This is a genomic window from Streptomyces sp. NPDC047081, assembly GCF_040643775.1.
Taxonomy (GTDB): Bacteria; Actinomycetota; Actinomycetes; order Streptomycetales; family Streptomycetaceae; genus Streptomyces.
This window is the reverse complement of sequence record NZ_JBEYUY010000041.1, coordinates 1-56570: the sequence shown is the minus strand read 5'-3', so window position 1 is coordinate 56570 and position 56570 is coordinate 1. Positions and strand designations below refer to the sequence as shown.

Genomic DNA, 56570 nt, shown 5'->3' with positions numbered 1-56570 from the left:
TGTGGGCCCACCACATGTTCGTCACGGGTGCCGTGTTGCTGCCGTACTTCTCCTTCATGAGCTTCCTGATCGCGGTCCCGACGGGCGTGAAGTTCTTCAACTGGACCGGGACCATGCTCAAGGGCTCGCTGTCCTTCGAGACGCCGATGCTGTGGGCGACGGGCTTCCTGGTGACGTTCCTGTTCGGCGGTCTGACCGGGGTGATCCTGGCCTCGCCGCCGCTGGACTTCCACGTCTCGGACACGTACTTCGTGGTCGCGCACTTCCATTACGTCGTCTTCGGCACGGTCGTCTTCGCGATCTTCGGCGGCTTCTACTTCTGGTGGCCCAAGTTCACCGGGAAGATGCTCGACGAGCGGCTCGGGAAGATCCAGTTCTGGACGCTGTTCGTCGGCTTCCACACCACGTTCCTGGTGCAGCACTGGCTGGGCGCCGAGGGCATGCCGCGCCGGTACGCCGACTACCTCGCCGCGGACGGCTTCACGGCCCTGAACACCGTCTCGACCATCGGCGCGTTCCTGCTCGGCATGTCGACGCTGCCGTTCCTCTACAACGTCTGGAAGACCGCCAAGTACGGCGAGAAGGTCGAGGCCGACGACCCCTGGGGCTACGGCCGCTCCCTGGAGTGGGCGACCTCCTGCCCGCCCCCGCGGCACAACTTCACGTCGCTGCCGAGGATCCGCTCCGAGTCCCCGGCGTTCGACCTGCACCATCCCGAGTACGGGGCGCTTCAGGAGACCCCCGCTCCAGAGCGCGAGACAGCCGGTCCCGGACCGTCCTGATCGCCCCGGTCAGCCCGTCCGGCTCCAGCACCTCGAACTCGAAGCCCGCCAGCACCACATGGATGACCATCACGTCGAGGCTCGCCGCCCCGGTGCGCAGCAGACAGGCGTCGGGCCCATCCGGCTCCAGCTGCCCGGCGCTCGGCGAGATCCGCTCGGCGGCCTCCTCGACCGGCACGAGCAGCCGGACGACGGCGTGGGTGGCGTACGCGCGCGTGGAGACGCCGTTCGAGACGTACGCGGCGAGGTCCTCGGCGGGCGGGGTGCGCGGGGCGAAGCGCGGGCCGTGCGGCGGCTTCGGGGTGATGCGGTCCACGCGGAACGTGCGCCAGTCGTCGCGGTCCAGGTCCCAGGCGACCAGGTACCAGCGGCGCTCGGTGCAGACCAGACGGTGCGGTTCGACGGTACGACGGCTCGGCGCGCCGCCGTGATCGCTGTACTCGAAGCGCAGGCGTTCGGAGTCCCGGCAGAGGTTGGCGAGTTCGGTGAGGACGGCCGGGTCGACGGCATCCGGTCGCGGGCCGCGCAGCATCGGCACGGTGAAGGCGTTGAGGGCGCCGACGCGGCGGCGCAGCCGGCTCGGCAGCACCTGCTCCAGCTTGGCGAGGGCCCGTACGGAGGTCTCGCCGATGCCCTCGATGCCCTGTCCGGCGGCGGTGCGCAGGCCGACGGCGACGGCGACCGCCTCGTCGTCGTCGAGGAGCAGCGGCGGAAGCTCGGCACCGGCGCCCAGCTGATAGCCCCCGCCCGTGCCGGGGCTGGCGTTGACGGGATAGCCCAGCTCGCGCAGCCGGTCCACGTCCCGGCGGACCGTGCGCGGCGTGACGCCGAGGCGTTCGGCGAGGTCGGCGCCGGACCATTCGCGATGGGCCTGGAGGAGCGAGAGCAGGCGCAGGAGTCGTGCCGAGGTCTCCAACATGATTCCGAGTCTGCCAGCCATTGCGGACAGCGGCTGTCCGCAAGCCTTCCTACCTTGGCTTCATGGCAGACAACAGCGTGCACGGCTTCCGGATCGACATCCCGCAGGCCCAGCTCGACGACCTGCACACCCGCCTCGACCTCACCCGCTGGCCCGACGAACTCCCGGACGCCGGCTGGGACTACGGCGCCTCCCTCCCGTATCTCCGCGACTTGGCGGCGTACTGGCGCAGCGGCTACGACTGGCGCAAGCACGAGGCCGCCCTGAACGAGATCCCGCAGTACACGACCGAGATCGACGGCGCCCGGGTGCACTTCCTGCACGTCCGCTCCCCTCGCCCGGACGCCCTCCCGCTGATCCTGACGCACGGCTGGCCGGGCTCGGTGGTGGAGTTCCTGTCCGTGCTGGGCCCGCTGAGCGAGGACTTCCACCTGGTGGTCCCGTCCCTCCCCGGCTTCGGCTTCTCCGGGCCGACGCACGAGAAGGGCTGGAACGTCTCGCGGGTCGCCCGCGCGTGGGCGGAGCTGATGCGCAGGCTCGGATACGAGCGTTACGGCGCCCAGGGCGGCGACGTGGGCGCGCTGGTCTCGCCCGCGCTGGCCCGGGTCGCCCCCGAGGCGGTCGTCGGCGTCCATGTGAACGCGGCGTCGGTCGGCTTCATCCCGCTCGGCCCGGTCGACGAGGAGGCGAAGGCGGGGCTCGACGAGCGGGAGCTGCGGAGTCTGGGGAAGATCGCCGAGTTCACGACCGACGGCTTCGGCTACAACGTCCTGCAGTCGACCCGCCCGCAGACCCTCGCCTACGCCCTGACCGACTCCCTCGTCGGCCAACTCGCCTGGATCATGGAGAAGTTCCAGGCGTGGACGCACTCCTCGGCCGCGCTGCCCGAGGACGCCGTCGACCGGGACACGCTCCTGACCAACGTGATGCTGTACTGGCTGACCGGCACAGCGGGTTCGGCGGCCCGCATGTACTACGAGAACGCCCATGTGCCCGACTGGTTCCCCACCACCGACTCCGGGGTGCCCACGGCCGTCGCGAACTTCGGCGAGGACGTGGCGATCCGCCGCTGGGCCGAGCAGGCCAACACCATCGCCCGCTGGACGGAGTTCGAGCGCGGCGGCCACTTCGCGGCGCTGGAGGTCCCGGAGCTGCTGGTCGCCGACGTGAGGGAGTTCTTCGGGTCGCTCTAGGGCTCGTAACCCAGCTGCGGCACGTCGAAGCAGGTGGCGTTCATGTCCCCCTGGGACACCCAGCCCTTCCCGTCCTGCCAACGGGCCACCGACAGACACGTCCTGCGTGTCTTCGGTGGCTCGGGCAGCCGCTGGAAGACGACGGGAACCAGGAGGCCGTCGGCGGTGTAGTTCTCGCTGCGGTTCATGAAGCCGTCGACGCACGCGCGCGTGACGCCGCTCTTCGCACAGGACCTGGCGGCGTCCGTGAACCACATCGCCGCCGCCCAGCCCTCCAACTGCCACTGGGAATGCGCCTTCAGGCCCTTCGTGGCGTCCCGGAACTCCCGTACGGCCGCGTCGCCCGTGTCGTCGAAGTTCCGGCTGGAGCCGGTCGCCCAGAGGGCGTTGCGGCAGCGCGGCGCGTCCTTGTAGTCCTCGGGGACGGTGGAGGTCCAGTTCTGTACGTTCGTCACCTTGGCGATGACCTTCGCGCCGACCTCGTCCATCGCCTTGCACAGCTGGGCGTTGCCGTGTGTGTCGATGGCGTCGAAGACCAGGTCGGCGCCCTGCTCCTTCAGGTCGGCCGCGGCGGCACGGAAGTTGGGCAGCGCGAAGTCGACCTGCTCGGTGACGACCTTGTAGCCCTCGGCCTTCAGCCCCTGCTCGACGAGGCGCGCGTAGGCGGCCGAGGAGGCCTGGTTGTACGAGACGACGGCGGCCGTACGGGCGCCCTGCTCGCGCTTGAAGTAGCGGTAGACCTCCGTGCCGCCGTACAGCTTGCCGTCCCAGCCGGGCTTGCCGTTCCTGGGCGCGAGGCTGCCGTAGATGCCGTACAGGTGCGGCCAGGTGTCGTAGGCGGCGCCGATGGGCTGGCCGCCGATGTCGGGCACGCGCGCGTCGGAGACGCGGGAGGCGCCGGCGTAGTCGAGGGCGGTGGTCGCGACCAGGGCGACCACCTTGTCCTCGTCGATCAGCTTGCGCACGCAGGTGTTGTCGCCGACGCCGCTGCCGCCGTCGTCGCACTCGTGCACCTCGACGGGCCGGCCGTCGATGCCGCCGCGCGCGTTGAGCCGGTCGAAGTAGGCCTTGGCGCCGTCGCGCGGGCCGGTGAAGGTGTTGCCGCCGACCGGGCTGGTGGCGCTGGTGACGATGCCGACGGGGATGGGCGTGCCGCTGCTCTGCGCCGGCTCGCCCGTCCGGTCGCCGTGCTCGAAGTCGCTCTCCGGCAGGCGGCTGCCGCAGGCCGTGCCCAGCGCGAGCAGCAGCACCGCGGCGGCGGCCTCAGCAGCCCGGTGCGGGCGAGCCGGACGCATCGCCGCTCAGCTGGACCAGCGCGCACAGCGTGTTGACGGACACCTTCCAGGTGCCGTCCTGCTCGACGGAGGTCCCGGAGGCGTTCGGCAGGGCGGTGGCGCCGTTCAGGGTCAGCGCGTACGTGACGGTCGCCTGGGTCGGCGAGGTGAACTCGATCTTCTGCACCTTGGCCTGCACCTGGCCGCCCCGCTTGTCCCCGCTGAAGGCCTTCAGCACGGGCGCCATCTTGTCGCCGTTCTCCAGCACCTTCTGCTTCTCGGCGAGGGACGTCTTCGGATCGAAGAACTTCTGCCAGTTCTCCGTGACCTCCTGCTCGGCCGCGGCCGGATCGGCGGGCGCGGTGGCCGGCGCGCTGGTCGTGGGCTTCTCCACGGTCGGCGTGGGCGGCGCACTGGAACTCCCTCCACCGCTGTCGTCGCTGCACGCCACAAGGGCGACGACAAGGGCGGCGACGACCACCGCACCCCGTCCAGCCGTCCCCCGCCTGAGGTCGCTCCCGAGAACCAATTGGCTCACCACCGGGTGTCGGTCCGGGCAACGTGCGCCCGGTGCTTTCAGGGTCAGCTTCCAGAAGGCATAGTGCAAGCCATTGGCTGACATGGACAGACACACGACGTGTGTGAACGGACGGAGCCAAAGATGCGGACAGGCCGACTGCGGACCGTGCACCCCGTCCTGTGGGCCGGATGGGCCGCGCTCGCCGCGGGCGCGGTGCTCTGCGTCATCGGCTGGTACGGCGTCTCCGGCGAGCGCTACGCCGAGCGGCAGCTCCCCTACCTGGCCTCCTGCACCATCCCGGGCGCGGCCCTGATCGTCGCCGGCGCGGTCCTGCTGGGCCACGGCCGGGGCGCCCTCGCCGCCGCCCGCGTGGAGGAGTTGTACGGCCTCCTGGTCGCCGAGGAGCCCGCCGACGCCGACGAGTCCGGGCAGGCGGCCGCGATCCCCCTCGCGGTCAGCCGGGACCTGCTGATGGTGCCGGGCGGCACCCTGTGGCACCGCGCGGACTGCCCGCTGGTCGCCGGGAAGGTGGAGGCGGTCCCGGTCGACGCCAAGCTGCTGACGAGCGGCGAACTGGGCCCGTGCCCCATCTGCGACCCCGCCGAGGAAACCGGCTGACGTCCCCGATGTCCTCCCTCACGTACGACCTCACCCTCGCCGGCCTCTCGGTCGGCAGCGCCGCCGCGCTCACCGGTATCGGCCTGATCGTGACGTACCGCGCGACCGGCGTGCTCAACTTCGCGCACGGCGCGATCGCCATGGTGTGCGCGTACGTGCTGCGGCAGTGCGTGGTCGAGTGGGGCTGGCCCGTGTGGCTCGCGGCGACGGTCACGCTCGTGTTCCTGGCCCCGGCGATCGGCGTGGCACTGGAGCGGTTCGTCTTCCGCCCCCTGGCCGTTCTGGGCAGCGACCCGGCGCAGACCCTGGTGGCCTCGATCGGGGTCTTCGTACTCCTGGTCGGCGGAGCTGCGCTCCTCTGGGGCCAGGGCGCCCGGGACGACGCGCCGGAGCTGGTCTCGGACGACCCCTGGGGCCAGCTGGCCGTCGTTCTCGTCCTTGCCGTCGGAGTGGGCGCGGTCATCCGCTGGACGCGGTTCGGGCGGGAGCTGCGGGCCGTGGTGGACGACCGGGGGCTGGCCGTCCTCGGCGGGATCGACGCGGACCGGGTGGCGGCGGCGGGCTGGGCGTTCGGCTCGTTCACGGCGGGCCTGACGGGCGTGCTCCTCGCACCGTACGTACGCCTGGACCCGTACGGCCTCCCGCTGCTGGTCATGGAGGTGGTCGCGGTCGCGGTGGCGGCCCGTATGCGCAACCTGCCCATCGCCGTGTTCGTGGCCCTGGCCATCGGGGTCGGCCAGAGCCAGCTGACGCGACTGCATCCGTCGGGCTGGGCCGAGCCGTTGCTGCAGGCGGTGGGCGCCAACCTCTTCGTGGTGGCCCTGCTGCTGACGGCGCTGGCGCTCCCCCGCATCGGTACCCGCGACGCCCTGCCCCGCACGGCGACGGCACGGGTGCCGACACCACCGGGCGCCTGGATAGTGGCGGTGGTCCTGTTCCTCCTCCCGCTGGGCTTCGCGGGCTCGGACCTCCACACGTCGGTCCAGGTCCCGGCGCTGGGAGTGGTCCTGCTCTCCCTGGTCGTGGTCACGGGCAGGGGCGGCCAGATCTCCCTGGGCCAGGCGGCGTACGCGGGCCTGGGCGCCCTGTTCACGGCCCTGCTGTCGGCAGGCCGCTTCCCCGGCCTCCCCCGTCTCCCGGAGCTCGCGGCCCTGGCCCTGTCGGTGATCCTGGTGGCCCCCCTGGGCCTCCTCACCGGCTGGCCGGCGATCAGCCGCCGTGGCCTCGCCCTGGCGCTCGCGACGTTCGCGGTGGGCGTCGGAGTGAACCGCTTCGTCTTCGCCCAGCCGTACGCCACGTCGGGCCTGACCCTGGACCGCCCCGCCGGCTTCGCCGGAGATCGCGCGTACTACGCCCTCGAACTGGCCCTCCTGACAACGGCGTTGCTGGCGACCCGGGCCCTGCGCCGGGGCCGCACGGGCCGCGCGCTGGCCGCGATGCGGGACGACGAGTCGGGAGCGTCGGCGGCAGGCGTCCGCGTCCCCTCCCTCAAACTCCTGGCCTTCGTAGCGGGCGCCGCACTGGCCGCCCTGGGCGGCGGCATGCTCTCCATGGGCACACGAGCCTTCGACCCGTCCGCCTACGACCCCGTACGCAGCCTCCTGTGGTTCGCCGCGGTGGTGGTCCTGGGCGCGGACAGCACACTGGGCGCGTTGTTGGCGGCAGCGCTGCTGGTCGGCCTGGACGCGGGCGCGAGGGGCGGGGTGGCGGCGGCCCTGATCGGCGTACTGGCGGTACTGGTGGGCCGCTTCCCCGGGGGCCCGTACGAGGCGTTGCGCACGGCGGCGACGCGCTTGCGCCTGCGGAGGCGGACGCACCTGACGGAAACGGGCACCCGGGTACGGACGAGACTGCGCACGGCAGACACGTCCGCGGCCGCGGGACTCGCGAAAGCCGCCAAACAGCCCGCACCCGCAGGACCCGCGGAAGCCGCCACCAAGCGACTCGCACCCGCAGGGCCTGCCGAAGCCGCCCGCGAACGACCCGCAGCCGCCGGCGGCGCCCCACCCCCACCAGGGCCACCCGCACCCGACCGCGATAGCCGCACGGGCGGTGCGGGTGGGAAATCAGATCCGGCCGAAGGCCGGCCCGTGCTGACCGCCCACAACCTCCACGCCCGCTACGACGGCTTCACCGCCCTCGCCGGAGTCGACCTCACCGTCCACCCCTCCCAGGTCACCGCCATCGTCGGCCCCAACGGCGCAGGCAAAAGCACCCTCTTCCACTGCCTGGCCGGCACCCTCCGCCCCTCATCCGGCCACATCCACTACGGCGAACAGGACATCACCCACCTCCCCGCCCACGCCCGCACCCGCCTCGGCATCGCCCGCACCTTCCAGCAACTGGCCGTCTTCCCCACCCTCACAGTCGCCGAGAACGTCCAAGTAGGCGCGGAACAGGGCCACATCCCCGACCCGGCAGCCATAGAACGAACCCTCCGCCTCTTCGGCCTGGACGGCCCCGTACGCTCCGCCCCCGCCGCCGCCCTCCCCACCGGCACCCTCCGCCGAGTGGAACTGGCAAGAGCCCTCGCAGGCACTCCCCGAGTCCTCCTCCTCGACGAACCCGCAGCCGGCCTCGACAACGCCGAAGTCACGGCGATGGCCCGCGTCCTACGCGCCCTCGCGGCCGACGGCACCGCCCTCCTCGTCGTCGAACACGACCTCGACCTGGTCGCCGACCTCGCGGACGTCGTCCACGTCATGACGGCCGGCCGCATCATCGCCTCCGGCCCACCGGACCACGTACTGGACACCCTCGGCGCAAAAGAGCCCGCCACATGAGCATCTCCCTGCGCCACGCGCGCGTGCGCTACGGCCCCCTGGAGGCCCTGCACGGCGTCACGATCGCCGCCCCCGCCAAGGGCCTCACCGTCCTGCTGGGCCGAAACGGCTCCGGCCGTACGACCGCCCTGCGCGCCCTCGCCGGCACCGTGCCCCTCTCCGGCGGCGCGGTGGTCTGGGACGGCGCGGATGTGAGCCGTATGCCCGCATACGAACGAGCCCGCCGCGGCCTGTGCCTGGTCCCCGAGCGGCAGGCGGTGTTCGGCTCGCTCACCGTCCACGAGAACCTCGAACTGGCCGCCCAGGAGTACGACTTCGCACTCCAGGCCTACCCCCAGCTCAAGCCCCTCCTCCCGCGCCGCGCCGGCACCCTCTCCGGCGGCGAGCAGCGCATGCTCGCCCTCTCCCGCGCCCTGCTGGCACGCGCGCGCGTGGTGCTCGTCGACGAACCGGCCCAGGGCATGTCACCGGCGGTCGCGGCCCGCACGTACGAGCTGCTCGGCGAGCTCGACGCGTGCGTGATCGTCGCCGAGCAGCGGCTGCCGCCGGGCCTGCACGGCCGTACGCCCGTCTTCGTGCACGAACTGCGGCGCGGCGCCGTCGTGTTCAGCGGAGAGGCGGGCGAGCCGGCACGGCGGGAAACGGCGGCCCGAACACCGCGGGGGCCCGGCGCGGCTCCCGGGCGCGCGCCGAACCGCCCGGGATGACCAGCAGCGTGCCCGGGTTCAGCCGGTCCGGTGGGTGCGCCGAGGGCCCCACCCGGTCGGACGACCGGACGGGGCCCCTGCCCGGATGAGGCCGCGGCTCAGATCTCGAGCTGCTGCCCGGGCACGATCAGGTCGGGATCACCGCCGATGACGGCCTTGTTGGCGGCGTACAGCTTCTGCCAGGTGGTCCCGTGCCGGGCGGCGATCTTGCTGAGGGTGTCGCCCGCGCGGACGGTGTAGTCGCCGCGGGAGGCACCGCGGTTGGTGTGGCCCGTCGAGCGCGTCACCTTCCCGGGCTTCTTCGCCGGGGCCGACTTGGCCGACTTGGTGGTCGTCGAGCCGCCGGTGGAGGCCGCGGGTGCGCTGCCGTAGGCTCCGGCCCGCGCCGAACAGGTCGGCCAGGCGCCCCACCCCTGTGCGCGCTGGACCTTGGTGGCTACCGCGATCTGCGCTTCCCTGGAGGCCTTGTCGGCGGTCGGCGCGTAGGCCGAACCGCCGTACGCGCGCCAGGTGCCGGCGGAGAACTGAAGCCCGCCGTAGTAGCCGTTTCCGGTGTTGATGTGCCAGTTGCCGCCGCTCTCGCACTGGGCGATGCGGTCCCACACCCCGCCGTCCGCCGCCACGGCATTGCCGGTCGCGGCGAGCAGTCCGAGCGGGGCGGCGAGCAGCGCGGCCCCGGCGAGGACCGCCGTCGTACGATTCTGCGTCTTGCGAGCGCTGTCGTCACGGGCGTCACTGCGGTTGGTATCGGCACATTCGGACATGAAGTTCCCTCTCGAACAACCCGGGGTCCCCCAGAGCGGGGCGCGTCTCCCACGCCTCTGCGCGGTCCTCGCGCTCCGCCCCGTCCGCCGGAGGTCTTGCTGCTTGCTGGCTTGGTGCGGTGCCGGCGGACGTTCCCGAGCGGTGCTCGTTGCACACGGCCGAGGAATCTAGGGAGCGGTGGGGTCGAGGACAACCAACGGGCCGTCGCGGCAGGCCAGTTGACTGTTACCGGTGGTAGCGGAGATTTCCGGCCACCCACTTCATTCCGCGATTTCCCGATATTTCGACCACCGCCCTTATCTGACTGTGACTCACTTCACGCAACCAACTCTCTTGCATTTCCAAGCACTTGACGGTGAGTGACGAATTCCGGACCCGTGGTGACGGTGCGGGCTGGATGGATTGATTCCGTTCGCCCTGGAGCGTGACTCTCGCCACAGATCGCCCGTTGTCTTCTTCATGAGCCCGGGACCCGCCCGGTTCACACTTCCCGAGGGGAGCCACCCGTGCCGCGCATGCTCGACGTCAGCGACGAGGTACGCGCCGAGATCGGCGACGAAGAGGCCGACCGGCTGCTCGCCGGAGAGAACGCCCCCGGCAGCTACGACTGCACGTCCTGCCGCACCCCGGGCGACTCCGAACAGGAGCGCACCAGCACCGTCCTGTTCATCGGCGACGAGACCGCCGTCCTGGCCTTCGCCCACGCCACCTGCCTGCCCTCGCAGGTCGTCCAGGTCACCGAGGAGCAGCTCCAGGGGGCGGTGCGGTCCATCTCCGGCGACACCGTCGACCTCGACCCCGACAAGGTCGTACCGGAGCAGGCGGTGCTCGGCGTGACCAGCGGACTGGTCCTGATCGCCGGGGAGTTGCACCCGGCACTGGTGGTCGAGCCGACCGGCCCGATCGTCCGCCCCGGCACGACGGGCATCGGCGACGACTTCCTGCCGCTGCTGATCGAGCAGGGGTTCATGCCGCTGACGGAGATCACCGAGGTGCCGCCGGTGCTGCACGGCTGGTCGGTGCTGCTCGCCGTCGGCCAACTGCACGCGGTGCTACAGCCGAACGCCAACGGCGGGCAGCCGGTCGCCTGGTGGCAGGCACACCAGCCGCTCCAGGTCACCGAGAGCTGGCGGGCCGCCGCCAACAAGCACCAGCAGGTGCTGATGTTCGCGGCGCCGGTCGGCTCCATCGGCCGCCAGCCGCGCGAGGACCTGCTGCGGGACGCACTGGACAAGGCCGCCGCGAACGGCAAGTTGGTCGCCTCGGCCATGCCGCTGGCCGGCACCTGAGGAAGGTAACGGGGAGCGCCGGAGCCGCATCTCTTCAGGTTCAGGGTCGTTTGGACATACGTGCACGCATACGACGTTCCCCTCCGCCCCTCCTTCCAGAGTGGGCCATCGGCCACGCCGATCTACGACGCGCTCTACGCCGAGTACGTCAAGTCCTTCCGTACGCTGCCGGGCGACCGCAGCGGCGAGGAGGAGCTGGGCTTCACCGCCTTCGGGAGCATTCCGCACAGTACGGGGGCTCACGGCGGCCACCGGCCGGGGTCGTTCAGCAGCTCGTACAGCGCGTACAGCGCGGGGGCCTACAGCGCCCGGCAGCAGTCGCAGTGGCAGCGGATCGGGCACATCGGGCCGCAGCCGTCGGGCATGCACCATGTGCCGGCGGCCCTGCCACCCGGCCCACGCAGAAGTGTCTGAGACGTCCCGGACGTCGCAAGAGGGCGGCCCCGAACGGGGGCCGCCCTCTTGCTCGTTGGACTACTTCTTCTTGTTGCCGCCGCGCTTCTCGCGCACCCGCACGGAGATGTGGATCGGCGTCCCCTCGAAGCCGAACTCCTCGCGCAGCCGGCGCTCGATGAAGCGCCGGTAGCCCGCCTCGATGAAGCCGGAGGCGAAGAGCACGAACCGCGGGGGCTTGGTGCCGGCCTGGGTGCCGAAGAGGATGCGGGGCTGCTTGCCGCCGCGGATCGGGTGCGGGTGGGCGGCGACCAGCTCGCCGAGGAAGGCGTTCAGCCGGCCCGTCGGGACCCGGGTCTCCCAGCCCGCCAGTGCGGTCTCGATCGCCGGGACCAGCTTCTCCATGTGGCGGCCGGTGCGCGCCGAGACGTTGACCCGCGGCGCCCACGCCACCTGGCCGAACTCGGTCTCGATCTCCCGCTCCAGGTAGTAGCGGCGCTCCTCGTCGAGGGTGTCCCACTTGTTGTAGGCGATGACCATCGCGCGCCCGGCCTCGACGGCCATCGTCACGATCCGCTGGTCCTGCACCGAGATGGACTCGGAGGCGTCGATCAGGATGACCGCGACCTCGGCCTTCTCGACGGCGGCCGCGGTGCGCAGGGAGGCGTAGTAGTCGGCGCCCTGCTGGAGGTGGACACGCTTGCGGATACCGGCGGTGTCGACGAACTTCCAGGTGACGCCGCCGAGTTCGATCAGCTCGTCGACCGGGTCGCGGGTGGTGCCCGCCATCTCGTTGACGACGACGCGCTCCTCGTTCGCCACCTTGTTCAGGAGGGAGGACTTGCCGACGTTCGGCCGCCCGATGAGCGCGATACGGCGCGGCCCGCCGACCCCGGCGCCGCCGAAGGTCTGCTCGGGGGCCTCCGGCAGGGCCTCCAGGACGGCGTCCAGCATGTCGCCGGTGCCCCGGCCGTGCAGGGCCGAGACGGGGTGCGGCTCGCCGAGCCCGAGGGACCACAGATAGGCCGCGTCGGCCTCGCCGCTCGGCCCGTCCACCTTGTTGGCGGCCAGCACGACCGGCTTCCCGGCCTTGCGCAGCAGTCGTACGACGGCCTCGTCGGTGTCGGTCGCGCCGACCTTGGCGTCGACCACGAAGACGACGGCGTCGGCGGCCTCGATGGCGTACTCGGCCTGGGCGGCCACGGAGGCGTCGATGCCGAGGACGTCCTGCTCCCAGCCGCCGGTGTCGACGACCTTGAAGCGGCGGCCCGCCCACTCGGCCTCGTAGGTCACGCGGTCGCGGGTGACGCCGGGCTTGTCCTCGACGACGGCCTCGCGGCGCCCGATGATCCGGTTGACGAGGGTCGACTTGCCGACGTTCGGCCGCCCGACGACGGCGAGCACGGGCAGCGGCCCATGACCGGCCGCCTCGATCGCACCCTCGACGTCCTCGAGGTCGAAGCCCTCTTCCGCGGCGAGCTCCATGAACTCCGCGTACTCGGCATCGCCAAGCGCTCCGTGGTCGTGCTCCTCGCCCGAGCCCTCGGAGTGGATGTGGTCGTTCATGAAGTCCGTACCTCGTCGTTCATTCGTGGTGGTCGGTGGAACACCCGGTTTCCGCCGGTTGATCCACTACTCAGTGTCGCCTAGCGCCCGGTGAGGCGCCTGGCGTTTTCCAGGTGGCTGGTGAGCTGCTTCTGGATGCGCTCGGTCGCCTCGTCGAGGGCCTTGCGCGTGCGGCGGCCGCTTCCGTCGCCCGCTTCGAAGGGGTCGCCGAAGACGACGTCGATACGGCTGCGCAGCGGGGGCAGCCCCTTTATCAACCGTCCGCCGCGCCCGGAACTTCCCAGGACGGCGACCGGGACGACCGCCGCTCCGCTGCGGACGGCGAAGTACGCGAGCCCGGCGCGCAGGGACGCGAAGTCGCCCTCGCCGCGGGTGCCCTCCGGGAAGATGCCGAGGACCCCGCCGGCCGCCAGGACGTCCAGCGCCCGGGTGATCGCCCCGCGGTCGGCGACCGAGCGGTCCACCTTCAGCTGGCCGATGCCGGTCAGGAAGGGGTCGAGCGGGCCGATGAACGCTTCCTTCTTGATCAGGAAGTGCGTCGGCCGGGGCGCCACGCCCATGACCATCGGACCGTCGATGTTGTGGGAGTGGTTGACGGCGAAGATCACCGGACCGGTCGCGGGCACCTTCCAGGCGCCCAGCACGCGCGGTCTCCACAGCCCGTACATCAGGCCGACGCCGATGCGCCGCCCGACCTCGGCTCCCCGCTCGGACGCGGGCTTCGCTGAAGTGGCCTCGGTCACTTCCCGGCCCGCTTCTCCTCGACGAGCGTGACGACGCACTCGATGACCTGCGCGAGGGTGAGCTCCGTGGTGTCCACCTCGACCGCGTCGTCCGCCTTGGCGAGCGGCGAGGTCTTGCGGGAGGAGTCGGCCGCGTCCCGCTTGATCAGCGCCTCGCGGGTGGCGTTGACGTCGGCGCCCTTCAGCTCCCCGCTGCGGCGGGCGGCCCGCGCCTCCGGCGAGGCGGTGAGGAAGATCTTCAGATCGGCGTCGGGCAGCACGGTCGTACCGATGTCCCGCCCCTCGACGACGATCCCGGCCTCCGCCGCGGCGGCGATGGAGCGCTGCAGCTCGGTGATCCGGGCCCGCACCTCCGGTACGGCGCTGACCGCGCTGACCTTGGAGGTGACCTCCTGGGTGCGGATCGGGGCGGCCACGTCGGTGCCGTCGACCGTGATCGTCGGGTTCTCCGGGTCGGTGCCGGAGACGATCTCCGGCTTGCCGGCCACGGCGGCGATCGCGGACGGGTCCTCGATGTCGATGCCGTTGGCCACCATCCACCAGGTGATCGCCCGGTACTGGGCACCGGTGTCCAGGTAGCTCAGGCCGAGCTGCGCGGCCACGGCCTTCGACGTGCTCGACTTGCCCGTGCCGGAGGGACCGTCGATGGCGACGATCACGGACTGGGCGGCGCCGTTTTCCACGTGGGGACACCTTCCTGGTGCGGTGTGGCGAGGGTGGGTGGGCGCGAAAGCGCCCCGCACAAGGTTACCGGCCCCACGGGTCCCCTCTTACAGGCGGATGATCGGGACGATCACCACGGGATGGATCGCGGGATCACTGCCGGATGGACCAGCCCCGCTCCCGCAGCGCCGCACTGAGCACCGGCGCCGTCTGCGGCTCCACCATCAGCTGGATCAGACCCGCCTGCTGCCCGGTCGCGTGCTCGATGCGTACGTCCTCGATGTTGACCCCGGCCCGGCCGGCGTCCGCGAAGATGCGGGCCAGCTGGCCCGGCTCGTCGCTGATCAGGACGGTCACGGCCTCGTACACCCGCGGTGCGGAGCCGTGCTTGCCCGGCACCCGGACCTGCCCGGCGTTCCCGCGCCGCAGCACGTCCTCGATCCCGGCGACGCCCTCGCCCCGCTTGGCCTCGTCGGAGGACTGCAGCGACCGCAGCGCCTCGACGGTCTCCTCCAGGTCGGCGGCGACGTCGGAGAGCAGGTCGGCGACCGGCCCGGGGTTCGCGGAGAGGATGTCGATCCACATCCGGGGGTCGGAGGCGGCGATCCGGGTCACGTCCCGGATGCCCTGACCGCACAGTCGTACGGCCGCCTCCTCGGCGTTCTCCAGACGGGCGGCGACCATGCTGGAGACCAGGTGGGGCATGTGGGAGACCAGGGCGACGGCGCGGTCGTGGGCGTCGGCGTCCATTACGACCGGCACGGCGCGGCAGTGCGAGACCAGCTCCAGGGCGAGGTTCAGGACCTCGGTGTCGGTGTCCCGGGTCGGGGTGAGCACCCAGGGGCGTCCCTCGAAGAGGTCGCCGGTCGCGGCCAGCGGGCCGGACTTCTCACGGCCGGACATGGGGTGCGTGCCGATGTACCTCGACATCACGGTCAGGTCGAGGCCGAGGGCCTCCAGCTCGCGGCGGGGGCCACCCTTGACGCTGGCCACGTCGATGTAGCCGCGGGCCAGGCCCCGGCGCATGGCGTCGGCGAGAACCGAGGCCACGTGCGCGGGCGGGGCGGCGACGATCACGAGGTCGACCGGGCCCTCGGGCGCCTCGTCGGTGCCCGCGCCCAGCGCGGCCGCCGTACGGGCCTGCTCCGGGTCGTGGTCGGTGAGGTGGACGACGACGCCCCGCTGGGAGAGGGCGAGCGCGGCGGACGTACCGATGAGGCCGGTGCCGATGACGAGTGCGGTTCTCACTGGGCGATGTCCTTGCGCAGGGCGCCGGCGGCGCCGAGGTAGACGTGCGCGATGTCGGCGCGGGGCTTGTCGGACTCGATGTGCGCGAGGATCCGCACGACCCGGGGCATGGCGCCCTCGATGTCCAGCTCCTGGGCGCAGATCAGCGGTACGTCGACGATGCCGAGCTTGCGGGCGGCGGCCGCCGGGAAGTCGCTGTGCAGGTCGGGCGTGGCCGTGAACCAGATGCTGATCAGGTCGTCGGCGGTCAGCTCGTTCCGCTCCAGGACGGCGGTGAGCAGGGCACCGACCTGCTCGTCCATGTGTCCGGCCTCGTCCCGTTCCAGTTGGACGGCTCCCCGGACCGCTCGTACCGCCACGGCTCTGCTCCTTGCTCACGGATCGGCTCTTCGCCTGTCCAGCGTAGTCAGCGACGGGCGGGCGGGTGCGGGCCGCCCGCCCGCTGAGACATGCCGCGAGACATGCCGCCGAGATCTTGCCAATGTCACCGAATCGCCCCAATTTCGCTACTTGGGGAGGGTCGCCCCTGTGCGCCTCTTTACGCCGGGGCCGCCGGTCCGCTCTGATGGCAGGAAACTCGCCTCGGGGGAGGCCCTCACATGAAGCGTCCTGGACCGCTGCTGACCTTGCTCGCGGGACTGCTGCTCGGCCTGTTCATGCTGTCGTTGAACGCGACCACGGGGACGAAGACCGCCTCGTCCTCGTACCAGGAGGAGTCGCCGACGCCGAAGTCGTCACCGGCACCGACGAAGACCACCGCGCCGCCGAGCCCGTCGCCGTCACGGACGCCGGCGCCGACCGGCGTGTACACCGGCCGGACCGACGACGACTCCTCCGCGGTCGCCGTCTCGCTCAAGGGCGGCAAGGCCATCGCGTACTTCTGCGACGGCCACAACATCGAGTCCTGGCTGAAGGGCGACGTCGAGGACGACGGCAGCATGCGGCTCACCGGCGCCGACGGCGCGAAGCTGACCGGCACGGTGAAGGGCAAGCGGCTCGGCGGCTCGGCCGACGTCGGCGGCGGGCACTACACCTTCACCATCGACAAGGCCAACAAGCCGTCCGGGCTGTACCGGGCGAACAGCCAGGTGGCCGGCGCCCGGATCGAGGGCGGCTGGATCATCCTGCCGAACGGCAAGCAGGTCGGCATCCTCACCCGCGACGGGAAGCCCTCGGCCGCTCCCGCCATCGACCCGGACACGGGCGCGGTGACGGTCGACGGACAGCAGCTCACGGCACGTCCCGTAACTCCTTGACCCTTCTGACCAGGGAGCCGACATGAGTGTCGATCCGAACGCCGCCACGCAGAGTTTCCCGCCATCGCAGCCGGCCCGGCGTCCGCCGGGCCCGGCCCGCTATCTCGTCCCGGCCCTGGTCGCCGCCGCGGTGGCGGTCGCCCTCGGCGTCTACGGCAAGGTCCACGACCCGGCCGGCACCGCCTTCAACATCGCCGGGTTCAGCAGTACCGGCGCGGTGAAGTCGTGGCTGGCGACGACCGCGTTCTTCTTCGCGCTCGTCCAGCTGGTCAGCGCGTTCATGGTGTACGGCAAGCTGCCGGGCCCGCGCTGGGCGTCCACGCTGCACCGCTGGTCGGGCCGGATCGCCTTCCTGGTGGCCGTCCCGGTCGCCGTGCACTGCCTGTACGCCCTGGGCTACCAGACGTACGAAACACGCGTTTTGTGGCACTCCGCCCTGGGTTGCTTCTTCTTCGGTGCCTTCAGTGCCAAGATGCTGCTGCTCCGCTCGCAGCGGCTGCCCGGCTGGCTGCTGCCGCTCGTCGGCGGGCTCGTCTTCACCGTTCTCACCCTTCTCTGGCTGACCTCGGCCCTCTGGTTCTTCCGTACGTTCGGAGTGACGACATGACCCACCGCTCGACGCGGCGCACGGTTCTCCTCGCGACGGGCGCGTCGGCGCTCGCGGCGGGCTGCAGCAAGTACGGCGACAGCAACGGCGACTCGGGGTCCTCCTCCGTGCAGGCGTCCGCCGGGCAGGAGCTGGCGAAGACGGCGGACATCCCGGTCGGCGGCGGGAAGATCTTCAAGGACGAGAAGGTCGTGGTCACCCAGCCGAAGAAGGACGAGTTCAAGGCCTTCACGGCGGTCTGCACCCACCAGGGCTGCACGGTGTCCGCGGTCGCCGACGGCACGATCAACTGCCCTTGCCACGGAAGCAAGTTCAAGGTGGCCGACGGCTCCGTGGCGAAGGGCCCGGCGGCGAAACCGCTGGCCGAGAAGCAGATCAAGGTGGACGGAAATTCCATCAGCCTGGCGTGAGGTGCCGCGTACGCTCCCGTCCATGCAGCCCGAGACCCTGGTACGCGACCACACGATCTACGCCTGTGTGATGGGCTCGCGTGCCTTCGGCCTTGCGACGGACGGGAGCGACACGGACCGCCGGGGCGTGTATCTCGCCCCCACTCCCCTGTTCTGGCGCTTCGAGAAGCCGCCGACGCATGTGGAGGGGCCGGCCGAGGAGCAGTTCGGCTGGGAACTGGAGCGCTTCTGCGAGCTGGCCCTGCGCGCCAACCCGAACATCCTGGAGTGCCTGCACTCCCCGCTCGTGGAGCACGTCACCGACACCGGCCGCGAACTCCTCGCCCTGCGCGGGGCGTTCCTCTCCCGCCGGGCCCACGAGACGTTCACGCGTTACGCGCTCGGCCAGCGCAAGAAACTGGAGGCCGACGTCCACACCCACGGCGCCCCGCGCTGGAAGCACGCGATGCACCTCCTCCGCCTGCTGATGAGCGCCCGCGACCTCCTGCGCACGGGCGCCCTCACGATCGACGTCGGCGACCAACGCGAGCCGCTCCTCGCCGTGAAGCGCGGCGAGGTCCCGTGGCCCGAGGTCGCGTCATGGATGAACCGCCTGGCGGCGGAAGCAGACGAGGCACTCGGCATCAGCCCGCTCCCCGAGTCCCCCGACCACCGCCGCGTCGAGGACTTCCTGATCCACGTCCGCCGTGCCTCAGCCCTCCAGCCGGATCCTTACGACGAAGTCGTGCAGGGCGTCGTGGACGGTGGGCGCATCGGGTAGCACCGAGACGGCCTGCGCCTCGTCCAGCGCCCCGTGCAGCCGCTCGACATCACCCCGCACGCGCGCGTGGCCGACATCGGCGTCCCCGTGCTCCTGCTCGGCCTTCGCGGCGACGAGTTCCGGCAAATACGCAGGAGCCTCGTCGATCTCGCCGAGCAGCGTGGGCAGATGGGCCTGCACCTCACCACTGCGCATGAGATGTACGCCGGTCAGCAGCACCCGGAAGGTGTAGAGCAGCGGCTTGAGCTCACCGGTCTTCTCGAACAGCCGCCACTGGGTGACCGCGAACCCACGGTAGTGGTGCGCATGGTGGCTGGTGAGGACCCCGGGCGCGAGCGCGGCCAACTCCCGGTGCGCGTCCGTCGTATGCACGACCAGGGGCGAGAGCAACTGCTCCAGCACATAGCCGTTGCGCCGCAGCATCAGCCGTACGAACTTGCGCACGTCGTGGGTGACCAGGTCCATCTCGACGCCGTCCCGGTCCCACATCCGGGAGCGGGTCTCCTCCGGCTCGCGCAGGCCGACGAGCGCGGCCGTGGGCAGCAGGTGCACGCCCCGCAGGTCGACGTCCGAGTCGCGGGACGGGAAACCGTAGAGGTGCGCACCGGAGACGGTCGCGAACAGCTGGGGGTGCCCCCAGGCCCTCAAGGCACTGGGGGAGGGTCGGGCTGTTCGGCGACCACCGGGGTCAGGTCGATGTCCAGGGCGTCGATCATCCGTCAAGCGTCCCAGAGGGCGCCGAGGGTCAGCAGGTCGCCCCGGTACTCGATGCGGTCGGCCCAGTCGGTCGGCCAGGCCTCCGCGCCGACGTGGGCACCCGCGAAGGCGCCGGTCAGGCAGGCGATGGAGTCCGAGTCGCCGGAGGTGCAGGCGGCCCGGCGGATGGCCGTGACGGGTTCGTCGGGGAACAGCAGGAAGCACAACAGGCCGGTGGCGAAGGCCTCTTCGGCGATCCAGCCGGCGCCGGTGGCGAGGCAGGGGTCGGTCTCCGGGTCGACGCTGAGGGCGGCGTTCCCGAGGCGGTCGAGGATCGCCCGGCACTCGTCCCAGCCGCGCGAGATGAATTCCTCGGGGGTGCCGTCCTGGCTCCGGGTCCACAGATCGCCGAGCCAACGGTGGCTGTAGTGGCTGCGGTTCTCGTCGGCGTACGCCGCGAGAGACACGAGGAGGTTCCCCGGCTCGGCCCCCTCGGCGAGCAGCCGTACGGCATGGGCGGTGAGGTCGGACGCGGCGAGCGCCGTCGGATGCCCGTGCGTCAGCGCGGCCTGCAACTGGGCGGCGCCCGAGCGCTGTTCGTCGCTCAGGCCCTGCACCAGCCCGACGGGGGCCACGCGCATGTTGGCGCCGCAGCCCTTGGAGTCGATCTGGCTGGCGTGCTGCCAGGGCAGGTCCGGGTTCTCCAGCAGCGCGCAGGCGCGCAGGCATGTGTTGCCCGGCGCGCGGTTGTTGTCCGGGGAGCGGTTCCAGGCGACGAACTCCTTCCGCACCGCCTCGGCCATCCCCTCCGGCGCGAGCACGCCCCGGTCCATGGCCGTCCGCAGCCCCTTCCCGACCGCCAGCGTCATCTGCGTGTCGTCGGAGACGATCGCGGGCTCCGCCAGCCGCATCTGCCGCCACGGCCCGCACTTGGCGAGGATCGACGGCACATCGTTGAACTCCGTCGGAAACCCGAGCGCGTCCCCCAGGGCGAGCCCGATCAACGCCCCCGTGGCGGCGCGCTTGTCGACGATCGTGATGGTCATGCGGAACGTCCTTCCCGGTTCGGCCGGAGCAGAGGCGGCTGGAGGGTGGCGGCGGCACCCGCGCGATAGAGCGCGGCCGGTTTGCCACGGCCACCGGTGAGCCGGGCCTCCCCCGGCACCGGCTCGACGAAACCGGGCGTGGCGAGCACCTTGCGGCGGAAGTTGGGCCGGTCCAGAGCGGTGCCCCAGACGGTCTCGTAGACGTGCTGCAGCTCGCCGAGCGTGAACTCGGCGGGGCAGAAGGCGGTGGCGAGGCAGGTGTACTCGAGCTTGGCGCCGACGCGTTCGCGGGCGTCGGCGAGGATCCGGTCGTGGTCGAAGGCCAGGGGCGATGCTTTGTCACACACCACCCACCGCGCCTCCGCCGCGTCGCTCCCCCCGTGCGGCTCCGGCGCATCCGGCAGCAGCGCGGTGAAGGCGACCGACACGACCCTCATCCGCGGATCGCGGTCCGGCTCGCTGTAGGTCCGCAGCTGCTCCAGGTGCAGTCCGGTGACGTCCGCGAGCCCGGTCTCCTCGGCGAGTTCGCGCCGCGCGGCCGTCTCGGCGGACTCGTCCGGCTCCACGAAGCCACCGGGCAGCGCCCAGTGCCCGGCGTACGGCTCCTGGCCACGCTTCACCAGCAGGACGTGCAGGGCACCCTCGCGGATGGTGAGGACGGCGAGGTCGACGGTCACGGCGAAGGGCTCGTAGGCGTACTTGTCGTAATCCGCCTTGTTGAACGCCATGCACCCACACCCCCTTAATAGTCATTACGACTATAAACAGCATGCCGGTGCTTCCACAAGCCCCGCGGGGGTAACCGGGCTTCCATGGGCGAGATCCTGGTGGGCACTTGTTCGTGGACGGACCGGGCGCTGGTCGGCAGCGGCTGGTATCCGCCGGGCCGGCGGGACGCCGAGGGGAGGCTGCGGTACTACGCCGAGCGGTTCCCCGTGGTCGAGGTCGACTCGGCGTACTACGCGCTGCCCGGGGCCCGCAACTGCCGGCTGTGGGCCGAGCGGACGCCGGAGGGCTTCGTCTTCGACGTGAAGGCGTTCTCGCTGCTGACCGGGCATCCGACGCGCCCTGCCGCGATGCCGGACGGGTTGCCCGCCGAGCCGGGGGACCCGAAGGTGCTGGACGAGGTGTGGGCGCGGTTCACCGAGGACATCGAGCCGCTCAGGGCGGCGGGGCGGCTCGGCAGCGTGCTGTTCCAGTTTCCGCCGTGGGTGCGGCCCGGCACGCGGGCCGGGCAGTTCCTCCGCGAGTGCGCCGAGCGGACCGCCGGCTGGCCGGTGTCGGTGGAGTTCCGGCACCCCGGCTGGTGGCGCGAGGAGTGGGCGGACGCGACCCGCGCGCTGCTCGCCCGGTACGACATGGCGGCCGTGGCCGTCGACATGACGCAGACGCTGCCCGGGTCGGTGCCGCCCGTCACGCCGGTCACCGCGCCGCGACTGTCGGTCGTCCGCTTCCACGGCCGCAGCGGCGCCTGGGGTTCGGGGAGCAAGGAGGACCGGTTCCGCCACGACTACCGCGAGGCCGAACTCGCCGAGTGGCTGCCCCGGTTGCGGGACCTCGCAGGGCGGGTCGACGAGCTGCACGTCCTGTTCAACAACTGCTGCGGGACCGCCGCGGTCCGTGCCGCCGAGGCCATGCGAGGGCTGCTCGGCGACACGGGCCGCGGATCCCGCGCCCGTCCGTCGGCTCAGGCCGCGGACGAGGTCACCGCGCTCCCCTCCCGGGCACGCGACGGCGCGAACGCCGCCACCAGCGCCCCCAGCCCCGCGGCTCCGGCCGACACCCAGAGCGCCGGCGCGCAGCCGTCCAGGAAGGACGCGGGTGAGCCGTAGCCGCCGTACTGCGTGAAGACCAGGGCGGCGACGGCCACTCCGAAGACGCCGCCCAGTTCGCGCATCGCGTTGTTCACGCCGGCCGCGACGCCGGCCTCGCTGAGCGGCACGGACGAGGTCACCGCGTTGGCGACGCTCGGGAAGACCATCGAGATCCCGATCCCGGCGATGACCAGCGGGAGGACCAACTGGCCGTATCCGACGCCGGGTTCGACCTGCCAGGCCAGCAGGGCCAGGCCCGTGCCCTGGAGGAGCAGGCCGATCAGCATGAAGGGCCGGGTGCCGAAGCGGTCCGCGAGGGCGCCCGCGACCGGGGCGATCAGCAGCGGCATGGCGTTCCAGACGAGGATGCGTACGCCCGCCTCCAGCGGGGAGTAGCCGAGCCCGGTCTGGAACAGCTGCGTGATCATGAAGAGGGCGCCGAGCAGCGAGCCGAAGAGGAGGAACGCGACCACGTTGGCCGTGGAGAAGCCGCGGTTGCGGAAGTGCCCGAGCGGCAGCATCGGGTAGCGGGCGCCCCGGCGCTCCCAGGCGAGGAAGGCCGCCGTGAACACGACCCCCGCCGCCAGCGCGGACAGCACCTCTGCGCTCCCCCAGCCCACCTGCGGCGCCCGCACCGGCGCCCAGGCCAGGCCGGTCAGCCCGGCGGCCGCCAACACCAGCCCGACGAGGTCGAGTTGCGGCCGGGTGCCGTAACTCTCGTGGAGCCTGGTGGCGGCCAGGGGCAGCATCGCGAGGCCGATCGGGACGTTCAGCCAGAAGATCCACTGCCAGGACAGGCCCTCGGTGACGGCCCCGCCGAGCACGGGCCCGGCCGCGACTCCGAGGCCGGTCACGCCGCCCCACACGCCGATGGCGACGCCCCGCTTCTCGGCCGGGAACGCCTCGCTGATCAGGGTGAGGGTGAGCGGCAGGAGTACGGCCGCCCCGGCGCCCTGCACCACGCGCGCGCCGATGAGCTGGCCCGGGCCGCCCGCGAGCGCGGAGGCGGCGGAGCCGAGGGTGAAGACGGCGAGCCCGACGACGTACATCCGCCGCCGCCCGAAGCGGTCGCCTAGTGCGGCGCCGGTCAGGGTGAGGCAGGCGAAGACCAGGTTGTAGGCGTTGATCGTCCACTCCAGGTCCGACAGGCTCGCCCCGAAATCGGCCCGCAGGGCGGGCAGCGCGGTCGACACGACCACGACGTCGAGGGAGCACAGAAGGGCGCCGAGTCCGGCGAGGATCACGGTCCAGCCGCGTCGGGTCTGGGCCGGTTCTGCGGGTGGTTTGCGTACGGGGACACTCACTGTGTCGGTCATGACCGGGGGTTCCTTCCGTGAGCTCGTGAGCTGTTCCAGGTCGCTCACGGAAGGCAGACCACCCTCACCCCGGAAAGGAATCGCGCCGCCCCAGGAAGGCCAGCAGTCGCGCGCCGGGCCCCGCGTACAGCGGTACGGCCACCGGCGCGCCGAACCGCACGCCCCGGTCCTCCTCGGCGACCACGCACCGCGCCACGGGCAGCAGGTCGGCCGCGAGTCCGGGCGGTATCGGGCGGGGCCGTCCGCAGGCCTGGGCCACGTCCCAGCCGTGCACGGTGATCTCCACCGCCCCCACGGCCGCCATCACCCGTACGTCCAGCGGCAGTTCGCCGACCCGCACCCGCTCCCCCGGTCCGGCCGCCCAGGCGCCGAGCACCGCGCACGCGCGCGTGCGGAACGCGCACGCCGGGTCGGCGGCCCCGATCACCCCGGGGAACAGCCCGATCCGCCCGCCGGTCAGCCCCTCGTGCAGGGCGTCCAGCGAGTCGTCGAGATGCCCGAGCAGCTCCCCCAGGTCCCACTCCCCGCACGGCGTGCACCGGTCCAGCCCATCGGGCACCACCCCGGCCATGCTCCCCAGCGCGTAGGCGAGCGAACGCTCCAGCAGCTCCCCGGCGTTCACGCGAGCACCCGGGGGAATCCGAAGCGCACGACCTGGTCGAGGTCGATGAAGGCGGTGATGCGGGCCAGGGTGCCGCCCTCCACGGTGAGCACCTGCACCGAGTGCGCGCGCAGCACGCCGTCCACCCCGCGCACGTACATGACGACGGCCGGCTGCCCGTTCGCGCGCGTGGGCAGCATTTTGTAGCGGTCCTCGCCGTGTCCGCGCGAGCGCAGGAAGCTCAGGACGTCCTTCTTGCCGCTGAACCACTCCAGGTTGGGCGGCATCTCCAGCTCGACGCCGTCCTGGAGGAGGTCGAGCAGGGCGTCCATGTCGGCGTGCTCGAAGGCGGCCATGTACCGGTCGAGCACCTCACGGTCGGCCGCGCCCTCGGGCTCGACCACGAGGTCCTCGTCCGGGGCGACCTCGTCGAGCCGGGCACGCGCGCGCTGGAGGCTGCTCTTCACGGCCGCCGTGGAGGTGCCGAGCACCGCGGCCACCTCGGGCGCCCGCCAGGCGAGCACGTCCCGCAGGATGAGCACCGCCCGCTGCCGCGCGGGCAGGTGCTGGAGCGCGGCTACCAGCGCGAGGCGCAGGCTGCCGCGTGCGGCCACCACGGTCGCCGGGTCGATGAGCGCGTCGGGCAGTGGCTGGAGCCACGGAACATCCGTCACAGGGCCCCTCAGCGGCTCCTCAGGGGCCTGTGAGGGCCCTCCGAGCCCGGCGGGCAGCGGACGCCGCGCGCGGCTCTCCAGGGCCGTCAGACACGTGTTGGTGGCGATCCTGTGCAGCCAGGTCCGCAGCGAGGCGCGGCCCTCGTAGCCGTCGTAGGACCGCCAGGCCCGCAGATACGTCTCCTGCACCAGGTCCTCGGCCTCGTCGACCGAGCCCAGCATCCGGTAGCAGTGCGCGAGCAGCTCCCGCCGGTACGGGTCCGTGAGCCGTACGAACTCGTCGCGGTCCGTCGTCGTCGCAGGCATGGCATTCCTCTCGCCGGTCATCAGTACAGACCGGCGAGAGGGCGAAAAAGCATCGCTCTCCGCGGAAGCCGCATCGGCCTCCGCGGAAGCGGGGCGTCGCCTAGAGGTCGACTTCCTGCATCAGCATGCCGACCTCGGTGTTCGACAGCCGCCGCAGCCAGCCCGACTTCTGGTCGCCCAGGGTGATCGGGCCGAAGGAGGTGCGCACCAGCTTCTCGACCGGGAAGCCCGCCTCGGCGAGCATGCGGCGGACGATGTGCTTGCGGCCCTCGTGCAGGGTCACCTCGACCAGGTAGTTCTTGCCGGTCTGCTCGACCACCCGGAAGTGGTCGGCACGCGCGTACCCGTCGTCCAGCTGGATGCCGTCCTTGAGCTTCTTGCCCAGGTCGCGCGGGATCGGGCCGACGATGGCGGCGAGGTAGGTCTTCTTCACGCCGTACTTGGGGTGGGTCAGCCGGTGGGCCAGCTCGCCGTGGTTGGTGAGCAGGATGACGCCCTCGGTCTCGGTGTCGAGCCGCCCGACGTGGAAGAGCCGGGTCTCCCGGTTGGTGACGTAGTCGCCGAGGCACTGCCGCCCCTCGGGGTCCTCCATGGTGGACACCACGCCCGCCGGCTTGTTCAGCGAGAAGAACTGGTACGACTGCGTCGCGACCGTCAGGCCGTCGACCTTGACCTCGTCCTTCTCCGGGTCGACCCGCTTGCCCTGCTCCAGGACGATCTCGCCGTTGACCTCGACCCTGGCCTGCTCGATGAGCTCCTCGCAGGCGCGCCGGGAGCCGTAGCCCGCGCGTGCGAGGACCTTCTGCAGGCGCTCGCCCTCCTGCTCCGCGCCCGGGAAGGTCTTGGGCAGCTTGACGTCCTTCTTGCCCGCGTACCGCTCGCGGTTGCGCTCCTCGGCCCGTGCCTCGTACTCGCGGGAGCTGCCGGGGGCCGTACGGCCGCGCCCGGTGCCCTGGCCCTGCCTGGGTCCGCCCTTGGCGCCGCCGCGCGCCGAGGCGCCACGGCCCGACTTCGGGCCGTCCTGGGTGGCGCCGGGGCCCACGTCGTAGCGCCGCTCCTCCGGGCGCGGCTTCTTCGGCCGGCCGCCCTGCTTGTCGTCCCGGGAGTTGCCGGCGCCGCGGTAGTTCCCGCGGCCTCCGCTGCTCCCGCCGCGGCCGCCGCTGTTGCCACCACGGCTCCCGCCGTTGTTTCCGCTGCTGTTCCTGCCGCTGCTGCTTCGCATCAAAGTTCCGTCTTGTCGTCTGCGTCCTCGGAATCCGGAGCGTCCGGATCGAACGACGGGACCCCTTCCAGTGTGTCGGCCTCGATCGCCTCGGCCTCCGGGAGGAAGGGCGCGAGCTCCGGGAGCTCGTCCAGGCCGCGCAGGCCCATCCGCTCCAGGAAGTAGTTCGTCGTCGTGTACAGGATCGCACCTGTTTCGGGTTCCGTGCCCGCCTCCTGGACCAGACCCCGTTGCAGCAGGGTTCGCATGACCCCGTCACAGTTGACTCCTCGTACGGCGGAGACGCGGCTGCGGCTCACCGGCTGGCGGTAGGCGACGACCGCGAGGGTCTCCAGGGCTGCCTGGGTGAGCCGGGCCGTCTGGCCGTCCAGGACGAGCCGCTCGACGGCCGGCGCGTACTCGGCGCGGCTGTAGAAACGCCAGCCGCCGGCGATCAGCCGCAGCTCGAAGCCACGGCCCTGTACGGCGTAGTCGTCGGCGAGTTCCCGCAGCGCCTTCCCGATCTGCCGCTTGGGCCGCTCCAGGATCTTCGCCAGGTGCTCCTCGGTCGCGGGCTCGTCCACGACCATGAGGACGGCCTCCAGGGCCGGCTTGAGGTCGAGGTCGGCGACGCCGCGGAGCCCTGCCGGGAGTTCCTCCGTCTCCTCGGTCATGCTTTCTTCTCCTCCTTGGGCTCCTCGGGCGGCCGGTCGAACTCGTCCGTCACCATCGGTGTCTCGTCGCCCTCACCGCCGGTCCACCGCACGATCAGATCGCCGAGCGCGGTCTCCTGGTCCAGCGCGACGGCCTTCTCCCGGTACAGCTCCAGCAGCGCCAGGAACCGCGCCACGACGGTGAGCGTGTCGTCGGTGTCCTCCACGAGTGCCCGGAAGCTGGCCTCCCCGAGCTCCCGCAGCCGCGCCACCACGATCCCGGCCTGCTCTTGCACGCTGACCAGCGGGGCGTGGATGTGGTCGACGTACACCTGCGGCTTGGGCTTGGGCTGCATCGCCTTGACGGCGAGCTTGGCGAAGCCCTCGGGGCCGATGCTGATGACGACCTCGGGCAGCAGCTCGGCGTGGTGCGGTTCGAGTCCGACGGTACGGGGGTAGCGGCGGGCCTCCTCGTCGAGGCGGGCGTTGAAGATGTCGGCGATCTGCTTGTACGCGCGGTACTGCAGCAGCCGCGCGAACAGCAGGTCCCGGGCCTCCAGCAGCGCCAGGTCGGCCTCGTCCTCGACCTCGGCGGACGGGAGCAGCCGGGCGGCCTTGAGGTCTAGCAGTGTGGCGGCGACGACCAGGAACTCGGTCGTCTGGTCGAGATCCCAGTCGGGCCCCATCGCCCGGATGTGCGCCATGAACTCGTCGGTCACCTTGGACAGCGCGACCTCGGTGACGTCCAGCTTGTGCTTGGAGATCAGCTGGAGCAGCAGGTCGAAGGGCCCCTCGAAGTTGGCGAGCCGGACCTTGAAGACGCCGTCGTCGGGTTCTTCGGGCTCGGCGGTCTGCGGCGCCTCCGCCGGCTGGGGCTCAACCAAGGGCGTGATCTCCGGCTCGACCACGGACGTGATCTCCGGCTCGGCCTGCGGCGCACCCGGCCCCTGCCCCAGCGCACGCCGACGGCCGGCCGCTGGGCCGGAGGCGGGCGCGTCGTTCGAGGTCATGGCCCCCGCAGGCTACCGCCTACCGCCCGCGCAGCCGGCGTACGAGGATGCTCGCGTCCCCGCGGGACTCCAGATCGGCGAGCACCACGGCGACCGCCTCGCGGACGATCCGCCCGCGGTCGACGGCGAGCCCGTGCTCGCCGCGGAGCACCAGGCGGGCGTGCTCCAGGTCCATCAGCTCCTCGGCGGAGACGTACACGGTGATCTTCTCGTCGTGCCGTTCCCGCCCGCTGGGGCGCCGGTTGGCGGCCCGTCCACGCTTGCCGCGCGCCTGGGCGTCCGGGCCGGCCGGGGCAGAACCTTCCTGCGCCGGCTGACGTCGTGCGGAGCGCTCCGCGGCCGCGGCCCGGCTGCGGGACTCGCCCGCGTCTGCCGCGTCCGGCTCCGCCGCCACATGCTCCGCGCCCTCGCCGTCGCCGCCCTGCGCGGGCACCGACTGCGGCGCGTCCTCGGACGCGCTCGCGGCCGGGTCGCTCTCCCCGGCGGGCGCGGGCACACGGGCTTCACCGTTGGCCCCCCGCCGCGGAGTGGACGGCTGGAGCGCCATTCCCCCTGTCGTACGGAAGAGTTCGTCGGCCCCCGGCAGACTCACTCGGCGTGACACCGGGCGAGCACCTCCCTGGCGAGCTGACGGTAGGCGGCGGCGCCGACGGAGTTGGAGGCGTACGTGGTGATCGGCTCACCGGCGACCGTGGTCTCCGGGAAGCGGACCGTGCGTCCGATGACCGTGTGGTAGACGTGGTCGTCGAACGCCTCGACCACACGGGCCAGCACCTCGCGGCTGTGGACCGTGCGCGAGTCGTACATCGTGGCGAGGATCCCGTCGAGCTCCAGCTCCGGGTTGAGCCGCTCCTGGACCTTCTCGATGGTCTCCGTCAGCAGCGCGACACCGCGAAGGGCGAAGAACTCGCACTCCAGAGGCACTATCACCTTGTGCGCGGCCGTCAGCGCGTTCACCGTGAGCAGGCCGAGCGAGGGCTGACAGTCGATCACGATGTAGTCGTAGTCGGCCATCAGCGGCTTCAGGGCGCGCTGCAGCGTCGACTCGCGGGCGACCTCGGAGACCAGCTGGACCTCCGCCGCCGACAGGTCGATGTTGCTCGGCAGCAGGTCCATGTTCGGGACCGCGGTCTTCAGGAGCACCTCGTCGGCCGCCATGCCCCGCTCCATGAGCAGGTTGTAGACGGTGAGGTCGAGCTCCATCGGGTTGACGCCGAGGCCCACCGACAGCGCGCCCTGCGGGTCGAAGTCCACGAGCAGCACGCGCCGGCCGTACTCCGCGAGCGCGGCACCCAGGTTGATGGTCGACGTGGTCTTGCCGACGCCGCCCTTCTGGTTGCACATCGCGATGATCTTCGCGGGGCCGTGGTCGGTCAGCGGGCCCGGGATCGGGAAGTACGGCAGCGGGCGCCCGGTCGGGCCGATGCGCTCACGGCGCTGGCGGGCAGCGTCGGGCGCGAGCGTGGCCGCGTACTCGGGATCGGGCTCGTACTCCGCGTCGGGGTCGTAGAAGTGCCCTTCGGGCAGTTCGTCGTAGTCGGCGAAGTGGTTGTGGGGCGCGCCACTTCCGTCGCCGGCCATGGCGTTCACGTGATGGCCATCCATGCTCTTGTGTGCTGTCCGGATCACCTGCGGACCCGGGCTCTGTCGGGCTGCGAAGGTGCGCACAGCAACGGAGCCGACAGCCTCGAACCCCGCGGGACCCTGGTCCCCTACCGGCGTTCCTGGTTGACCACCCCCGGGAGAAAATGTCGACTCATTCACAAGTCGTCTTACCTCCTTGGTGACCAGGAAACTTCTAGACAGGTCGGCGTGGCACCATGCCGACGGTTGGCGACTCTATGGCGTGTCGGGCGTCCGCAGCAACACAATCCGCCGGACCCGGCAGGATGTGTCGGCAATGAAACATCCCTCTGTCAAGGGCGTACGGCCGTCGCACGGCAGGTTTCACCGGTGCGCGAATCGACCAAAGGGTTACGTTCGAGGCGAGTTGACCGAGAGTCGCAAAGTGACCATACACACATCCGGCCGGACCTTGTGGGCAAGGTCCGGCCGCATGTGCATGGTTGACGCGCCTTGTTGACGTATCGCCTTTACGAAAAGGTGACTTAGCCGTTCGACGAGGTCACGGGCTCAGCCGAGCAGCGAGTCGAGCTCCACGTGCTCCAGGCCGTGCGCCTCCGCGACCTCGCGGTAAACGACCTTGCCGTCATGCGTGTTGAGGCCCTTCGCGAGCGCCGGGTCACGGCGCAGCGCCTCCACCCAGCCGCGGTTGGCGAGCTCGACGATGTACGGGAGCGTCGCGTTGGTGAGCGCGTAGGTGGACGTGTTGGGTACCGCGCCGGGCATGTTGGCGACGCAGTAGAAGACCGAGTCGTGCACCTGGAAGGTCGGCTCGGCGTGCGTGGTCGGACGGGAGTCCTCGAAGCAGCCGCCCTGGTCGATCGCGATGTCGACAAGGACACTTCCGGGCTTCATCCGGGCGACGAGCTCGTTGGTGACCAGCTTCGGGGCCTTGGCGCCCGGGATGAGGACCGCGCCGATGACGAGGTCGGCGTCCAGGACGGCCTTCTCCAGCTCGAAGGCGTTGGACATGATCGCCCGGACCTTGGTGCCGAAGACCTTGTCGGCCTCGCGGAGCTTGTTGATGTCGCGGTCGAGCAGCGTGACGTGGAAGCCCATGCCGACGGCGATCTGGGTGGCGTTCCAGCCGGAGACACCGCCGCCGATCACCACGGCGCGCGCGGGCTGGGTGCCGGGGACACCGCCGGGCAGCACACCGCGGCCGCCGACCGAGCGCATCAGGTGGTAGGCGCCGACCTGCGGGGCCAGCCGGCCCGCGACCTCGGACATCGGGGCGAGCAGCGGGAGCGCGCGGGAGGGCAGCTCGACGGTCTCGTACGCGATCGCCGTGGTGCCGGACTCGATGAGCGCGTCGGTGCACTCCTTGGAGGCGGCCAGGTGCAGGTAGGTGAAGAGCGTCTGGTCCTTGCGGAGGCGGTGGTACTCCTCGGCGATGGGCTCCTTGACCTTCAGCAGCAGGTCGGCGGTGGCCCACACCTCGTCGGCGGTCTCCAGGATCTTCGCGCCCGCCGACACGTACTCCTCGTCCGTGATCGACGAGCCGACACCGGCGTTGCGCTCGATGACGACCTGATGACCGTTGCGCACCAGCTCGTGCACACCGGCGGGGGTGATGGCCACCCGGAACTCGTTGTTCTTGACCTCGCGGGGGATGCCGACCTTCACGTCGATCACGGTCCTTGGCTCAGAGGGTGTGGGGCAATACAACACATACCCAGGCATGCCTGAGCACACCGGGAGACACCGCAGGAGAAGGTGCGGCAGAGCCAGTTTAATGAAGGTGTTCCCGCTGTCTAGCCTTTCATTGCATCAATCTTCAGCGGATGTACTACGGATTTCGCAGGCGTCAGCGTCTTGTTTCGCCTCATCGCCCGGTTCATCGCCCTGCTCGGGGTCCTCGCCGAGCAGCCGCTCGGCGGTGCCCCGGTGCAGCTGAGCGGCGGCGGGATCCCCGAGGTGCTCCAGCGTGTCGGCGAGCCGCAGCTGCAGCGCCGCCTGCAGCCGTACGTCCTCGGCGCGCCGCGCCCACTCCACGGCCTCGTGGCAGGTGCGCAGCGACTCCTCGGGCCGGCCGGCGTACTCCTGGACCCGCGCGAGCTCGCTCAACGCCCGTGCGTGGGCGGCCACATCGCCGTTCTTGCGGTGCCCGGCGACCGCGGCCTTCCAGTTCCGCAGCGCCTCGCCGTAGCGGCCCGCGTAGGTGTGCGCGGCGGCGATACGGCCGTACAGCCGGGCGGCCTCCGCGCGCTCGTCGCGGGCCAGCCGCTGGGCGAGGGCGCGGCCGAACCAGTCGGCGGCCCGGTCGTAGTCCCCGAGCTCCAGATGCGCACCGCCTACGGATTCCATTGCGCGGCCGGTTGCATACGGGTCATTCGCCTGGCGTCCGGCGTCCAATGCCGACCGATATCGCAGCAGTGCGTCCGCCGTGCGGCCGGTCTGGGCATCGAGGTCGCCCAGGTTCAGCAGCGCGGCGGCCTTCTCGCGGGGCAGCTTGCGGCGCTCGGCGACATCGAGGACGAGCCCGTGGATGCCGTACAGGTCGGGGGCCGCGGCCTGGGTGCCGAAGTGCGCGACCATGGCCCGCACCAGCTGGGACATCAGCCGTCGGGCCAGTGTGTCGAGCTCCCCGTCGGCCACCGCGAGCCGGGCCGACGCCAGCAGGGCGGGCCGGCGGACGCGCAGCCAGTCCTCGGCGGCCCGGGGGTTCGGGAAGCGCAGGGAGCGGGGCATGCCCTGGAGCTTCTCGCGGGCCTCGGGGTTGTCGGTCTCGGTGATCGCCCGGCACGACTGCAGCAGCCGTACCGTGCGCTCCAGCATCCGGGCGCGGGCCAGCTGGAGCTCGCCGGGGCGGTCCTGCGTCTCGGTGAGCGACTTGAGGAACGGGTACAGGCAGGCCGGGACCTCGTACTGCGGCAGCGGCGAGTCCACCGCCCGCAGCAGGCCGAGGGCGACGAAGTCGTCCAGGGTGGTCCGCGCGCCGTTCACCGAGCAGCCGGCCAGCGCGGAGGCCGTGTGCGGGTCGACCAGCCCGGCCGGGGCCAGGGAGAGCAGTCGCAGTATCCGGGCGGCCGTCGAGGGCAGCGCGCCGTAGGCGAGGCGGAAGACCCGGCTGAGCGGGGTGCCGTCGTCGCCCTCCGCGTGCAGGCGCTTGGCGAGGTCGGCGACGGCCGCCTTCGGGCGGGCGGCGAGCCAGCCGCCGGCCAGGGTCAGCGCGGCGGGCTGGGCCTGGCACTCCTCGACCAGGCCCTCGGCGGCCCGCGGGTCCACGGTGATGCGGACCGAGCCGGTGTACCGGGTGAGCAGTTCCAGCGCCGACTTGGTGTCGAGGCCGCCGAGGGTGCACGGGCGGACGTCGGAGATGCCGGTGAGCGGGCCGCAGGAGACGGCGACGACGAGGCAGTCCGGGGTGTCGGGCAGCAGCGCGTCGACCTGCTCGGCGTCGGTCGCGTCGTCGAGCAGGACCAGCATCCGGCGGTCGGCCAGGGCCGCGCGCAGCGCCTCGGCGAGGTCGTCCTCGGCGGCTCCGGCCGGGGCCGGCCGGTCGAGGGCACCGAGCAGTTCACGGGCGGCGCGCTCGGTCGGTACGGGTGTGCCGTCCGGCTCGCTCAGCCGGGCCCGCAGCACCCCGTCCTCGTAACCGTCCGCGACCTGCCGTACGAGCTCCTCGGCGAGGGCGGTGCGGCCGGAGCCGGGGCGGCCCGCGATGAGCAGTACGCGCGCGCGTGGCGGCTTCTTTCCGGACAGGGTGTCCAGGCCCGCGCGCTCGATGTCGGCGCGCAGCTCCTTCAACTCCCGTGTCCGGCCCAGGAACTGACTGCCCGCCACAGCGTGCCCCGACAGCCGTACGCCGCCTGTGTCCACCGCCTGATCCGTCACGGGCCACGCTCCCGTCCCACCGCACGAGCAAGCCCGCCGGGACTCCGGTACCGGGCGATTACAGAGCCTAGTTCACGCTCTGCAACGTTCCTGGTGGAGCGCGGCGGGCAGGTCCCTCGATCGGATCAGCCGATGGTCACACCGGCACGCGGAAGGAGGCGTTCAGGACTCGAACGGACGCGCCGGCCACTCCGCGTCCGCCGGACGAAGCGTGTCCAAACCGCCGGAGGCCTGCGCGGCGACGAGCGAAAGGACGCCCACCACGAGGCAGTTGTTGTGCAGCTCGCCCGCGAGGACGCCCCGGACGAGCTCGTCGACCGGCACGCGCGCGTACTCCAGGTCGATCTCCTCGTCCTCGACCGCGAAGCGCTCGCCCTCGGCCTCGGACAGGTCGCGGGCCAGGAAGATGCGCACGGCCTCGTCGCAGCCGCCGGGCGTGGTGTAGACGTCGGTCAGCACCCGCCAGTCCTCGGCCTTGACGTGCGCCTCCTCGTACAGTTCTCGCTGGGCGGCGTGCAGCGGGTTCTCACCGGGCACGTCGAGCAGGCCGGCCGGGATCTCCCACAGCTTCTGGCGCACGGGGTGGCGGTACTGGCGGATCAGCAGGACGCGGCCGGCGTCGTCGAGGGCGAGCACGGCGACCGAGCCGGGGTGGACCTGGTAGTCGCGGCGGACGACCGACCCGTCGGGCATGACCACGTCGTCGGTCCGGACGGAGGTCTTGTTGCCCCGGAAGGGGGTCTCCGTGGCCCGGATCTCCCACTCCTGCGGGGTGTCCTTGATCGTCATGCCCTGTCCCTCCACGTGCGCAAAAGAAGCCGGGGCGCACACCTTTTGAATGCGCGAGCCCCGGCCACCGTACAACTGTCGTGCTAGTTGGAACTCTTCGGCGCTTCCTGGGCCTGCTGACGCTCCACGGCGGCCTTGACCAGGCCGGCGAAGAGCGGGTGCGGCCGGGTCGGGCGCGAGCGCAGCTCCGGGTGCGCCTGGGTGGCGACCAGGTAAGGGTGCACCTCGCGCGGGTACTCCACGTACTCCACGAGCTTGCCGTCGGGCGAAGTGCCGGAGAACACGATGCCGGCCTTCTTCTCCAGCTCCGCGCGGTAGGCGTTGTTCACCTCGTACCGGTGACGGTGCCGCTCCTCGACGTACTCCTTGCCGTCGTACACCTCGCGCACGATCGAGCCCTCGGCCAGCTTGGCGGGGTACATGCCCAGGCGCATCGTGCCGCCCATGTCGCCCTCGCCGGCGACGATGTCGAGCTGCTCGGCCATGGTGGAGATGACCGGGTGGCCGGTGGCGGAGTCGAACTCGGTGGAGTTGGCGTCGGTGATGCCGGCCAGGTTGCGCGCGGCCTCGATCACGATGCACTGCAGGCCCAGGCAGAGGCCGAGCAGCGGGATCCTGTTCTCGCGGGCGTACTTGATCGCGCCGACCTTGCCGAGCACACCGCGGTCGCCGAAGCCGCCCGGGATGCAGATGCCGTCGACGTCGGCGAGCTGCGCCGCGGCACCGGCCGGGGTCTTGCAGTCGTCGGAGGTGACCCACTTGATCTTCACGCGGGCCCGGTTGGCGAAGCCGCCGGCGCGCAGCGCCTCGGTGACCGAGAGGTAGGCGTCGGGCAGGTCGATGTACTTGCCGACCAGGGCGAGGGTGATCTCGTGGTCGGGCTTGTGGACGCGGTCGAGCAGGTCGTCCCAGGTCGTCCAGTCCACGTCACGGAACGGCAGGTCCAGCTTGCGGACGACGTAGGCGTCCAGGCCCTCGCCGTGCACGGTCTTCGGGATGTCGTAGATCGAGCGGGCGTCGGGGCAGGCGACCACGGCGGCCTCGTCGACGTCGCACATCAGGGAGATCTTGCGCTTGATCGCGGTGGGCACCTCGCGGTCGCAGCGCAGCACGATGGCGTCCGGCTGGATACCGATGTTGCGCAGGGCCGCAACCGAGTGCTGGGTCGGCTTCGTCTTCAGCTCTCCCGACGGGCCGATGTACGGGAGGAGGGAGATGTGGACCACGAACACGTTGTCCCGGCCGACCTCGTGCCGGACCTGGCGGACCGTCTCCAGGAACGGCAGCGACTCGATGTCGCCGACCGTGCCGCCGACCTCGGTGATGACGACGTCGACCTCGTCGGTGGCCATGCGGCGGATGCGGTGCTTGATCTCGTTGGTGATGTGCGGGATGACCTGCACGGTGTCGCCGAGGTACTCGCCGCGCCGCTCCTTGGCGATCACCGTCGAGTACACCTGACCGGTGGTGACGTTGGCGGAGCCGTCCAGGTCGCGGTCGAGGAAGCGCTCGTAGTGGCCGATGTCCAGGTCGGTCTCGGCGCCGTCGTTGGTGACGAACACCTCGCCGTGCTGGAAGGGGTTCATCGTGCCCGGGTCGACGTTCAGGTACGGGTCGAGCTTCTGCATGACGACGCGCAGGCCGCGGGCCTTGAGCAGCATTCCGAGGCTGGAGGCCGTGAGGCCCTTGCCGAGCGAGGAGGCGACACCCCCGGTGACGAAGATGTGCTTGGTCGTCGTAGATTTCGGCGGCATGGCCAAGAGGGGGCTCCCGTGGTCGCGGTCTGGGGTGCGGTTCCGGGGTTTTCTCGCCCACCGGTCCACGGGCTACCAGGGTATCAGCGACGAGGACCGATGGCTTCCGGCCACGCTCTGCGCACACGTCGACACGATCCCGCACGACCTCGCCGGTTTCTCACCCGGCGCTCACCCGATCGGCCGATCCGGGTTGCCCGGAGCGGCACACAGATCATCTACGTGCGTCGTATCCTGCTCGGACACTCGCTGCCGAGCCCGGCCGGGTACACGTCACCACCCCCGCACGTGATGACCGGAACAACGAGAGCTCGTCAGTTCGTTGAGCATCAATTGTCGTTTTGCCACACGGCCAGGACGACTGCTTTGCTTCACCGCTCAACGACGCATTACAACGACCCCTTGACCGCACTAGCGACAGCCCCCCGTTTTCCTGGGGGGTGACGTGGCCGTTCGACTGGAGTTGCACGTGGCCGGGCGCATCGAAGACTACGCACTCATCGGAGACATGCAGACCGCAGCATTGGTCTGCCGGGACGGCACAGTGGACTGGCTGTGCCTGCCCCGCTTCGACTCGCATGCCATCTTCGCCGGTCTGCTGGGCACCGAGGAACACGGCTTCTGGCGCCTGGGCCCCGCCCACGCCTCCGACGCCCAGCCCCCGACGGCGGCCCGCCGCACCTACCGCGGCGACTCGCTGATCCTGGAGTCGGAGTGGGACACCCCGCGCGGCACGGTCCGGGTGACCGATTTCATGCCCCCGCGTGACGGCGCCCCCCAGCTGATCCGCATCGTCGAGGGCGTCTCGGGCCGCGTCCCGATGCGCTCGGCCCTGCGCATGCGTTTCTCGTACGGCCGTGTCGTGCCGTGGGTGCACAAGCACGACGGCCGCACGGTCGCCGTCGCGGGCCCCGACTCCGTGTGGTTCGACACGGACTGCGAGACCTACGGCAAGTCGCTGACGACGTACTCGGACTTCACCGTCGCCCCGGGTGACCGGATCGCGTTCACGATCTCCTGGGAACCCTCGCACAAGCAGCCGCCCGCGCTGCCGGAGCCCGAGGCCTCGCTCCAGGCGACGGAGGACTTCTGGCGCGAGTGGGTCGAGCACTGCACGTACCACGGCCCGTACCGCGAGGCCGTCATCCGCTCGCTGATCACGCTCAAGGCCCTGACGTACGCGCCGACCGGCGGCATCGTCGCCGCCCCGACGACCTCCCTCCCGGAGGACATCGGCGGCGTCCGCAACTGGGACTACCGCTACACCTGGCTCCGCGACGCGGCCATCACCCTCTCCTCCCTCCTGCGCACCGGCTACCGCGAGGAGGCCCGCGCCTGGCGCGAGTGGCTGCTGCGCGCGGTCGCAGGCGACCCCGAGAACCTGCAGATCATGTACGGCATCGCGGGCGAGCGCGAGCTGGGCGAGGCGGAGCTGGACTGGCTGCCCGGCTACGAGAACTCGGCGCCGGTGCGTGTCGGCAACGGCGCGGCCCACCAGCTCCAGCTCGACGTGTACGGCGAGGTCACCGAGGCCCTGCACCTCGGTCACATGACGGGCCTGGCCCGCAGCGACTACGCCTCCCTGCTCCAGCTCAAGCTGATCCGCTACCTGGAGCAGCACTGGGACGAGCCGGACGAGGGCATCTGGGAGGTGCGCGGCCCCCGCCGCCACTTCGTGCACTCCAAGGTCATGGCCTGGGTCGCCGTCGACCGCACGATCAAGCTCATCGAGTCCGGCGACGCGGACGGCCCGCTGGAGCGCTGGCGCGAGCTGCGGGACGACATCCACCGGGACGTGTGTGAGAAGGGTTACGACAAGGAGCGCAACACCTTCACGCAGTCGTACGGCTCGAAGGAACTGGACGCCTCCCTGCTGCTGATCCCGCAGATGGGCTTCCTGCCGCCCGACGACAAGCGCGTCATCGGCACCATCGAGGCGATCCAGCGCGAGCTGTCGACCCCCGACGGCTTCATCCTGCGCTACCCGACGGAGGGTTCCAGCGAGGGCGTCGACGGCCTCCCCGGTGACGAAGGGGCCTTCCTGGCCTGCTCGTTCTGGATGGCGGACGACCTCGCGATGATCGGCCGCGTGGACGAGGCCCGCAAGCTCTTCGAGAAGCTCCTCGACCTGCGCAACGACCTCGGCCTGCTCGCCGAGGAGTGGGACCCGCGTCTCAAGCGCCAGGTCGGCAACTTCCCGCAGGCCTTCAGCCACGTCCCGCTCATCGACACGGCCCTGCGCCTGACGGCGTCCGGGGCCTACGGCGGCTGACCCTTACGGATCGGTGACGTACGGCGGCTGAACAGGACCGCCGTACCCCGCCCGCCTACGCTGGAAGCGTCCCATTTGCCCCTTTCGGAAAGGGGGCGGCCATGGCTTCCCTCTCGAAGGCGGGCGCGGCCCTCACCGCGCTGCGCGAGGATCTGGTCGGCGACGTGTTCGCCCCGGGGGACGCGGGCTACGACGAGGCCCGGATCGTCTTCAACGCGATGATCGACCGGCGTCCGGCGGTGATCGCGCAGTGCGTGAACGAGGAGGACGTCGTACGGGCGGTCCGCTTCGCCCGCGAGCTCGACCTGCCGGTCGCGGTGCGCGGCGGCGGGCACAGCGTGGCGGGCATGGCGCTCAACGACGGCGGTGTCGTGGTCGACCTGCGCCACATGCGCGCGACGACCGTCGATCCCGCCGCCCGTACGGTACGGGTCGCGGGCGGCGCCACGATGAGCGAGCTGGACCGCGCGACCGCGCCGCACGGCCTCGCCACCACCGGCGGCCGGGCCTCCACGACCGGCGTCGGCGGCTATGTCCTCGGCGGCGGCACGGGCTGGCTGGACCGCTCCCTCGGGCTCGCCGTAGACAACCTGCTCAACGTCGAGCTGATCACCGCGGACGGCACGCGCGTGCGTGCGGACGCCGACGAGAACCCGGAGCTCTTCTGGGCCTTGCACGGCGGCGGAGGCAACTTCGGCATCGCGACGTCGCTCACCCTGAAGCTCCACCCGCTCCCCGCGTTCTCCATCGCGCTGGTGCTGTACCAGCCCGAGTACGGCCGCGAGGTCGTCCGCATCTACCGGGAGGTCATCGAGGCGGGCCCGGCGGAGGCGAGCGGCGGGGTCCTGTACGTCACCGGGCCGCCGGAGGAGTTCGTACCGCCGCACCTGGTCGGGAAGTTGATGTGCGGTGCGCTGGTGGCGTACGCCGGCACCGAGGAGGATCTGCGCAAGACGGCCGAGCCGCTGCTCGCGCTGCCGCACGAGGGCGAGATCGTCAGCGCGATCCCGTACGCCGACTTCCAGACGATGTTCGACGACCCGCCGGGCATGCGGAACCACTGGTCGGCCGAGTACCTGACGGGCCTGCCCGACGACCTCGTGGAGGCCTTCTGCGCCCGCGCGGACTCGCTCCCGGTACAGACCGGCACCCAGCACGTCCTGTTCCCGCAGGGCGGCGCGATCGCGGCCGGCCCGCACGAGTACCCGGTCCCGTACCGCGACGCCCCCTGGGCGGTCCATCCCTTCGCCATGTGGGAGGACCCGGCGGACGACGAGCGCTGCGAACAGTGGGTCCGCGGTGTCCGGGACGACGTACGCCCGTGGAGCACCGGCGCGACCTACCTCAACTTCATCGGCGACGAGGGCGAGGAACGGGTGGTCGCGGGTCTGGGCGCGGAGAACACGGCGCGGCTGGGCGCGGTGAAGCGGCGGTACGACCCGGACAACGTGTTCCGCTTCAACCACAACATCAAGCCGGCGTGAGGGGCCGGGGGCGGGTCGGGAGCGGGGGGCGTCAGGTCGCCGTCGGCCTCAGTGCCGTCAGTGTCCGCTCCCCCGCCCGGTCTCCCGCCGTCGCCGGGACCAGGGCGATCTCGTCCAGCCCGGCCTCGGCGTAGTCAGCGGCACGCGCGCGTACCGTGGCGAGGTCGCCGACCAGGCCGACCGTGGTGGCCGCTTCCGGTGGCAGGGCGCGGACCAGCGTGGCGCGGTCGGCGCCGGACGCGGCCAGTTCCACGGCCTCCGTGAAGCCCGCCTCGGCGAACACCTCGCGGTAGCCCGGCACGGTCAGATAGCCGGCGATGCTGCCCAGGACCTGGGCGAGGGACTCGGGGCCGGGATCGACGGCGGCCGGCAGCCACGCGGCGAGCGTGGGAGGCGTACGGCCCACCCGCGCCGCCGCCGCGTCCAGCTTGGCCCGCAGTTCGCGCACCTGCTCCGGCGAGACCACGTCCAGCAGCATGCGGTCGGCATGCGCGGCCGCCGTGGCGATCGCGCGGTCGCCGAACGCGGCCACGGTGAGCGGGCCGCCCGGCGGCGGCAGCCGGCGCCGGAAGACGCTGCCGGGGACGACCGGTTCGCCCTCCTCCCCGTGCAGCAGAGCCCGTACGGCCGCCGCGGACTCCTCCAGTACGGCGGCGGGCCGCACCCTGGGCCGTCCGTGCACGCCCTCGACGACGCGCTTGCTGGAGGTGCCCAGCGCCACACCGGCGGGCCGCCCGGTCAGGGCCGCGACCGAGGCGGCACCCCGGGCGACGGTGTACGCGTCCCGCACCGACACCGGCACGGGTCCCGCCGTCAGCGCGACCCGCTCGGTGGCCCGCCCGATGGCCGCCGCGAGGACGAAGGAGTCCCACGTCGGCCCCTCCCCCGCCCACACCTCGCGATATCCCAGCCGATCGGCGGCCACCGCCACCCGCAACGGCTCCTCGACCGGACTCTCGTCCTCCCGCGCCACGGCGACCACAGTGAACTCCATACCGGGCCGCTACCCCGCCGTGACCGCCCGAACCCGGAGGGCCGGCCGGCACCCGGCTGACCTGAAGGCATCCGCGCAGGTAGCGTCCACCTATGGACAGCAGATTCGACACCCAGGGCGCCGGGATCACCGTTCAGCGGGCGCTGGAGCTGCCCGGGCTGCGCAGCGGCCTGCCCGAGGTGCTCGCGGGCGCCGACCGGCTGCAGCGCACGGTGCGCTGGGTGCACGCCGGCGAGGTGCCCAACATCGCCTCGCTGCTGAAGGGCGGCGAGCTCCTGCTGACCACCGGCTACGGACTCGGCACCCGCCCGGCGGAACAACGCGCCTTCGTCCGCACTCTCGCCGAACGCGGCATCGCCGCCCTCGTCATGGAACTCGGCCCGCGCTTCACCCGCCTGCCCGCGGCCCTGGTCGACACGGCCCGCGCGGCCGGCCTCCCGCTCGTCCAGCTGCACCGCGAGGTGCCCTTCGTGACGGTCACCGAGGAGATCCACACCGAGATCGTCAACGGCCACTACGCGCTCCTCCAGCGTGCCGAGGAAGTGCACCGCCGCTGCACCGAGGCCCTGCTCGGCGGTGGCGGAGTCCCCCAAGTCCTCGGCATCCTGGCCGACTTCAGCGGCAACCCGGTCTTCCTGGAGACGACCGACGGACAGCTGCTGTACGCGGCGGGGGCGGGGCCCGAGGGCGCGGATCCGCTCCAGGTGTGGGAGGGGCTGCGCGGCCAGCACAAGGACGCGCCGCCCGCCGGTTCCGCGCTGGTGGACGTGCCCGGCGGCGGCCCCGGCACGGGTTCGGTACGGGCCCGGTTGGTCCTGCTCCCCGTACGGGCGCCGCTCGGCCCGGTGCACCGGATGGCCGCCGAGCGCGCCGCCGGCATCCTGGCCGTCGTCCTGATGCAGGCCCGCCAGGAGGAGGAGCTGGCCGCGCGCGGGCGCGGCGACTTCCTGACCGACCTCGCCGAGGGCCGTATCGCCGCGGAGGACGCCCCCGCGCAGGCCCGCGTCCTGGGCTTCAAGCCCGGCAACAGCCCCCTCCTCCCGGTCGTCATGCGGCTCGGCGACGCCCTCTCCCCCGGCGGCGGCTGGGCGGTACTGGCCCGCGCGGTCTCCGAGGAGCTCGCGTCGGTCGGAGTGCCCGTACTTCTGGGTGTACGACCCGTCGAAGGCCGTGTGCTCGTGCTGCTGGGTCTGCGTTCGGAGTCGGAGCGGTCGGCCGTGGCGGACCGGGTCGCGGCGGCGCTGCGGGCCGGGGTGGAGCGGGCCGGCATGCAGCGGCCGGGCGCGCAGCCGCCGGTCGTGGTCGTGGGCGTGGCGGGCGGTTGGGCGGCGGCGTCGGCGGGGCTGCGGCACGCGGCGGAGACCGCGACCGCGGCCCAGGGCCTGACCGACCGCCCCTGGTATGACGCCCGCCGCCTCGACATCGACCTCCTGCTGTGGCGGCTGCGCGACCACCCCGACCTGGCGGCCTTCGTCGACCGCGCGATCGGGCCCCTGCGCGACCACGACAACCGCTCCCGTCCGCCGCTGCTGCCCACCCTGGAGACGTACTTGGCGCACGCGGGCCGCAAGGCGGAGACGGCGCGTGAACTCCACCTCAACCGGCAGACCCTCTACAACCGCCTCGCCCGTATCGGGGAGTTGCTCGGCACGGACCTCGACGACCCGCAGACGGTCCTGGCGTTGAGCCTGGCGCTGCGGGCACGCCGGCACGTGCCGTGAAGCGCCTCTGCAAAGCTCCTCAGATCAGCGGCAGCGGTTGCGTCAACTCGTCGTAGATGCTGAGCACTTGGGCGACGGTCTCGTCCTCGGTCGGCCAGGTGGCCGCCTGCCGGGTGCCCTTCTCGCGCAGCACGTCACGCCGTTCGGGATCGTCGAGCAGCGCCGTGACGGCGTCGGCGAGGGCCTCCGCGTCTCCGTACGGCACCAGTTCCGCGGCGTCGCCGACGAGTTCGGGGATGCCCCCGACCCGGGTCGCGACGAGCGGCACGCGCGCGTGCAGGGCCTCCTGCGCGAGCACCGACCGTGACTCCCAACTGCTGGGCAGCAGCGCCAGGTCGGCGGCGGCGAGCAGCCGGCCCACGTCGTCCCGGCGCCCGATGAGCCGTACGGGCAGGCCTTCGTCCTCGATACGGCGCTGCAGCGCGGCCCGCAGCGGCCCCTCCCCGGCGATCACGACCAGCGGCACGGGGTCGAGACGGCGCCACGCGCGTGTGGCGTCCAGCAGGGTGTCGTAACCGCGATGGCGGTCGAGGGAACCGACGGCCATCAGCAACGGGCGGCCGGTGGCGCCGAGTTCGGCCCGGATCTTGGAGCTCGGGTCGGGGTCCTCGGGTCCGTCGGGCCGGCGCGGGCCGGGCAGGGCGACGGCGGCGAGCCGGGCGTCCCGCGCGCCGGTGCGCCGGGCCCGGTCCACCAGGTCGGAGCTGGTGCCGAGCACCACGGTGGCGGCCTTCACCACGCGCCGCTCCAGCAGCCGCAGCAGATGGGCTCGGGCGCCCTCGGCGTGCGCGCGGTTGTGCCAGGTGACGACCAGCGGGGTCCGGCGGCCGCTGAGCGCGAGCACGGCGCGGAACGAGGCGTGCAGCCCGTGCGCGTGGACCAGGTCGGCGTCCTTGCACGCGTCCCGGAGCGCGGCCACGGAGCCCGGGTCGGTGCTGCGCGGCACGTGTACGTGTTCGGCGCCGGCGCCCGTGAAGTCGTAGGTGCGATCGGCCTCGACAGGGGCGCACACCGTCACCCGCACGCCCCTCGCGACGAGCCCGGAGGCCAGCGAGCGCACATGCGCGCTGCTGCCGGCGTTGCCGCCGCCCAGCACCTGTACGGTGCGCAGCGACGACTGACCGTGCGGCGGATGGCTGCTGACGGGGCTCACGTGGCCGGGGCTCCTGGTTCGGCGTCGGGCGGTCACGAAGAAGGTACAGAAGGACCGGGCGGAGGGGGTGTACCGCGCGGTTTCCTGCACGCGCTACGCCAAGGATGCCAGCACGGACGGGGGTTCGGGCAACGCGGAGGGGACGGAGCCCCTGCGCGACCGGGGGTGACGTCACCCACATGGGCGAGGACGGGATGGTTCCGGGGCGGGCCGGTGAAGGAGCCGGGGAGGAAAAGGGGCGGATGGGCTCGCAGACCCGGCACCTCATTCGGCATGCGCGCCTCTGCAAGACCGCGCCTGACTCCCCCATGCGCGCCCCTGCAAGCCCAGCACCTCACTCCGGTATGCGCGCCCCTGCAAGACCCGCACCTCACTCCGCCGTGCGCGCCCCCGGCAGGACCACCGCCCGCGCGGCCTCGCTCACCCGCTCCCCGAAAGCCGCCGCGGCCACCAACGCCGCGGCATGCGCGGCCAGCCCCGCCCGCCCGCTGCTCGCGGCCACCGCCGCCCCCAGGGCCGCGCCCAGCGCATGCGCCCCCGTGTCGCCGAGCATCGTGCGCTCGCCGAGGTCGTCCGGCAGTACGGCCGCGGCGGCGCCCATCGCGGCGGCGGCGAGTTCCGCGCCGGGACCGGAACGCAGCAGCCCCGGCGCGCCGAGCGCGACGACCGTGCCGGCGGCGGCGCCAGGCCGTACGTCCACGAGGTTGACGAAGTGCGCGGCCCCGGCGATCACGACCCCCGCGAGGACCTTGTCGACGGCCCGCTCCTTCAGCAGCGCTCCGGCAACGAGCCCCGCCGCCGAGATCCCGAACAGCTTCACGGCCCCGCTGGTGACCTCACCGCCCCGCAACGCCCCGAGATGCTCCCGGAACCCCCGCCGGTCGTCACCGGCCCCGGCGACGTCGTCGTACGCCCCACAGACCCCCGCGGCAAGCACGGCCAGCCCCGCGGCGGGCCGCACCCGCGCGGCGCCGACGGCCGTGGCGACCGCGGTGGCCGGACCGGCGTACAACTCGACCGTCCGCCCGGCGTAGTTCTTCCGCTCCCAACGCCCGCGCCCGCCGGGCGCCTTGGCGCGCAGCCCGGCGATCCCGGCCCGGGTGAGGGAGGCGGCGAGTCCGAACGAGGCAGTCCTGCCAGGAAGGTTGACCATCGGGCCACCCTATGCGGCGATGCCTCCTACACGTCCGCCCTGGCCGTGGCCAGCAGCTCCTCCGCGTGTGCCCGGGCCGTCTCAGAGTTCTCCTGGCCGGCCAGCATCCGGGACAACTCCCGTACCCGCTCCTCGCCTTCGAGCACCTTCACGCCGGACCGGGTCACGGAGCCGTCGTTGGTCTTCTCGACCAGCAGCTGCCGGTCGGCGAAGGCGGCCACCTGCGGAAGGTGGGTGACGACCACGACCTGCGCGGTCTTCGCGAGCCGCGCGAGCCGCCGCCCGATCTCGACCGCCGCCTTGCCGCCGACACCGGCGTCGACCTCGTCGAAGAGGTACGTCGGCACGGGGTCGGTGCCCGCGAAGACGACCTCGACGGCCAGCATCACGCGCGACAGCTCACCGCCCGAGGCGCCCTTGGCGATGGGCCGCGGCGGCGCCCCCGGGTGCGGGGCGAGCAGCAGCTCGACCTCGTCGACGCCGGAGGGGGTGTAGGCGACGGTACGGCCGCCGACCTCGACGCCCTCCGGATCCTCGGTCTGCCGGATCTCGAACGACACGCGCGCGTGCGGCATCGCGAGCGAGGCCAGTTCGGCGGTCACGGCGGCCGCGAACCGCTCCGCGGCCTCGGTCCGGGCGTCGGTCAACGCCTGTGCCAGCCCGCCGAGTTCGGCCCGCAGCGCGTCCCGCTCGGCCGTCAGCTCGTCGATCCGCTCGTCGTCGCCGTCCAGCTCGGTCAGCCGCGCCGCACTCCGCTCGGCCCAGTCCAGCACGGAGTTGACGTCCTCGCCGTACTTCCGGGTCAACGCGGTGAGCGCGGCCCGCCGTTCCTCAACCGCCGCCAGCCGCAGGGGATCCGCGTCGAGGTCGTCGGCGTACCCCGCCAACTCCCCCGCCACGTCGCCCAACAGGATCCCGATCTCCCCGATCCGGTCGGCGAGCGCGGCCAGCGCCGGGTCGTGCGAACGGACGGCGTCCAGCGCCCGCTGGGCGCCCGCGACGAGCGTGGCGGCGTCGATGCCCTCGGGGTCCTCCGGGTTCCCGGCGAGGGCCGCGTGGGCGGCCGTGGCGGCGGACGACAGGGCCTCCGCGTGCCCGAGCCGCTCGGCCTCCTCCGCCAGCTCCACGTCCTCCCCGGCGCGCGGTTCGACCCCGGCGATCTCCTCGAGCCCGTACCGCAGCATGTCGGCTTCCTGGGCCCGCTCACGCGCGCGCGTGACGATCTCCTCCAGCTCCACCGACACCGCCCGCAGCCGCCGGTAGGCCTCGCCGTACTTGGTGAGCGGCCCGGCCACGGCATCCCCCGCGTACCGATCGAGCGCCTGCCGCTGCCGGGACAGCTTCAACAGCCCCTGCTGATCGGTCTGCCCGTGCACGGCCACGAGATCGTCGGCGAGGTCGGCGAGCAGCCCGACGGGCACACTCCGCCCCCCGACGTGCGCCCGCGACCGCCCTTCGGCGGAAACGGTACGGCTGATCAGCAACGCCCCGTCGTCGAGCTCGGCCCCGGCCTCCTCGGCGCGCACCACGGCCGAGGCACCCGAGGGCACGGTGATCCGCCCCTCGACCACGGCCTTCTCGGCCCCGATCCGCACCAATGCCGGATCGGCCCGCCCACCCAACAACAGCCCGAGGCTGGTGACCACCATGGTCTTGCCCGCACCCGTCTCACCGGTGACGGCGGTGAACCCCGGCGACAACTCGACAACCGCGTCATCAATGACGCCGAGCGACCGTATCCGCATCTCTTCCAGCACGATGAAGACCTTACGAGGTAGGGCAGGACAAGCGCGAGGCACCCTGTCACCCGGGCGAGTGGAGATACCTAGGGGCGCGGGGAACTGCGCGACCAGCCACAGCCCACCCGCACCCGCCAACGCTCCGAAACCAGCCCCCACAGCCGGCTAGTGAGGCGCCCCCCGCCACCCGGAAACCGGCAGCGCGAACTTCGCAACCAACCGATCCGTGAACGAAGCGTGATGCAGCCGAGCCAGCCGCACCGGCACAGCCCCCCGCCGCACCTCAACCCGCGCCCCCGGCGGCAATTCGAAGGTCCGCCGCCCGTCACACCACAACACACCCGGCGGAATATGAGGCAGCAACTCCACCGCGAGCACAGAGTTCGGCGAGGTCACCAACGGCTTCGCGAACAACGCATGCGCACTGATCGGCACCATCAGCAACGCCTCCACCTCGGGCCACACCACAGGCCCACCCGCGGAGAACGCGTAAGCCGTGGACCCGGTCGGCGTGGACAGCACGATCCCGTCGCACCCGAACCCGGTGACCGGCCGCCCGTCGATCTCCAGCACGACCTCGAGCAGCTTCTCGGCCCCGGCCTTCTGCACCGCCGCCTCATTCAGCGCCCAGTCCGTGTGGACGATGTCCCCGTTCCGGTGAACGACGACGTCGACGGTCATCCGCTCCTCGACCTCGTAAGACTTGGACACCACCCGGTCGACGACCTTGTCGAGGTCGTCCCGCTCGGCCTCCGCGAGGAACCCGACACTGCCCAGGTTGACGCCGAGCATCGGCACCCCGGAGGCCCGCGCGAACTCGGCACCCCGCAGCAGCGTCCCGTCACCGCCCAGCACGATGAGCAGCTCGCACCCTTCGAGGCACTGCGCGGTCGCCTCCTTGACCAGCTCCACCTCTTCCGGCAGCGGCAGGTCGGCGGCCTCGTACTCCAGCACCCGTACGCCGATGCCCTCGCGCAGCAGCCCCTTCACCACGAGCTCGGCGCTGCGGATCGCCGCAGGCCGGCCGGTGTGGGCGAGCAGGAAAACAGTACGAGCTCGGTTCTGTGTCAACGCGGCCCCTCCGCCACTGCACGATCGACATCGGCCGGGTCCAGTTCGGCTGCTCCGGCCCGCAGCCACAGAAAGTACTCGACGTTCCCGGACGGTCCGGGCAACGGGCTGGCGGTGACACCCTGCACCCCGAGCCCGAGTTCCCACGCCTTGTGGGCCACACCCCGCACGGCCTCCGCCCGCAGCTGCGTGCTCCGTACGACTCCCCCGCTCCCCAGCCGTTCCTTCCCCACCTCGAACTGCGGCTTGACCATCATCACCAGGTCGGCGTCCGGCTTCACACAACGCACCAGGGCAGGCAGCACCAGCCCGAGCGGAATGAAGGACAGATCACCCACGACAAGATCCACAGGTTCCCCATCGATCGCTTCAAGCGTCAACTCGCGTACGTTCGTACGGTCCTTGACGGTGACGCGTTCATCACTCTGCAGAGTCCACGCGAGTTGCCCGTAGCCGACGTCGACGGCGACGACGTGCGCGGCCCCGGCCCGCAGCAGCACATCGGTGAAACCGCCGGTGGACGCGCCGGCGTCCAGCGCCCGCCGTCCCTCGACGACGAGCCCCTGCGGCCCGAACACCTGGAGCGCGCCCGCAAGCTTGTGCCCGCCCCGGGAGACGTAGTCGGGATCGCCGTCGGCGTCCTGGACCACGATGGCCGCCGCGGTCTCCACCTGCGTGGCCGGTTTGGTCGCGACGGTCTTGCCGACGGTGACCCGCCCGGCCGCGATCAGCTGGCTGGCGTGCTCGCGCGAGCGCGCGAGCTTCCGGCGCACCAGCTCCGCGTCCAGCCGACGGCGTGCGACTCCTGCCACGTTCGGTTCAGCTCCTATTGCCATACGAGGGTGAAGGGGCCCTCTGGTCGTACGACGGCGAGGGCGCCGGGGGCCCCGGGCGGGCGTCGAGCGCGGTCAGCGCGTCGCGCAGCCCCCGGTGTACATCCTCGTACACCTCTACGTGTCCGTCCGTCGCGAGGTGGTCGGCGTCGCCGAGCCGCTCCAGCTGGGCGTCGACCTCGGCGTTGCCGGTCGGGGTGCGGGGCACGGCCAGCGGGGCGGGGGCGGCCGGGTCGTACGCGGGTTCGACCTCGACCGGCTCCTCCTGGGCCGTGGCCTCGGGCACAGAGTCGCTCATGCCCAGACGCTACCCCGAAGCCCTGGGGTACCGTCGATCGCGATGGCAACGATCGAGGAGTGCCGCGCCGCACTCGAGAAGCTCTCGGACAACATGCAGGGCGCCGAGGGCGACGTCCGAGCGGCGGCCGCCCTGGACCGCTCGGTGAGCTGCCGTATCACCGACCTGGACGTCACCTTCGTCGGCCGGATGACCGGCGGGCGGATCAGGGTCGACGACACCCTTCAGGGGCCGCCCCGCGAGAAGGCCCAGATCAGGCTGAGCATGAAGGGCGACGACCTGGTGGCCCTGGTGAACGGCGAGCTGAACTTCGCCAAGGCCTGGGGCTCGGGCCGGGTGAAGCTGGAGGCGGGCCTCAGAGACCTGTTCCAGCTCAGGAAGCTTCTGTAGCCACCGCGCGTGCGCGTGCCTTCCGCGCCGCCGGCACCACCAGCGGCGTCCCCGTCTCCGGGTCGTCGATGACCTGGCAGCGCAGTCCGAAGACCTCCTCCACCAGCTCGGCCGTGACGATGTCGCTCGGCGCGCCCTCGGCGATGATCCGCCCGCTCTTGAGCGCGATCAGATGTGTGGCGTACCGGGCGGCGTGGTTGAGGTCGTGGAGTACGGCGACCAGCGTGCGCCCCTGCTCCTCGTGCAGCTCGGCGCAGAGGTCGAGGACGTCGATCTGGTGCTGGATGTCGAGGTAGGTCGTCGGCTCGTCGAGGAGCAGCAGCGGGGTCTGCTGGGCGAGCGCCATGGCGATCCACACGCGCTGCCGCTGACCGCCGGACAGCTCGTCGACATACCGGTCGGCGAGCTCGGCGACCCCGGTCTGCGCCATCGACTCCTGTACGACGCGCTCGTCCTCGGTCGACCACTGGCGCAGGATGCCCTGGTGCGGGTACCGGCCGCGGCCCACGAGGTCGGCGACGGTGATGCCGTCGGGCGCGATGGACGACTGCGGCAGCAGGCCCAGCGTCCGGGCGACCTTCTTCGCCGGCATCGACTGGATGACCTGCCCGTCGAGCAGCACCCGGCCATCGCTCGGCTTCAGCATCCGCGACAGGGCCCGCAGCAGCGTGGACTTGCCGCACGCGTTCGGGCCGACGATCACGGTGAAGGAGTTGTCGGGGATCTCCACCGAGAGCTGCTCGGCGATGACCCGCTGGTCGTAGGCGAGGGTGACCTTCTCGGCGGACAGACGGTTCACGGTGCTCCTTTGGTTGTTCAGCCCGCTGCTGGTGGTGCTGTCGTCGCTCATATCCGGCCCGCCCTGCGCTCGGTGACCAGGAGCCACAGGAGGTAGACGCCGCCGAGGACGCCGGTGACCACGCCGACCGGCAACTGGTCGGCGCCGAAGGCCCGTTGGGAGGCCCAGTCGGCGGTGACCAGGAGGGCGGCGCCCATGCACAGGGAGGCCAGCAGGTTCGGCCCCGGTGAGCGGGTCAGCCGTCGGGCGAGCTGCGGCGCGGTGAGCGCCACGAAGCCGACCGGGCCGGCCGCGGCGGTGGCGGTCGCGGTGAGCAGGACGGCGGCGATCATCAGCAGCGCCCGTACCCGCTCCACGCGCACACCCAGCGCGTTCGACACGTCGTCGCCCATCTCCATCATCCTGAGCCCGCGCGCGTTCACGAGGACGAGCGGCACGAGTACGGCGCACACCGCGAGCAGCGGCCAGACCTGGTCCCAGTCGCGGCCGTTGAGGGACCCGGTCATCCAGACGAGCGCGCGGGCCGCGTCGACGATGTCGGAGACGGTGAGCAGATAGCCGTTGACCGCGGTGACGATCGCGGAGACGCCGATACCGACCAGGACCAGCCGATAGCCGTGCACGCCGCGCTTCCAGGCGAGCACATAGATGGCGAGCCCGGTCACCAGGCCGCCCACGAGGGCGCCCAGGGTCACCTGGGCCGCGCTGCCGCTGAACAGCACGATCATCACGAGCGCCCCGGCGGTCGCCCCCTGCCCGAGCCCGAGTACGTCGGGGCTGCCCAGCGGGTTGCGGGTCACGGCCTGGAACAGCGCGCCGCCGAGCCCGAGCGAGGCGCCGACCAGCAGCCCGACGAGGACCCGCGGCAGCCGCAGTTCGTTGACGATGAACTCCTGGCCCGCGTCGCCGTTCCCGAACAGCGTCCGCACCACGTCGCCGGCCGGGATCGGGAAGTCCCCGGTCCCGATCAGCACGACGCTCGCGGCGGACGCGGCGAGCAGCAGCAGGGTCACGACGGTGACGGCACGGACGTCCAGGCGCAGGGAGAGCCCGCCGGGCGTCCTCAGCACACGGTTGCTCTTCACAGCTGCGCCGTCCTCCGCCGTCGTACCAGAAAGATGAAGACCGGCCCGCCGATGAGCGCGGTGATGATGCCGACCTGCAGCTCCGAGGGGCGGGCGACGACCCGGCCGACGACATCGGCGCCGAGCAGCAGCACGGGCGACAGGATCGTGGCGTACGGCAGGATCCAGCGCAGGTCGGGGCCGGTGAAGGACCGTACGACGTGCGGGACCATCAGCCCGACGAAGGCGATCGGCCCGCAGGCGGCGGTCGCCGCCCCGCACAGTACGGTCGCGGCCAGCATGGACAGCGCCCGGGTGCGGTTGAGGTTGGCGCCGAGGGCCTTGGCGGTGTCGTCGCCCATGGCCACGGCGTTCAGCGGCCGGGCGAGCCCGAGCGCGAGCAGCGTGCCGACGGCGAGGAACGGAAGCACTTGCAGGATGGTCGAGTTGGTGGCCGAGGACAGCGAACCGACCGTCCAGAAGCGCATCCTGCCGAGCGCGGCCTGGTCCGTGATCATCACGGCCTGCAGATAGCCGTAGAGCGCGGCGCTGATCGCGGTCCCGGCGAGCGCGAGCCGCACGGGCGTGGCCCCCCGGCTGCCCCCGAGGAACCAGACCAGCGCCCCGACCGCGGCCGCACCGGCGAAGGCGAACCAGACGTACCCGGTCAGCGAGGTGACACCGAAGTACGTGATCGCCGTGACGACGGCGGCGGACGCGCCCGCGTTGAGGCCGAGCAGTCCGGGGTCGGCCAGCGGATTGCGGGTCAGCGCCTGCAGCACGGCCCCGGAGAGTCCGAGCGCGGCGCCGGCGAGCAGCCCGAGGACGGTCCGCGACAGCCGCTCGTCGACCACGACGTCGCCGTACGTCCCCGTGTCCTGGAACAGTCCGTGCCACACCTGGTCCAGGGACAGCCCCTTCGCCCCGATCGCGATGCTCGCCACGGCGACGAGCGCGAGGACCAGGACGGAGACGAGCAGCCCAAGGCCACGTATCGCCCGGCGGGTTGGGGGCGCGGGGGCGGTCTCCGCGCGCTGTTCTGGAGGACTGTCGACCAACACGCAGTTAGGTTAGCCTACCCTCCTATCTACAGCCCCAATCGAGCCAGCGCCTTCCCCGGGTCGAGCTCGCACACGCCGTCCCCGGCCGCCGTCCAGGCCGCCGCGCACAGCGCCCGCAGCCCGTCCAAGGCCTCCCCGTCACCGTCGAGTTCAAGCCGGTCCGGGCCGGCTGTCGCCGTCCAACCCCCGCACCGGAAGCCGCCGTCCGCCTCGCCGACCTCCGGCTGTCCCGTGAGCAGGCCGCGCAGATCGGCGTCGACATACGTCGGCCGGTGCTGCGGCGGCGCCGCAAGAAGCTGGGCGCCGTCCGTCACGCCGGTGAGGACGAGGAGGGAGTCCACCTCGCCGTTGAACGCCCCCTCGATGTCCGTGTCCAGCCGGTCGCCGACGACCAGCGGCCTACGGGCACCGGTGCGCAGGATCGTCTCGCGGTGCATGGGGGGCAACGGCTTGCCCGCGACCTGCGGTTCGGCGCCGGTGGCGATCCGTACGACCTCCACCGCCGCGCCGTTGCCCGGCGCGATCCCGCGCGCGCTCGGAATCGTCAGGTCGGTGTTGGACGCGTACCAGGGCACCCCGCGCGCGATGGCGTAACAGGCCTCGGCGAACCGCGCCCACTGCAATTCAGGCCCGCCGTACCCCTGCACGACCGCCGCCGGCTCGTCCTCCGCCGACTCGACGGGCAGGAGCCCCCGCTCGCGCAGCGCGACCCGCAGCCCCTCACCGCCGATCACCAGCACCCGGCTGCCCTCCGGCACCTGCTCGCTGATCAGCCGCGCGACCGCCTGCGCGGAGGTGATGACGTCATCGGCGCCGGTCGGTATCCCCAGCTCGGTCAGATGGTCCGCGACCGTGTCCGGCGTCCGCAGCGCGTTGTTGGTGACGTACGCGAGATGCATCCCGCCCGCGCGCGCGGTGGCCAGCGACTCGACCGCGTGGACAATGGCGTTGCCCCCCGCGTACACCACCCCGTCCAGGTCGAGCAGCGCCGTGTCGTACGCCTCACTCAGGGCCTGCCCACTGCCCTCGGGCCTCGTCCTGACGACCTGGCTCATTCCGCATCGCTCCTCGTTCGACCGCTTTCCCCCGATCATCCCTCACGCCACTGACACACGTACGATGCCGGGATGAACACAGCAGGTCACTCGGAAGCAACGGCGCGCCGAGGCCTGGAACTGACCCCGTTCCGAGGCCTTCGCTACGACCCCGACCGGGTCGGCAGCCTGGCGGCCGTGACGTCCCCGCCGTACGACGTCGTGGTACGCCCCGACGGCCTGCACCATCTCCAGGACTCCGATCCGCACAACATCGTCCGCCTGATCCTCCCGCAGGCCCCCACCGTCGGTGCCCGCAACGAACAGGCGTCCGACACCCTGCGCCGCTGGCAGGCCGAGGGAGTCCTGGCCACCGACACCGATCCCGGCCTCTACGTCTACGAGCAGCGCCACGCAGACGGCATGCTGCAGCGCGGCATCATCGGCGCCCTGCGCGTCTCGGACCCGTCCGAGGGTGTGGTCCTGCCGCACGAGGACGTCATGCCGCACGTGGTCGCCGACCGGGCGGCCCTGATGCGCGCGACCTCCGCGAACCTGGAGCCCCTGCTCCTGACGTACCGCGGCAACGGCTCGACGGCCGCCGCGACCCAGGCCGTGGAACGCGTCGCCGCCGAACCCCCGATCCTCTCCACGACCACCGAGGACGGCTACAGCCACCGCCTGTGGTCGATCACCGACCCGTCCGACCTGGCCCGCGTCCAGGCCGACCTGGCCCGGCACCAGGCCCTGATCGCCGACGGCCACCACCGCTGGGCGACGTATCGACGTCTACGCGCGGAGCACCCCTCCCCCAGCCCCTGGGACTACGGCCTCGTCCTCCTGGTCGACACCGCCCGCTACCCCCTGCGCGTCCGCGCCATCCACCGCCTCCTGCACGGCCTGCCGGTCGCGGACGCGCTCGCCGCTGTGGAGGGCCTGTTCCGCATTCGACGCCTGGACGTGCCCCTCGCCGAGGCCCTGGAGGCCCTCGCCGACGCGGCCTGCGCGGGCAACGCCTTCCTGCTCACCGGCGACGGCACCTTCCACCTCATCGACCGCCCGGACCCGGGCCTGCTGGCCCGCACGATTCCGGCCGACCGCCCCACCGCCTGGCGCACCCTGGACGCGACGGTCCTGCACGCCATGCTCCTCGACCACGTCTGGCACATCCCCGAGGACGACCCGGCCCGCATCGCCTACATCCACGACACGGCGGCCACGGTCGCGAAGGCGGAACGCGACGGCGGCACGGCCGTCCTCATGCACCCGGTCCGCGAGGAGGTCGTCCGCGACCTGGCCCGCCAGGGCGTGACGATGCCCCGCAAGTCGACGTCCTTCGGCCCGAAACCAGCCTCGGGCCTGGTCCTGCGCGCGCTGGACGTATAACGCGAGTACGAGTAAGGGGCGGGATCCAGGATCCCGCCCCTTACTCAATGACCGCGCGTGTCAGCCCTTGTGCTCGTCCCCTTCACCCTCTTCGTCACCGTCGTCTTCTACGACCTTCTCGTCGGCCTCGGCGTCGCTGTCGCCCTCGGCGAAGGCGTCCACGAACTCGACGCCGTCCAGCTCGGCGAGCCGGTCCGAGGCGTCCGTGCTGCCGTCCCGGTCCGCCTCGACGGCCTTCGCGAACCACTCCCGCGCCTCGCCCTCACGACCGGCGGCCAGCAGCGCGTCGGCGTAGGCGTACCGCAGCCGCGCGGTCCACGGCTGCACGGAGTTGGAGGCGAGCTCCGGGCTCTGCAAGGTGACGATCGCCGCGTCGAGCTGGTCCATGTCACGCCGGGCGCCGGCCGCGACGAGCCGCATCTCGACCTGCCCGGCCTTGTCGAGCTTGTGCACCTCGGGAGCACCGGCCATGTCCAGCGCCTTCTCCGGCCGCCCGAGCCCACGCTCGCAGTCGGCCATCACGGGCCACAGCTCCACGCTGCCGGTCATCCGCCGCGCCGCCCGGAACTCGGCGAGCGCCTCGGAGTACTTCTGGTTCGCGTACGCCGCGAACCCAGCGGCCTCTCGTACGGCGGCGACACGCGACGCAAGCCGCAGGGCGACCTTGGAGTAGCCGTAGGCACCCTCGGGGTCCTCGTCGATGAGCCGCGCGACCATCACCAGGTTCTTGGCGACGTCCTCAGCGAGCCCCTTCGGCAGGCTGAGCAGCTCCTGCCGTACGTCCTTGTCGATCTCCTCGCCGGTGACGTCCTCGGGGATCGGCAGCCGCTTGATCGGCTCACGGTCACGATCCCGGTCACGGTCGTCGCGCCGCCCGAAACCACCGCCGGCGCCACCGCCGCGTCGGTCGTCACGGCCACGGAAGCCGCCGGGACGGCCGCCGCGATCGTCCCGACGGTCGTCACGCCGGGGACCGCGTCCGCCGCGGTCGTCACGGCGGTCGTCCCTGCGGAATCCACCGCGATCGCCGCGGTTGTCGTCACGCCGGAAGCCACCACGGTCACTGTCACGGCGCTCGCCACGGTCATCACGGCGGTCGAATCCGCGGTCGCCGCGACGGTCGTCACGGCGGTCGTCACGGCGGTCGTCGCGCCGGAAGGCCGGACGGTCACCGCGATCGCCGCGGTCGTCTCGCCGGAAGGCGGGACGGTCACCACGGTCGTCGCGACGCGGCCCACGGTCACGATCGTCGCGCTGGAACGACGGACGAGGACCACGATCGCGGTCATCACGCCGGTCATCCCGCCGCCCGTAACCACCGCGGTCGTATCCACCCCGGTTGTCGTCACGCCGGTCATCGCGACGATCGTCCCGCCGGTCGTCGCGACGGAAGCCGCCACGGTCCCCGCGGTCGCCCCGCTCATCGGTACGGCGGTCATCGCGCCGGCCGTATCCGCCGCCGCCTCGGTTGTCGTCACGGCGGAAGCCGCCACGGTCGTCGCGGCGGTCGTCGCGCCGGAAGGCCGGACGGTCACCACGGTCCCCGCGGTCGTCTCGCCGGAAGGCGGGACGGTCACCACGGTCGTCGCGACGCGGCCCACGGTCACGGTCATCGCGCTGGAACGACGGACGAGGACCACGGTCACGATCGTCACGCCGGTCATCCCGCCGGTCATCGCGGCGGCCGTAACCACCGCGGTCATTTCCACCACGGTTGTCGTCACGCCGGAAACCACCACGGTCGTCACGACGGCCGTAGCCACCACGGTCGGACCCACCACGGTTGCCGTCACGGCGGTCATCGCGCCGGTCGTCACGGCGGAAGCCACCACGGTCGCCGCGACCGCCGCGGTCTCCACGGTCTCCGCGGTCCCCACTGTCCCGTCGCCGCTGGTCGCGCTCCGGTCGGTCGTCGGGAGAGTTGGTGGACATCGGTGACTCCTGTCTTCGGTACCGCAAGCATTGTAAAAACAAAAAGGACCCCTGGCCCAGCTGAACGCTGGGACCAGGGGTCCTTCCAAAGATTGTTCGGCGGCGTCCTACTCTCCCACAGGGTCCCCCCTGCAGTACCATCGGCGCTGTAAGGCTTAGCTTCCGGGTTCGAAATGTAACCGGGCGTTTCCCTCACGCTATAACCACCGAAACCCTAATGGTTTCGAGCGAACAAGCACACTTTTCTGTTATGCGTTCTGCTCAATAAACCGGCAACGGTCGTTGCCTCAGAACTAACACAGTGGACGCGAGCAACTGAGGACAAGCCCTCGGCCTATTAGTACCGGTCACCTCCACACCTCACGGTGCT

General features: G+C 71.9%; 50 protein-coding genes, 1 rRNA gene and 3 pseudogenes (1 of these 54 running past the window's edge). 17 read left to right on the top strand and 37 right to left on the bottom strand.

The features are described 5' to 3' along the window. Positions 1–731 (top strand): annotated as a pseudogene (gene ctaD, locus ABZ848_RS44750) (cytochrome c oxidase subunit I); its annotated part reaches 910 nt to the left of the window's first position; the annotation flags it as partial. Here the strand turns inward: ctaD and ABZ848_RS44745 are convergent. Then, positions 661–1701, bottom strand: coding sequence for a YafY family protein (locus tag ABZ848_RS44745; RefSeq protein ID WP_360841460.1), 1041 nt, complete (start codon positions 1699–1701; stop codon positions 661–663). The pseudogene ctaD and the gene ABZ848_RS44745 overlap by 71 nt on opposite strands. A gap of 62 nt (positions 1702–1763) precedes the next feature. On the opposite strand from ABZ848_RS44745, the gene ABZ848_RS44740 reads away from it, so the two are divergent. After that, positions 1764–2894, top strand: coding sequence for an epoxide hydrolase family protein (locus ABZ848_RS44740; protein ID WP_360841458.1), 1131 nt, complete (start codon positions 1764–1766; stop codon positions 2892–2894). Here ABZ848_RS44740 and ABZ848_RS44735 read toward each other — a convergent pair. Both ABZ848_RS44735 and ABZ848_RS44730 read right to left on the bottom strand, forming a co-directional pair. Continuing rightward, positions 2891–4189 (bottom strand): ABC transporter substrate-binding protein, encoded by a 1299-nt coding sequence (locus ABZ848_RS44735; protein ID WP_360841456.1) that lies wholly within the window; start codon positions 4187–4189, stop codon positions 2891–2893. The two genes, ABZ848_RS44740 and ABZ848_RS44735, sit on opposite strands and share 4 nt — an antisense overlap. Continuing rightward, positions 4158–4709, bottom strand: a complete 552-nt coding sequence (locus ABZ848_RS44730; protein ID WP_360841454.1) for a hypothetical protein — start codon at positions 4707–4709, stop codon at positions 4158–4160. Before ABZ848_RS44730 ends, ABZ848_RS44735 begins: the two co-directional genes overlap by 32 nt. Before the next feature lie 120 nt (positions 4710–4829). Between ABZ848_RS44730 and ABZ848_RS44725 the strand changes: the two genes are divergently transcribed. The 3 genes from ABZ848_RS44725 to ABZ848_RS44715 are packed head-to-tail and all read left to right on the top strand — an operon-like array spanning position 4830 to position 8796. Beyond that, entirely contained in the window at positions 4830–5306 is a 477-nt protein-coding gene (locus ABZ848_RS44725) for a hypothetical protein (protein WP_360841452.1), read from the top strand. Positions 5307–5314: 8 nt separating this feature from the next. Beyond that, on the top strand, positions 5315–8089 hold the full coding sequence (locus ABZ848_RS44720) for a branched-chain amino acid ABC transporter permease/ATP-binding protein (RefSeq protein WP_360841450.1): 2775 nt from the start codon (positions 5315–5317) through the stop codon (positions 8087–8089). Further along, a complete protein-coding gene (locus ABZ848_RS44715) occupies positions 8086–8796 on the top strand; it encodes an ATP-binding cassette domain-containing protein (protein ID WP_360841448.1) in 711 nt (236 codons plus the stop codon). The genes ABZ848_RS44720 and ABZ848_RS44715 overlap by 4 nt, the downstream gene beginning before the upstream one ends. Before the next feature lie 98 nt (positions 8797–8894). On the opposite strand, the gene ABZ848_RS44710 is transcribed toward ABZ848_RS44715, so the two are convergent. Next, complete coding sequence (locus tag ABZ848_RS44710) at positions 8895–9560, bottom strand: transglycosylase family protein (RefSeq protein ID WP_360841446.1); 666 nt, start codon at positions 9558–9560, stop codon at positions 8895–8897. Positions 9561–10067: 507 nt separating this feature from the next. Between ABZ848_RS44710 and ABZ848_RS44705 the strand changes: the two genes are divergently transcribed. After that, positions 10068–10850, top strand: a complete 783-nt coding sequence (locus ABZ848_RS44705; RefSeq protein WP_360841445.1) for a hypothetical protein — start codon at positions 10068–10070, stop codon at positions 10848–10850. A 60-nt stretch (positions 10851–10910) separates the two neighbouring features. Continuing rightward, complete coding sequence (locus ABZ848_RS44700; RefSeq protein WP_360841444.1) at positions 10911–11264, top strand: hypothetical protein; 354 nt, start codon at positions 10911–10913, stop codon at positions 11262–11264. A gap of 60 nt (positions 11265–11324) precedes the next feature. Here the strand turns inward: ABZ848_RS44700 and der are convergent, their stop codons facing one another. From der to aroH, 5 genes are all read right to left on the bottom strand, one after another. Further along, positions 11325–12809, bottom strand: a complete 1485-nt coding sequence (gene der / locus ABZ848_RS44695; RefSeq protein WP_360841442.1) for a ribosome biogenesis GTPase Der — start codon at positions 12807–12809, stop codon at positions 11325–11327. Between the two features lie 80 nt (positions 12810–12889). Continuing rightward, positions 12890–13591: a lysophospholipid acyltransferase family protein gene (locus ABZ848_RS44690; RefSeq protein WP_360841440.1), complete on the bottom strand. Its 702-nt coding sequence runs from the start codon at positions 13589–13591 to the stop codon at positions 12890–12892. Beyond that, on the bottom strand, positions 13549–14235 hold the full coding sequence (gene cmk / locus ABZ848_RS44685; protein WP_360841438.1) for a (d)CMP kinase: 687 nt from the start codon (positions 14233–14235) through the stop codon (positions 13549–13551). Before cmk ends, ABZ848_RS44690 begins: the two co-directional genes overlap by 43 nt. A 133-nt stretch (positions 14236–14368) precedes the next feature. Continuing rightward, complete coding sequence (locus ABZ848_RS44680) at positions 14369–15463, bottom strand: prephenate dehydrogenase (RefSeq protein WP_360841436.1); 1095 nt, start codon at positions 15461–15463, stop codon at positions 14369–14371. Next, complete coding sequence (gene aroH, locus ABZ848_RS44675; RefSeq protein ID WP_360841434.1) at positions 15460–15822, bottom strand: chorismate mutase; 363 nt, start codon at positions 15820–15822, stop codon at positions 15460–15462. The genes ABZ848_RS44680 and aroH overlap by 4 nt, the downstream gene beginning before the upstream one ends. A 240-nt stretch (positions 15823–16062) precedes the next feature. On the opposite strand from aroH, the gene ABZ848_RS44670 reads away from it, so the two are divergent. Genes ABZ848_RS44670 through ABZ848_RS44655 form a run of 4 tightly spaced genes read left to right on the top strand, consistent with a single transcriptional unit; the run spans position 16063 to position 18496 of the window. After that, entirely contained in the window at positions 16063–16719 is a 657-nt protein-coding gene (locus tag ABZ848_RS44670) for a hypothetical protein (protein ID WP_360841432.1), read from the top strand. A gap of 22 nt (positions 16720–16741) precedes the next feature. Beyond that, positions 16742–17326: a DUF6529 family protein gene (locus tag ABZ848_RS44665; RefSeq protein ID WP_360841430.1), complete on the top strand. Its 585-nt coding sequence runs from the start codon at positions 16742–16744 to the stop codon at positions 17324–17326. Next, positions 17323–17736 (top strand): Rieske (2Fe-2S) protein, encoded by a 414-nt coding sequence (locus tag ABZ848_RS44660; RefSeq protein WP_360841428.1) that lies wholly within the window; start codon positions 17323–17325, stop codon positions 17734–17736. Before ABZ848_RS44665 ends, ABZ848_RS44660 begins: the two co-directional genes overlap by 4 nt. 22 nt (positions 17737–17758) lie before the next feature. After that, positions 17759–18496 (top strand): nucleotidyltransferase domain-containing protein, encoded by a 738-nt coding sequence (locus ABZ848_RS44655; protein ID WP_360841427.1) that lies wholly within the window; start codon positions 17759–17761, stop codon positions 18494–18496. Here ABZ848_RS44655 and ABZ848_RS44650 read toward each other — a convergent pair. From ABZ848_RS44650 to ABZ848_RS44640, 3 genes and pseudogenes are all read right to left on the bottom strand, one after another. Beyond that, a pseudogene (locus ABZ848_RS44650) lies at positions 18428–19212 on the bottom strand (nucleotidyltransferase domain-containing protein). The gene ABZ848_RS44655 and the pseudogene ABZ848_RS44650 overlap by 69 nt on opposite strands. 3 nt (positions 19213–19215) lie before the next feature. Continuing rightward, the gene (locus ABZ848_RS44645; protein WP_360841425.1) at positions 19216–20238 is read right to left on the bottom strand and encodes an ADP-ribosylglycohydrolase family protein; all 1023 of its coding nucleotides are present in this window, start codon (positions 20236–20238) and stop codon (positions 19216–19218) included. Then, positions 20235–20966, bottom strand: coding sequence for an NUDIX domain-containing protein (locus tag ABZ848_RS44640; protein WP_360841424.1), 732 nt, complete (start codon positions 20964–20966; stop codon positions 20235–20237). Before ABZ848_RS44640 ends, ABZ848_RS44645 begins: the two co-directional genes overlap by 4 nt. An 84-nt stretch (positions 20967–21050) precedes the next feature. Between ABZ848_RS44640 and ABZ848_RS44635 the strand changes: the two genes are divergently transcribed. Next, the gene (locus ABZ848_RS44635; RefSeq protein ID WP_360841422.1) at positions 21051–22070 is read left to right on the top strand and encodes a DUF72 domain-containing protein; all 1020 of its coding nucleotides are present in this window, start codon (positions 21051–21053) and stop codon (positions 22068–22070) included. Here ABZ848_RS44635 and ABZ848_RS44630 read toward each other — a convergent pair. The 12 genes and pseudogenes from ABZ848_RS44630 to ABZ848_RS44575 all read right to left on the bottom strand — a co-directional run. Continuing rightward, positions 22025–23368: pseudogene (locus ABZ848_RS44630) on the bottom strand (MFS transporter); the annotation flags it as partial. The gene ABZ848_RS44635 and the pseudogene ABZ848_RS44630 sit on opposite strands and share 46 nt — an antisense overlap. A gap of 64 nt (positions 23369–23432) precedes the next feature. Continuing rightward, the gene (locus tag ABZ848_RS44625) at positions 23433–23990 is read right to left on the bottom strand and encodes a TIGR03086 family metal-binding protein (RefSeq protein ID WP_360841421.1); all 558 of its coding nucleotides are present in this window, start codon (positions 23988–23990) and stop codon (positions 23433–23435) included. Beyond that, a complete protein-coding gene (locus ABZ848_RS44620; RefSeq protein WP_360841419.1) occupies positions 23987–24949 on the bottom strand; it encodes a sigma-70 family RNA polymerase sigma factor in 963 nt (320 codons plus the stop codon). Before ABZ848_RS44620 ends, ABZ848_RS44625 begins: the two co-directional genes overlap by 4 nt. Positions 24950–25049: 100 nt before the next feature. Beyond that, positions 25050–26171 (bottom strand): pseudouridine synthase, encoded by a 1122-nt coding sequence (locus ABZ848_RS44615; RefSeq protein WP_360841418.1) that lies wholly within the window; start codon positions 26169–26171, stop codon positions 25050–25052. Further along, positions 26171–26824 carry an SMC-Scp complex subunit ScpB gene (gene scpB, locus ABZ848_RS44610; protein ID WP_360841416.1) on the bottom strand — a complete coding sequence of 218 codons (654 nt, stop codon included), beginning with the start codon at positions 26822–26824 and terminating at the stop codon, positions 26171–26173. Before scpB ends, ABZ848_RS44615 begins: the two co-directional genes overlap by 1 nt. Further along, positions 26821–27813 (bottom strand): segregation/condensation protein A, encoded by a 993-nt coding sequence (locus ABZ848_RS44605; RefSeq protein WP_360841415.1) that lies wholly within the window; start codon positions 27811–27813, stop codon positions 26821–26823. Before ABZ848_RS44605 ends, scpB begins: the two co-directional genes overlap by 4 nt. 19 nt (positions 27814–27832) lie before the next feature. Then, on the bottom strand, positions 27833–28417 hold the full coding sequence (locus tag ABZ848_RS44600; RefSeq protein ID WP_360841413.1) for a hypothetical protein: 585 nt from the start codon (positions 28415–28417) through the stop codon (positions 27833–27835). Continuing rightward, complete coding sequence (locus ABZ848_RS44595; RefSeq protein WP_242769569.1) at positions 28402–29577, bottom strand: ParA family protein; 1176 nt, start codon at positions 29575–29577, stop codon at positions 28402–28404. Before ABZ848_RS44595 ends, ABZ848_RS44600 begins: the two co-directional genes overlap by 16 nt. Positions 29578–29946: 369 nt before the next feature. Beyond that, positions 29947–31062, bottom strand: a complete 1116-nt coding sequence (gene ald / locus ABZ848_RS44590) for an alanine dehydrogenase (RefSeq protein WP_360841501.1) — start codon at positions 31060–31062, stop codon at positions 29947–29949. A 144-nt stretch (positions 31063–31206) separates the two neighbouring features. Then, entirely contained in the window at positions 31207–33273 is a 2067-nt protein-coding gene (locus tag ABZ848_RS44585; protein WP_360841411.1) for a tetratricopeptide repeat protein, read from the bottom strand. A 162-nt stretch (positions 33274–33435) separates the two neighbouring features. Next, positions 33436–34062, bottom strand: coding sequence for an NUDIX hydrolase (locus tag ABZ848_RS44580; RefSeq protein ID WP_360841410.1), 627 nt, complete (start codon positions 34060–34062; stop codon positions 33436–33438). Positions 34063–34145: 83 nt separating this feature from the next. Then, entirely contained in the window at positions 34146–35816 is a 1671-nt protein-coding gene (locus ABZ848_RS44575; RefSeq protein WP_360841409.1) for a CTP synthase, read from the bottom strand. 469 nt (positions 35817–36285) lie between these two features. Between ABZ848_RS44575 and ABZ848_RS44570 the strand changes: the two genes are divergently transcribed. Both ABZ848_RS44570 and ABZ848_RS44565 read left to right on the top strand, forming a co-directional pair. Further along, positions 36286–38088: a glycoside hydrolase family 15 protein gene (locus ABZ848_RS44570; RefSeq protein ID WP_360841500.1), complete on the top strand. Its 1803-nt coding sequence runs from the start codon at positions 36286–36288 to the stop codon at positions 38086–38088. Between the two features lie 101 nt (positions 38089–38189). Next, positions 38190–39572 carry an FAD-binding oxidoreductase gene (locus tag ABZ848_RS44565; protein ID WP_360841408.1) on the top strand — a complete coding sequence of 461 codons (1383 nt, stop codon included), beginning with the start codon at positions 38190–38192 and terminating at the stop codon, positions 39570–39572. Between the two features lie 31 nt (positions 39573–39603). On the opposite strand, the gene ABZ848_RS44560 is transcribed toward ABZ848_RS44565, so the two are convergent. After that, the gene (locus ABZ848_RS44560) at positions 39604–40566 is read right to left on the bottom strand and encodes an LLM class F420-dependent oxidoreductase (protein ID WP_360841406.1); all 963 of its coding nucleotides are present in this window, start codon (positions 40564–40566) and stop codon (positions 39604–39606) included. Positions 40567–40658: 92 nt separating this feature from the next. On the opposite strand from ABZ848_RS44560, the gene ABZ848_RS44555 reads away from it, so the two are divergent. Beyond that, positions 40659–42287, top strand: coding sequence for a PucR family transcriptional regulator (locus tag ABZ848_RS44555; protein ID WP_360841404.1), 1629 nt, complete (start codon positions 40659–40661; stop codon positions 42285–42287). A gap of 19 nt (positions 42288–42306) precedes the next feature. Here the strand turns inward: ABZ848_RS44555 and ABZ848_RS44550 are convergent, their stop codons facing one another. The 6 genes from ABZ848_RS44550 to ABZ848_RS44525 all read right to left on the bottom strand — a co-directional run bounded on the left by ABZ848_RS44550 (position 42307) and on the right by ABZ848_RS44525 (position 48534). Next, on the bottom strand, positions 42307–43440 hold the full coding sequence (locus ABZ848_RS44550; protein WP_360841402.1) for a glycosyltransferase family 4 protein: 1134 nt from the start codon (positions 43438–43440) through the stop codon (positions 42307–42309). A 370-nt stretch (positions 43441–43810) separates the two neighbouring features. Continuing rightward, complete coding sequence (locus ABZ848_RS44545; RefSeq protein WP_360841400.1) at positions 43811–44593, bottom strand: hypothetical protein; 783 nt, start codon at positions 44591–44593, stop codon at positions 43811–43813. A 26-nt stretch (positions 44594–44619) separates the two neighbouring features. Further along, positions 44620–46338 carry a DNA repair protein RecN gene (gene recN / locus ABZ848_RS44540; RefSeq protein WP_360841498.1) on the bottom strand — a complete coding sequence of 573 codons (1719 nt, stop codon included), beginning with the start codon at positions 46336–46338 and terminating at the stop codon, positions 44620–44622. A gap of 159 nt (positions 46339–46497) precedes the next feature. Next, positions 46498–47403, bottom strand: coding sequence for an NAD kinase (locus tag ABZ848_RS44535; RefSeq protein WP_133047303.1), 906 nt, complete (start codon positions 47401–47403; stop codon positions 46498–46500). Further along, a complete protein-coding gene (locus ABZ848_RS44530) occupies positions 47400–48215 on the bottom strand; it encodes a TlyA family RNA methyltransferase (protein ID WP_360841398.1) in 816 nt (271 codons plus the stop codon). The genes ABZ848_RS44535 and ABZ848_RS44530 overlap by 4 nt, the downstream gene beginning before the upstream one ends. 7 nt (positions 48216–48222) lie before the next feature. Further along, entirely contained in the window at positions 48223–48534 is a 312-nt protein-coding gene (locus ABZ848_RS44525; protein WP_360841397.1) for a hypothetical protein, read from the bottom strand. Between the two features lie 42 nt (positions 48535–48576). Here ABZ848_RS44525 and ABZ848_RS44520 point away from each other — a divergent pair, with 42 nt between their 5' ends. Next, positions 48577–48924 carry an SCP2 sterol-binding domain-containing protein gene (locus ABZ848_RS44520; RefSeq protein ID WP_360841396.1) on the top strand — a complete coding sequence of 116 codons (348 nt, stop codon included), beginning with the start codon at positions 48577–48579 and terminating at the stop codon, positions 48922–48924. Here the strand turns inward: ABZ848_RS44520 and ABZ848_RS44515 are convergent. From ABZ848_RS44515 to ABZ848_RS44500, 4 genes are read right to left on the bottom strand one after another with little or no spacing between them, the layout of a single operon-like run. Next, positions 48908–49774, bottom strand: coding sequence for an ABC transporter ATP-binding protein (locus ABZ848_RS44515; RefSeq protein WP_360841394.1), 867 nt, complete (start codon positions 49772–49774; stop codon positions 48908–48910). The genes ABZ848_RS44520 and ABZ848_RS44515 overlap by 17 nt on opposite strands. Beyond that, on the bottom strand, positions 49771–50808 hold the full coding sequence (locus tag ABZ848_RS44510) for an iron chelate uptake ABC transporter family permease subunit (RefSeq protein ID WP_360841392.1): 1038 nt from the start codon (positions 50806–50808) through the stop codon (positions 49771–49773). Before ABZ848_RS44510 ends, ABZ848_RS44515 begins: the two co-directional genes overlap by 4 nt. Next, positions 50805–51848 carry an iron chelate uptake ABC transporter family permease subunit gene (locus ABZ848_RS44505; RefSeq protein ID WP_360841390.1) on the bottom strand — a complete coding sequence of 348 codons (1044 nt, stop codon included), beginning with the start codon at positions 51846–51848 and terminating at the stop codon, positions 50805–50807. Before ABZ848_RS44505 ends, ABZ848_RS44510 begins: the two co-directional genes overlap by 4 nt. Before the next feature lie 26 nt (positions 51849–51874). Continuing rightward, positions 51875–52903, bottom strand: a complete 1029-nt coding sequence (locus ABZ848_RS44500) for an HAD hydrolase-like protein (RefSeq protein WP_360841389.1) — start codon at positions 52901–52903, stop codon at positions 51875–51877. Positions 52904–52975: 72 nt separating this feature from the next. Here ABZ848_RS44500 and ABZ848_RS44495 point away from each other — a divergent pair, with 72 nt between their 5' ends. Then, the gene (locus ABZ848_RS44495) at positions 52976–54268 is read left to right on the top strand and encodes a DUF1015 domain-containing protein (protein WP_360841387.1); all 1293 of its coding nucleotides are present in this window, start codon (positions 52976–52978) and stop codon (positions 54266–54268) included. A 60-nt stretch (positions 54269–54328) separates the two neighbouring features. Here the strand turns inward: ABZ848_RS44495 and ABZ848_RS44490 are convergent, their stop codons facing one another. Together ABZ848_RS44490 and rrf are read right to left on the bottom strand one after the other, a co-directional pair. Continuing rightward, positions 54329–55093: a hypothetical protein gene (locus tag ABZ848_RS44490; RefSeq protein WP_360841496.1), complete on the bottom strand. Its 765-nt coding sequence runs from the start codon at positions 55091–55093 to the stop codon at positions 54329–54331. 1201 nt (positions 55094–56294) lie between these two features. After that, positions 56295–56411 (bottom strand): 5S ribosomal RNA (rrf, locus tag ABZ848_RS44485). Positions 56412–56570 lie beyond the last annotated feature (159 nt).

What these genes read in the sequence shown, in the direction of transcription:
- ABZ848_RS44645 (WP_360841425.1), bottom strand. Translation starts at nt 20,238, where the DNA reads ATGACCATCACGATCGTCGACAAGCGCGCCGCCACGGGGGCGTTGATC.
- ABZ848_RS44745 (WP_360841460.1), bottom strand. Translation starts at nt 1,701, where the DNA reads ATGTTGGAGACCTCGGCACGACTCCTGCGCCTGCTCTCGCTCCTCCAG.
- ABZ848_RS44580 (WP_360841410.1), bottom strand. Translation starts at nt 34,062, where the DNA reads ATGACGATCAAGGACACCCCGCAGGAGTGGGAGATCCGGGCCACGGAG.
- ABZ848_RS44520 (WP_360841396.1), top strand. Translation starts at nt 48,577, where the DNA reads ATGGCAACGATCGAGGAGTGCCGCGCCGCACTCGAGAAGCTCTCGGAC.
- ABZ848_RS44620 (WP_360841419.1), bottom strand. Translation starts at nt 24,949, where the DNA reads ATGCCTGCGACGACGACGGACCGCGACGAGTTCGTACGGCTCACGGAC.
- ABZ848_RS44545 (WP_360841400.1), bottom strand. Translation starts at nt 44,593, where the DNA reads ATGGTCAACCTTCCTGGCAGGACTGCCTCGTTCGGACTCGCCGCCTCC.
- ABZ848_RS44720 (WP_360841450.1), top strand. Translation starts at nt 5,315, where the DNA reads ATGTCCTCCCTCACGTACGACCTCACCCTCGCCGGCCTCTCGGTCGGC.
- ABZ848_RS44735 (WP_360841456.1), bottom strand. Translation starts at nt 4,189, where the DNA reads ATGCGTCCGGCTCGCCCGCACCGGGCTGCTGAGGCCGCCGCCGCGGTG.
- ABZ848_RS44655 (WP_360841427.1), top strand. Translation starts at nt 17,759, where the DNA reads ATGCAGCCCGAGACCCTGGTACGCGACCACACGATCTACGCCTGTGTG.
- scpB (WP_360841416.1), bottom strand. Translation starts at nt 26,824, where the DNA reads ATGACCGAGGAGACGGAGGAACTCCCGGCAGGGCTCCGCGGCGTCGCC.
- ABZ848_RS44665 (WP_360841430.1), top strand. Translation starts at nt 16,742, where the DNA reads ATGAGTGTCGATCCGAACGCCGCCACGCAGAGTTTCCCGCCATCGCAG.
- ABZ848_RS44725 (WP_360841452.1), top strand. Translation starts at nt 4,830, where the DNA reads ATGCGGACAGGCCGACTGCGGACCGTGCACCCCGTCCTGTGGGCCGGA.
- ABZ848_RS44575 (WP_360841409.1), bottom strand. Translation starts at nt 35,816, where the DNA reads ATGCCGCCGAAATCTACGACGACCAAGCACATCTTCGTCACCGGGGGT.
- ABZ848_RS44555 (WP_360841404.1), top strand. Translation starts at nt 40,659, where the DNA reads ATGGACAGCAGATTCGACACCCAGGGCGCCGGGATCACCGTTCAGCGG.
- ABZ848_RS44635 (WP_360841422.1), top strand. Translation starts at nt 21,051, where the DNA reads ATGGGCGAGATCCTGGTGGGCACTTGTTCGTGGACGGACCGGGCGCTG.
- ABZ848_RS44525 (WP_360841397.1), bottom strand. Translation starts at nt 48,534, where the DNA reads ATGAGCGACTCTGTGCCCGAGGCCACGGCCCAGGAGGAGCCGGTCGAG.
- ABZ848_RS44515 (WP_360841394.1), bottom strand. Translation starts at nt 49,774, where the DNA reads ATGAGCGACGACAGCACCACCAGCAGCGGGCTGAACAACCAAAGGAGC.
- ABZ848_RS44740 (WP_360841458.1), top strand. Translation starts at nt 1,764, where the DNA reads ATGGCAGACAACAGCGTGCACGGCTTCCGGATCGACATCCCGCAGGCC.
- ABZ848_RS44565 (WP_360841408.1), top strand. Translation starts at nt 38,190, where the DNA reads ATGGCTTCCCTCTCGAAGGCGGGCGCGGCCCTCACCGCGCTGCGCGAG.
- ABZ848_RS44640 (WP_360841424.1), bottom strand. Translation starts at nt 20,966, where the DNA reads ATGGCGTTCAACAAGGCGGATTACGACAAGTACGCCTACGAGCCCTTC.
- ABZ848_RS44495 (WP_360841387.1), top strand. Translation starts at nt 52,976, where the DNA reads ATGAACACAGCAGGTCACTCGGAAGCAACGGCGCGCCGAGGCCTGGAA.
- ABZ848_RS44500 (WP_360841389.1), bottom strand. Translation starts at nt 52,903, where the DNA reads ATGAGCCAGGTCGTCAGGACGAGGCCCGAGGGCAGTGGGCAGGCCCTG.
- ABZ848_RS44560 (WP_360841406.1), bottom strand. Translation starts at nt 40,566, where the DNA reads ATGGAGTTCACTGTGGTCGCCGTGGCGCGGGAGGACGAGAGTCCGGTC.
- ABZ848_RS44710 (WP_360841446.1), bottom strand. Translation starts at nt 9,560, where the DNA reads ATGTCCGAATGTGCCGATACCAACCGCAGTGACGCCCGTGACGACAGC.
- ABZ848_RS44670 (WP_360841432.1), top strand. Translation starts at nt 16,063, where the DNA reads ATGAAGCGTCCTGGACCGCTGCTGACCTTGCTCGCGGGACTGCTGCTC.
- ABZ848_RS44715 (WP_360841448.1), top strand. Translation starts at nt 8,086, where the DNA reads ATGAGCATCTCCCTGCGCCACGCGCGCGTGCGCTACGGCCCCCTGGAG.
- ABZ848_RS44615 (WP_360841418.1), bottom strand. Translation starts at nt 26,171, where the DNA reads ATGCGAAGCAGCAGCGGCAGGAACAGCAGCGGAAACAACGGCGGGAGC.
- der (WP_360841442.1), bottom strand. Translation starts at nt 12,809, where the DNA reads ATGAACGACCACATCCACTCCGAGGGCTCGGGCGAGGAGCACGACCAC.
- ABZ848_RS44660 (WP_360841428.1), top strand. Translation starts at nt 17,323, where the DNA reads ATGACCCACCGCTCGACGCGGCGCACGGTTCTCCTCGCGACGGGCGCG.
- recN (WP_360841498.1), bottom strand. Translation starts at nt 46,338, where the DNA reads ATGCGGATACGGTCGCTCGGCGTCATTGATGACGCGGTTGTCGAGTTG.
- ABZ848_RS44605 (WP_360841415.1), bottom strand. Translation starts at nt 27,813, where the DNA reads ATGACCTCGAACGACGCGCCCGCCTCCGGCCCAGCGGCCGGCCGTCGG.